Origin of the sequence: Microbacterium sp. Root322, assembly GCF_001425645.1 — a bacterium.
Taxonomy (GTDB): Bacteria; Actinomycetota; Actinomycetes; order Actinomycetales; family Microbacteriaceae; genus Microbacterium; species Microbacterium maritypicum.
The window spans coordinates 57672-114848 of the sequence record NZ_LMCS01000001.1 but is presented as its reverse complement, the minus strand read 5'-3'; the positions used below and the strand labels follow the sequence as shown (position 1 = coordinate 114848).

55 protein-coding genes (2 of these 55 running past the window's edge) are annotated in these 57177 nt (G+C 67.8%); 8 read left to right on the top strand and 47 right to left on the bottom strand.

Going from position 1 to position 57177, the window contains the following annotated elements:
- The 3 genes from ctaC to ASC55_RS00520 all read right to left on the bottom strand — a co-directional run.
- Nucleotides 1-488, bottom strand: partial view of an aa3-type cytochrome oxidase subunit II gene (gene ctaC / locus ASC55_RS00530; RefSeq protein WP_055867399.1) — the 5' portion only. 415 nt of this gene lie to the left of the window's left edge; 488 of the gene's 903 nt are visible here — the first part of the coding sequence; the start codon lies at nucleotides 486-488; the stop codon falls past the left edge of the window.
- Between the two features lie 140 nt (nucleotides 489-628).
- Complete coding sequence (gene erpA, locus ASC55_RS00525; RefSeq protein ID WP_017830247.1) at nucleotides 629-991, bottom strand: iron-sulfur cluster insertion protein ErpA; 363 nt, start codon at nucleotides 989-991, stop codon at nucleotides 629-631.
- Nucleotides 992-1061: 70 nt separating this feature from the next.
- Nucleotides 1062-2465 (bottom strand): dipeptidase, encoded by a 1404-nt coding sequence (locus tag ASC55_RS00520; RefSeq protein ID WP_055872344.1) that lies wholly within the window; start codon nucleotides 2463-2465, stop codon nucleotides 1062-1064.
- A 46-nt stretch (nucleotides 2466-2511) separates the two neighbouring features.
- Between ASC55_RS00520 and ASC55_RS00515 the strand changes: the two genes are divergently transcribed.
- Nucleotides 2512-3084, top strand: a complete 573-nt coding sequence (locus ASC55_RS00515; protein WP_017830245.1) for a DUF3043 domain-containing protein — start codon at nucleotides 2512-2514, stop codon at nucleotides 3082-3084.
- Here ASC55_RS00515 and ASC55_RS00510 read toward each other — a convergent pair.
- From ASC55_RS00510 to ASC55_RS00365, 29 genes are all read right to left on the bottom strand, one after another.
- Nucleotides 3059-4096: a quinone-dependent dihydroorotate dehydrogenase gene (locus tag ASC55_RS00510; protein ID WP_055872343.1), complete on the bottom strand. Its 1038-nt coding sequence runs from the start codon at nucleotides 4094-4096 to the stop codon at nucleotides 3059-3061. The genes ASC55_RS00515 and ASC55_RS00510 overlap by 26 nt on opposite strands.
- Before the next feature lie 10 nt (nucleotides 4097-4106).
- Entirely contained in the window at nucleotides 4107-4577 is a 471-nt protein-coding gene (nrdR, locus tag ASC55_RS00505) for a transcriptional regulator NrdR (RefSeq protein WP_017830243.1), read from the bottom strand.
- Nucleotides 4578-4587: 10 nt separating this feature from the next.
- On the bottom strand, nucleotides 4588-5892 hold the full coding sequence (gene hisD, locus ASC55_RS00500; RefSeq protein WP_055872342.1) for a histidinol dehydrogenase: 1305 nt from the start codon (nucleotides 5890-5892) through the stop codon (nucleotides 4588-4590).
- A 1-nt stretch (nucleotide 5893) separates the two neighbouring features.
- Nucleotides 5894-7129 (bottom strand): hypothetical protein, encoded by a 1236-nt coding sequence (locus tag ASC55_RS00495; protein ID WP_055872341.1) that lies wholly within the window; start codon nucleotides 7127-7129, stop codon nucleotides 5894-5896.
- Between the two features lie 72 nt (nucleotides 7130-7201).
- Nucleotides 7202-10720 (bottom strand): DNA polymerase III subunit alpha, encoded by a 3519-nt coding sequence (dnaE, locus tag ASC55_RS00490; protein WP_055867383.1) that lies wholly within the window; start codon nucleotides 10718-10720, stop codon nucleotides 7202-7204.
- 61 nt (nucleotides 10721-10781) lie between these two features.
- A complete protein-coding gene (locus ASC55_RS00485) occupies nucleotides 10782-11909 on the bottom strand; it encodes a hypothetical protein (protein WP_055872340.1) in 1128 nt (375 codons plus the stop codon).
- Entirely contained in the window at nucleotides 11884-12489 is a 606-nt protein-coding gene (locus ASC55_RS00480) for an RNA polymerase sigma factor (RefSeq protein WP_055867377.1), read from the bottom strand. Before ASC55_RS00480 ends, ASC55_RS00485 begins: the two co-directional genes overlap by 26 nt.
- Nucleotides 12490-12530: 41 nt before the next feature.
- Entirely contained in the window at nucleotides 12531-13661 is a 1131-nt protein-coding gene (locus tag ASC55_RS17440) for a hypothetical protein (protein ID WP_157559395.1), read from the bottom strand.
- Nucleotides 13648-14238 carry an RNA polymerase sigma factor gene (locus tag ASC55_RS00465; RefSeq protein ID WP_055867365.1) on the bottom strand — a complete coding sequence of 197 codons (591 nt, stop codon included), beginning with the start codon at nucleotides 14236-14238 and terminating at the stop codon, nucleotides 13648-13650. The genes ASC55_RS17440 and ASC55_RS00465 overlap by 14 nt, the downstream gene beginning before the upstream one ends.
- A gap of 31 nt (nucleotides 14239-14269) precedes the next feature.
- Entirely contained in the window at nucleotides 14270-14869 is a 600-nt protein-coding gene (locus ASC55_RS00460; protein ID WP_055872339.1) for a GNAT family N-acetyltransferase, read from the bottom strand.
- A gap of 48 nt (nucleotides 14870-14917) precedes the next feature.
- Entirely contained in the window at nucleotides 14918-15838 is a 921-nt protein-coding gene (locus ASC55_RS00455; RefSeq protein WP_055872338.1) for an RluA family pseudouridine synthase, read from the bottom strand.
- A gap of 2 nt (nucleotides 15839-15840) precedes the next feature.
- Nucleotides 15841-16521, bottom strand: a complete 681-nt coding sequence (gene lspA / locus ASC55_RS00450) for a signal peptidase II (RefSeq protein ID WP_268775415.1) — start codon at nucleotides 16519-16521, stop codon at nucleotides 15841-15843.
- A gap of 9 nt (nucleotides 16522-16530) precedes the next feature.
- Nucleotides 16531-17127 carry a DivIVA domain-containing protein gene (locus tag ASC55_RS00445; protein ID WP_055867351.1) on the bottom strand — a complete coding sequence of 199 codons (597 nt, stop codon included), beginning with the start codon at nucleotides 17125-17127 and terminating at the stop codon, nucleotides 16531-16533.
- 181 nt (nucleotides 17128-17308) lie between these two features.
- The gene (locus ASC55_RS00440; RefSeq protein WP_017830234.1) at nucleotides 17309-17608 is read right to left on the bottom strand and encodes a YggT family protein; all 300 of its coding nucleotides are present in this window, start codon (nucleotides 17606-17608) and stop codon (nucleotides 17309-17311) included.
- 3 nt (nucleotides 17609-17611) lie between these two features.
- Nucleotides 17612-18085, bottom strand: a complete 474-nt coding sequence (locus ASC55_RS00435) for a cell division protein SepF (protein ID WP_017830233.1) — start codon at nucleotides 18083-18085, stop codon at nucleotides 17612-17614.
- A gap of 43 nt (nucleotides 18086-18128) precedes the next feature.
- Nucleotides 18129-18836 carry a YggS family pyridoxal phosphate-dependent enzyme gene (locus ASC55_RS00430; RefSeq protein WP_055872336.1) on the bottom strand — a complete coding sequence of 236 codons (708 nt, stop codon included), beginning with the start codon at nucleotides 18834-18836 and terminating at the stop codon, nucleotides 18129-18131.
- Nucleotides 18833-19975 (bottom strand): cell division protein FtsZ, encoded by a 1143-nt coding sequence (gene ftsZ, locus ASC55_RS00425; RefSeq protein WP_017830231.1) that lies wholly within the window; start codon nucleotides 19973-19975, stop codon nucleotides 18833-18835. The genes ASC55_RS00430 and ftsZ overlap by 4 nt, the downstream gene beginning before the upstream one ends.
- Before the next feature lie 165 nt (nucleotides 19976-20140).
- Nucleotides 20141-21073, bottom strand: coding sequence for an FtsQ-type POTRA domain-containing protein (locus ASC55_RS00420; RefSeq protein ID WP_055872335.1), 933 nt, complete (start codon nucleotides 21071-21073; stop codon nucleotides 20141-20143).
- Between the two features lie 3 nt (nucleotides 21074-21076).
- Nucleotides 21077-22477, bottom strand: coding sequence for a UDP-N-acetylmuramate--L-alanine ligase (gene murC / locus ASC55_RS00415; protein ID WP_055872334.1), 1401 nt, complete (start codon nucleotides 22475-22477; stop codon nucleotides 21077-21079).
- Nucleotides 22478-22517: 40 nt separating this feature from the next.
- On the bottom strand, nucleotides 22518-23594 hold the full coding sequence (locus ASC55_RS00410; RefSeq protein WP_017830228.1) for a UDP-N-acetylglucosamine--N-acetylmuramyl-(pentapeptide) pyrophosphoryl-undecaprenol N-acetylglucosamine transferase: 1077 nt from the start codon (nucleotides 23592-23594) through the stop codon (nucleotides 22518-22520).
- Entirely contained in the window at nucleotides 23591-24796 is a 1206-nt protein-coding gene (gene ftsW, locus ASC55_RS00405; protein ID WP_055867335.1) for a putative lipid II flippase FtsW, read from the bottom strand. The genes ASC55_RS00410 and ftsW overlap by 4 nt, the downstream gene beginning before the upstream one ends.
- Nucleotides 24765-26300: a UDP-N-acetylmuramoyl-L-alanine--D-glutamate ligase gene (gene murD, locus ASC55_RS00400; RefSeq protein ID WP_055872333.1), complete on the bottom strand. Its 1536-nt coding sequence runs from the start codon at nucleotides 26298-26300 to the stop codon at nucleotides 24765-24767. Before murD ends, ftsW begins: the two co-directional genes overlap by 32 nt.
- Nucleotides 26290-27396, bottom strand: a complete 1107-nt coding sequence (mraY, locus tag ASC55_RS00395; protein ID WP_055872332.1) for a phospho-N-acetylmuramoyl-pentapeptide-transferase — start codon at nucleotides 27394-27396, stop codon at nucleotides 26290-26292. The genes murD and mraY overlap by 11 nt, the downstream gene beginning before the upstream one ends.
- Complete coding sequence (locus ASC55_RS00390; protein WP_055872331.1) at nucleotides 27393-28805, bottom strand: UDP-N-acetylmuramoyl-tripeptide--D-alanyl-D-alanine ligase; 1413 nt, start codon at nucleotides 28803-28805, stop codon at nucleotides 27393-27395. Before ASC55_RS00390 ends, mraY begins: the two co-directional genes overlap by 4 nt.
- 27 nt (nucleotides 28806-28832) lie before the next feature.
- On the bottom strand, nucleotides 28833-30602 hold the full coding sequence (locus tag ASC55_RS00385; RefSeq protein WP_055872330.1) for a peptidoglycan D,D-transpeptidase FtsI family protein: 1770 nt from the start codon (nucleotides 30600-30602) through the stop codon (nucleotides 28833-28835).
- Between the two features lie 25 nt (nucleotides 30603-30627).
- On the bottom strand, nucleotides 30628-31194 hold the full coding sequence (locus ASC55_RS00380; protein WP_055872329.1) for a hypothetical protein: 567 nt from the start codon (nucleotides 31192-31194) through the stop codon (nucleotides 30628-30630).
- Nucleotides 31191-32129, bottom strand: coding sequence for a 16S rRNA (cytosine(1402)-N(4))-methyltransferase RsmH (gene rsmH / locus ASC55_RS00375; protein WP_017830221.1), 939 nt, complete (start codon nucleotides 32127-32129; stop codon nucleotides 31191-31193). The genes ASC55_RS00380 and rsmH overlap by 4 nt, the downstream gene beginning before the upstream one ends.
- A 102-nt stretch (nucleotides 32130-32231) precedes the next feature.
- Nucleotides 32232-32663 (bottom strand): division/cell wall cluster transcriptional repressor MraZ, encoded by a 432-nt coding sequence (gene mraZ, locus ASC55_RS00370; RefSeq protein ID WP_017830220.1) that lies wholly within the window; start codon nucleotides 32661-32663, stop codon nucleotides 32232-32234.
- A gap of 265 nt (nucleotides 32664-32928) precedes the next feature.
- Complete coding sequence (locus tag ASC55_RS00365) at nucleotides 32929-33303, bottom strand: DUF3040 domain-containing protein (protein ID WP_055872328.1); 375 nt, start codon at nucleotides 33301-33303, stop codon at nucleotides 32929-32931.
- Nucleotides 33304-33400: 97 nt separating this feature from the next.
- Between ASC55_RS00365 and ASC55_RS00360 the strand changes: the two genes are divergently transcribed.
- Nucleotides 33401-34489 carry a polyprenyl synthetase family protein gene (locus tag ASC55_RS00360; RefSeq protein ID WP_200935121.1) on the top strand — a complete coding sequence of 363 codons (1089 nt, stop codon included), beginning with the start codon at nucleotides 33401-33403 and terminating at the stop codon, nucleotides 34487-34489.
- 12 nt (nucleotides 34490-34501) lie between these two features.
- Here the strand turns inward: ASC55_RS00360 and ASC55_RS00355 are convergent, their stop codons facing one another.
- Nucleotides 34502-34870 carry an Rv2175c family DNA-binding protein gene (locus ASC55_RS00355; RefSeq protein ID WP_327037748.1) on the bottom strand — a complete coding sequence of 123 codons (369 nt, stop codon included), beginning with the start codon at nucleotides 34868-34870 and terminating at the stop codon, nucleotides 34502-34504.
- 121 nt (nucleotides 34871-34991) lie between these two features.
- On the opposite strand from ASC55_RS00355, the gene ASC55_RS00350 reads away from it, so the two are divergent.
- Nucleotides 34992-36173, top strand: a complete 1182-nt coding sequence (locus tag ASC55_RS00350; RefSeq protein ID WP_055872326.1) for a LysM peptidoglycan-binding domain-containing protein — start codon at nucleotides 34992-34994, stop codon at nucleotides 36171-36173.
- A gap of 78 nt (nucleotides 36174-36251) precedes the next feature.
- Complete coding sequence (gene pknB / locus ASC55_RS00345; protein ID WP_055872325.1) at nucleotides 36252-38198, top strand: Stk1 family PASTA domain-containing Ser/Thr kinase; 1947 nt, start codon at nucleotides 36252-36254, stop codon at nucleotides 38196-38198.
- Nucleotides 38199-38304: 106 nt separating this feature from the next.
- Here the strand turns inward: pknB and ASC55_RS00340 are convergent, their stop codons facing one another.
- Nucleotides 38305-39645, bottom strand: coding sequence for a class II 3-deoxy-7-phosphoheptulonate synthase (locus ASC55_RS00340; RefSeq protein ID WP_055867309.1), 1341 nt, complete (start codon nucleotides 39643-39645; stop codon nucleotides 38305-38307).
- Between the two features lie 47 nt (nucleotides 39646-39692).
- Nucleotides 39693-40382, bottom strand: coding sequence for a lysophospholipid acyltransferase family protein (locus ASC55_RS00335; RefSeq protein ID WP_017830213.1), 690 nt, complete (start codon nucleotides 40380-40382; stop codon nucleotides 39693-39695).
- 152 nt (nucleotides 40383-40534) lie between these two features.
- Between ASC55_RS00335 and ASC55_RS00330 the strand changes: the two genes are divergently transcribed.
- Nucleotides 40535-42367, top strand: a complete 1833-nt coding sequence (locus ASC55_RS00330) for an AMP-dependent synthetase/ligase (RefSeq protein ID WP_055872324.1) — start codon at nucleotides 40535-40537, stop codon at nucleotides 42365-42367.
- A gap of 58 nt (nucleotides 42368-42425) precedes the next feature.
- Here the strand turns inward: ASC55_RS00330 and def are convergent, their stop codons facing one another.
- The 3 genes from def to ASC55_RS00315 all read right to left on the bottom strand — a co-directional run bounded on the left by def (nucleotide 42426) and on the right by ASC55_RS00315 (nucleotide 48087).
- Complete coding sequence (gene def, locus ASC55_RS00325; RefSeq protein WP_055872323.1) at nucleotides 42426-42917, bottom strand: peptide deformylase; 492 nt, start codon at nucleotides 42915-42917, stop codon at nucleotides 42426-42428.
- Nucleotides 42917-44614, bottom strand: a complete 1698-nt coding sequence (locus ASC55_RS00320; RefSeq protein WP_055867304.1) for a MinD/ParA family ATP-binding protein — start codon at nucleotides 44612-44614, stop codon at nucleotides 42917-42919. The genes def and ASC55_RS00320 overlap by 1 nt, the downstream gene beginning before the upstream one ends.
- 65 nt (nucleotides 44615-44679) lie before the next feature.
- Nucleotides 44680-48087, bottom strand: a complete 3408-nt coding sequence (locus ASC55_RS00315) for a pyruvate carboxylase (protein ID WP_055867301.1) — start codon at nucleotides 48085-48087, stop codon at nucleotides 44680-44682.
- Nucleotides 48088-48180: 93 nt separating this feature from the next.
- On the opposite strand from ASC55_RS00315, the gene ASC55_RS00310 reads away from it, so the two are divergent.
- Nucleotides 48181-48993, top strand: a complete 813-nt coding sequence (locus tag ASC55_RS00310; RefSeq protein ID WP_028501500.1) for a ParA family protein — start codon at nucleotides 48181-48183, stop codon at nucleotides 48991-48993.
- 70 nt (nucleotides 48994-49063) lie between these two features.
- On the opposite strand, the gene ASC55_RS00305 is transcribed toward ASC55_RS00310, so the two are convergent.
- The 3 genes from ASC55_RS00305 to ASC55_RS00295 form a co-directional block, all read right to left on the bottom strand.
- On the bottom strand, nucleotides 49064-49609 hold the full coding sequence (locus ASC55_RS00305; RefSeq protein ID WP_055867298.1) for a MerR family transcriptional regulator: 546 nt from the start codon (nucleotides 49607-49609) through the stop codon (nucleotides 49064-49066).
- A gap of 100 nt (nucleotides 49610-49709) precedes the next feature.
- The gene (gene ftsR, locus ASC55_RS00300; protein WP_055867295.1) at nucleotides 49710-50396 is read right to left on the bottom strand and encodes a transcriptional regulator FtsR; all 687 of its coding nucleotides are present in this window, start codon (nucleotides 50394-50396) and stop codon (nucleotides 49710-49712) included.
- Complete coding sequence (locus ASC55_RS00295) at nucleotides 50396-50881, bottom strand: FHA domain-containing protein (RefSeq protein ID WP_017830205.1); 486 nt, start codon at nucleotides 50879-50881, stop codon at nucleotides 50396-50398. The genes ftsR and ASC55_RS00295 overlap by 1 nt, the downstream gene beginning before the upstream one ends.
- Before the next feature lie 100 nt (nucleotides 50882-50981).
- On the opposite strand from ASC55_RS00295, the gene ASC55_RS00290 reads away from it, so the two are divergent.
- Both ASC55_RS00290 and lpdA read left to right on the top strand, forming a co-directional pair.
- On the top strand, nucleotides 50982-51629 hold the full coding sequence (locus ASC55_RS00290) for a copper resistance CopC family protein (protein ID WP_055872322.1): 648 nt from the start codon (nucleotides 50982-50984) through the stop codon (nucleotides 51627-51629).
- 9 nt (nucleotides 51630-51638) lie between these two features.
- Nucleotides 51639-53036 (top strand): dihydrolipoyl dehydrogenase, encoded by a 1398-nt coding sequence (lpdA, locus tag ASC55_RS00285; protein ID WP_017830203.1) that lies wholly within the window; start codon nucleotides 51639-51641, stop codon nucleotides 53034-53036.
- Nucleotides 53037-53102: 66 nt separating this feature from the next.
- Here lpdA and ASC55_RS00280 read toward each other — a convergent pair whose 3' ends face one another.
- The 6 genes from ASC55_RS00280 to ASC55_RS00255 form a co-directional block, all read right to left on the bottom strand.
- Nucleotides 53103-54224, bottom strand: a complete 1122-nt coding sequence (locus tag ASC55_RS00280) for an FAD-dependent oxidoreductase (RefSeq protein ID WP_055872321.1) — start codon at nucleotides 54222-54224, stop codon at nucleotides 53103-53105.
- The gene (locus ASC55_RS00275) at nucleotides 54211-54936 is read right to left on the bottom strand and encodes a methyltransferase domain-containing protein (RefSeq protein WP_055872320.1); all 726 of its coding nucleotides are present in this window, start codon (nucleotides 54934-54936) and stop codon (nucleotides 54211-54213) included. The genes ASC55_RS00280 and ASC55_RS00275 overlap by 14 nt, the downstream gene beginning before the upstream one ends.
- A complete protein-coding gene (locus tag ASC55_RS00270; protein WP_235563061.1) occupies nucleotides 54933-56093 on the bottom strand; it encodes a type III polyketide synthase in 1161 nt (386 codons plus the stop codon). The genes ASC55_RS00275 and ASC55_RS00270 overlap by 4 nt, the downstream gene beginning before the upstream one ends.
- A gap of 62 nt (nucleotides 56094-56155) precedes the next feature.
- Nucleotides 56156-56770 carry a CYTH domain-containing protein gene (locus ASC55_RS00265; RefSeq protein ID WP_055872318.1) on the bottom strand — a complete coding sequence of 205 codons (615 nt, stop codon included), beginning with the start codon at nucleotides 56768-56770 and terminating at the stop codon, nucleotides 56156-56158.
- Nucleotides 56763-56975 (bottom strand): hypothetical protein, encoded by a 213-nt coding sequence (locus ASC55_RS00260; RefSeq protein ID WP_017830198.1) that lies wholly within the window; start codon nucleotides 56973-56975, stop codon nucleotides 56763-56765. Before ASC55_RS00260 ends, ASC55_RS00265 begins: the two co-directional genes overlap by 8 nt.
- 49 nt (nucleotides 56976-57024) lie before the next feature.
- Nucleotides 57025-57177, bottom strand: the final stretch of a protein-coding gene (locus ASC55_RS00255; protein WP_055872317.1) for a prepilin peptidase. 318 nt of this gene lie beyond the right edge of the window; 153 of the gene's 471 nt are visible here — the last part of the coding sequence; its start codon lies beyond the right edge, outside the window — the gene reads right to left on this strand; it ends in the stop codon at nucleotides 57025-57027.

Genomic DNA, 57177 nt, shown 5'->3' with positions numbered 1-57177 from the left:
ATGGTCCACACGGCGTCGGAGTTGTCCTTCTCGTCGCCGTCGTACTGGAAGTCCCACGCCCACTGCTTCGCGATCGCGGTGACCTCGACGTCGGGCTGGTCCCACTTGGCTTCGATCTCGGTCTGGTCACGAGCGGTGAAGAAGAACATTCCCAGCACGAGGATGAGCGGCACGATCGTGTAGAAGATCTCGATCGGCATGTTGTAGCGCATCTGCACCGGAAGACCGGTCTGACCCTTGCGGCGGCGGTAGGCGATCGCAGCCCAGGCCATCAGGCCCCAGGTGATGATGCCGACGGCGAGAAGCACGATCCAGGAGTTCACCCAGAGCGAGGAGACGCGCTCGGTCTGGTTGGTGGCTGCGGGGCCACCCTCCACGAAGCCCGGAAGAAAGCCGTTCAGCTCGGTGGGAGAGCATCCCGCCAGGGCCAAGGCTGCCGCAACTCCCACAGGGAGGGCGGCCCAACGAAGGCTGCGTTTCGAGGGCACGATGCACCTTTCAGATCGCGAACAGAGCACACCCAAGTCTAGGGCAACCTCACACCTGATTCATGCCATCCACGCAGGTTCCGGAACCAGAACGGCCGCCGTCACCAGTGGTGACGACGGCCGAGTCGGCGAAGCGAGGGTCAGTGGAAGCTGTCACCACAGGCGCAGCTGCCCGCTGCGTTGGGGTTGTCGATCGTGAACCCCTGCTCGGAGATGGTGTCCTTGAAGTCGATCGCCGCTCCGTCGAGGTACGGGACGCTCATGTTGTCGATGATGACCTCGACGCCGTCGAAGTCGACGGTCTCGTCGCCCTCGAGGTAGCGCTCGTCGAAGTAGAGCTGGTAGATCAGCCCCGAACACCCGCCCGGCTGCACCGCGACGCGCAGACGCAGGTCATCGCGGCCTTCCTGCTCGAGGAGGTTCTTCACCTTCGTGGCGGCAGCGTCGGTCAGGGTGACGCCGTGTGCGCGGGTGGTCTCTGGGGAGAGTGTGGTGTCGCTCATGTCGCTCCTTGTGACGGGCCGCAGGTGCACGGCTTCTCGGACGATTCTACCGCCGCAGATGCGGGGAGGCTCAGAGTTCTGCGTCATTCATGCGAGCGAGCAGCAGCGCCTCGGTCGCGACCGCGTGGCGGAAGGTGTCGAGGTGCAGCGACTCGTTCGGGCTGTGCGCGCGCGAATGCGGGTCCTCGACACCAGTGACGAGGATCTGTGCAGCGGGGAATTCCCGCACCAGGTCGGCGATGAACGGGATCGATCCACCCACGCCCAGGTCCACCGGAGGCACCCCGTACCCGTCGCGCATCGCGTCCCGGGTCAGCGCGACCGTCCAGCCGCTGGTGTCCACGAGGAAACCGTCGCCGAGATCGACATCCGAGAACGTGAGCTCGGCACCGAAAGGTGCGTGCGCGCGGAGGTGGCGCTCCAAGGCCTCGTACGCGTCCTGGCCGCTCTGGCCAGGAGCCACGCGAGCGCTGATCACGACGGTGACTTCGGGGAGCAGCGTGTTGGAGGCTGCCGCCACGCTGGTGGCGTCGATCCCGATCACCGTGACCGACGGCTTGTTCCAGATCCGGCTGAGGATGCCGCCGTCCCCGATGGGAGTGGTGCCGGGAAGGAGTCCCGCCTCGTCCCGCAGCGTCGCCTCGGTGTAGTCGGGAGTGGGGGCGTCGCGCTCGGTCATCCCCTCGACCGCCACCGAGCCGTCGGCGTTCCACAGCGTGGACAGCAGCGTGACGGTCGCCATCATCGCGTCGGGCACGGCGCCGCCGAACATTCCGGAGTGCGAGGCGTGGTCCAGGGTGCGCACGCGCATCGTGAACCGGGCGTTGCCGCGGAGGGAGACGGTGAGACCGGGAGTCACGGAGTCCCAGTTGCCCGAGTCGGCCACGACGATGGCGTCGGCGCGGAGAGCATCCTTGTTGTCGGAGAGGAACTGGGCGAACGAACGGGACCCGTACTCCTCCTCCCCTTCGATGAACATCGCGATGCCGAGGTCGAGGTCATCGCCGAGCACCTCGCTCACCGCGCGGATCGAGGCGATATGCGACATGATGCCGGCCTTGTCGTCGGCCGCACCGCGCCCGTAGAGACGCCCGTCGCGCACCGTCGGCTCGAACGGCGGGGTCTCCCAGAGGGCATCGTCTCCCGGAGGCTGCACGTCGTGGTGCGCGTACAGAAGGATCGTGGGCTTGCCGTTGCGGGCCGCGCGGGTGGCGAGGACGGCCGGCTGCCCCTGCTCGTCGGTGCCGGGAATCGCGGCGCGGAGGACGCGCACCTCGTCGAAGACTCCGGTGCCCGACGCCAGCGCGGCCACGGCTTCCGCGCTGCGCTCCAGCTGGGTCTGATCGAACGCGGGCCAGGCCATCCCCGGAATGCGCACGAGGTGGCCGAGGTCCGACAGCGCTGACGGGATCCCGGTCGCCACCGCCTCGAGGACGGCGGCATCGGACTCACGGGGAGGAACAGGAGAGGTCATGCGAGTAATCTTAAGGTGATCCCCCGCCGGCGAACCGAGGAACTCCGTGTCCACTACCCCTACCTCCCCTTCCACGAACGACGACACCCCCGAGACGACTGCCGTCGGCAAGGGGCGCGCGACGCCGACCCGTGCGGAGCAGGAGGCAGCTCGTCGCCGCCCCCTGGTCGCCAACACCAAGGAGGCGAAGGCGGCCGCGAAGGCGGAGCTCAACGAGCGTCGCGCACGAGCGCAGGCCGGCATGGCCGCCGGCGAGGAGAAGTACCTCCCGGTCCGCGACAAGGGCCCGCAGCGCCGCTGGGTCCGCGACTACGTGGATGCGGGCTGGCACCCGGCCGAGTTCGTGATGGGAGTGATGGTCCTGGTCATCCTCGCCTCGCTGGTGCCGGCGAACACGGTCATCTCGTTCTACGCGTACATCGTGATGATGGGTTACCTCGTCATCGCGATCGGCGGCATGATCCTGCTCGGCATGCGCGTCAAGCGCAAGGCCGCGGCGAAGTTCGGCAAGGAGCGTCTCGAGCGCGGTCTGGGCTGGTACGCCGCGATGCGCGCCCTGCAGATGCGATTCATGCGTCTGCCGAAGCCGCAGGTCAAGCGCGGCCAGTACCCCGACTGATCAGTCCCCTGTTGATCTCCCGGCCCCAGAACGGGCCGCGGTACAGGAAAGCGGTGTAGCCCTGCACGAGGGTCGCACCGGCCGCAAGGCGCTCCTGCACGTCGGATGGCGTCTCCACTCCCCCGACGGCGATCACGCAGAAGTCGGCGGGAACGGCTTCGCGCACGACGCGAAGGACTTCGAGCGAGCGCTTCTTCAGCGGTGCACCGGACAGTCCTCCCGCGCCTGCAGCCTCGACCGTCGCGGGATCCGTGAGCAGACCGTCTCGGCTGATGGTGGTGTTGTGCGCGATGATTCCCGCGAGTCCCTCGGCGACGGCCATCTGGGCGATCGCCGTGATCTCCTCGTCGGGAAGATCCGGTGCGATCTTGACGAGCAGCGGGGTCGCGCCGGAAGCCTCTCGAACGGCGCGCAGCAGCGGAGCCAGCGTCTCCACCGCTTGCAGTCCTCGCAGTCCCGGAGTGTTCGGCGACGACACGTTGACGGCCAGGTAGTCGGCGAGCGGAGCGAGCCGTGTCGCCGAGGCCACGTAGTCCGCCGTCGCATCCTCGACCTCGACCACGCGGCTCTTGCCGATGTTGACCCCGATGATCGTGTCAGGCGCGCCGCGCCGCAGGCGGGCGAGCCTGCGCGCCGCCGCATCCGCTCCGGCGTTGTTGAAGCCCATCCGATTGATCACGGCGCGATCCGCGATGAGACGGAACAGCCGCGGCTTCGGGTTCCCCTCCTGCGCGATCGCGGTCACGGTGCCGACTTCCACATGTCCGAAGCCGAGAGCTGCGAGTCCTCGCACGCCGACCGCGTTCTTGTCGAAGCCCGCGGCGACGCCGAACGGCGAGGGGAAGGTGAGACCGAGCGCCTCGACGCGCAGCGACGGGTCAGGGCGGGTGATCGCGCGCGTGGCCCACGAGAACGGAGGCACACCGAGCACGCGGATCACCGCCATACCGGCGTGGTGGGCGAACTCGGGATCGAAGCGCGAGAGGACAGCGCGGAAGAGCAGCGGATACATCCCTGCCAGATTACCGCTCCTCGGACTCCCGCTTCGTGTGGTCGGCGCGCAGATCTGTGATCGCGGCCTCGAAATCCTCGAGCGAATCGAAGGCCTGGTAGACGCTGGCGAAGCGCAGGAACGCGACCTCGTCGAGGTCGCGCAGCGGACCGAGGATGGCGAGACCGATCTCGTTGGTGTCGAGCTGCGACACCCCTGTCTGTCGGACGGCCTCCTCCACGCGCTGTGCGAGCACCGCGAGGTCGCCCTCCGTCACCGGGCGCCCTTGGCAGGCCTTCCGCACACCCGTGATGACCTTCTCCCGACTGAACGGCTCCATCACGCCGGAACGCTTGATCACGTTGAGACTCGCGGTCTCGGTCGTCGTGAAACGGCCGCCGCACTCCGGGCACTGTCGACGACGCCTGATCGAGAGCCCGTCGTCGCTCGTGCGTGAATCGATGACGCGGGAGTCGGGGTGTCGACAGAAGGGGCAGTGCATCTGACCGATCCTACGCGGTGAAACGGGCCTCGATCGCTTCACCGTGCGCGGGAAGCACCTCGGTGTCGGCGAGGGCGACGACCCCGGCGCGCACGGCCGCCAGCGCAGCCCTGTCGTAGGAGATCACCTGCTGCGGTCGAAGGAAGGTGTACGAGCCGAGCCCGGGTGCATAGCGAGCCTGTCCCCCGGTCGGGAGCACGTGATTGCTGCCAGCCATGTAGTCACCGAGGCTCACCGGCGTCTGGTCGCCGACGAAGACGGCTCCGGCGCTGGTGAAGTCGGCGGCCGCCTCTTCGGCATCCACGAGGTGCAGTTCGAGGTGCTCCGGCGAATAGGCGTTGCTGAACGCCGTGGCCATGGCCCTGTCGTCGACGAGGACGATGGCGGACTGAGGCCCCGACAGCGCGGCGGCGACGCGTTCGCTGTGCCGGGTGATCGCGGCGATCCGCTGCACCTCGACGGCGACCTGTTCTGCGAGCTCGGCCGCGTCGGTGACAAGCACGGCGGACGCCTGCTCATCGTGCTCGGCCTGGCTCACGAGGTCGGCGGCGATGAGACGCGGATCCGCGTGTGCATCGGCGACCACGAGGATCTCCGTCGCCCCGGCTTCCGAGTCCGTGCCGACGACGCCGGCGACGGCACGTTTGGCCGACGCGACATAGTTGTTGCCCGGCCCGGACACGACATCGACCGGATCGAGGTCGAGCGACGGCACGCCGTACGCCAGGGCGCCGATCGCGCCGGCGCCGCCCATCGCGTACACCTCGGTCACACCCAGCAGCGCTGCTGCCGCGAGGATGGTCGGGTGGATTCTTCCACCCTGATCTGCCTGCGGCGGCGAAGCCAGGGCGATCTCCTGGACGCCGGCGACCTGCGCGGGGACGACGTTCATGATCACGCTCGACGGGTAGACGGCCTTGCCGCCGGGAATGTACACGCCCACGCGGTGGACCGGTTGCCAGCGCTGCGTGATGACAGCTCCCTCGCCGATCCTGGTGACCTGTGTGGCGGGGACCTGCGCGGCGGAGGCGAGACGGACTCGGCGGATGGCCTCCTCGAGCGCACTGCGCACCTCGGGAGCGAGTTCCGCGAGAGCCGTGGTGGTGTGCTCGGCGGGCACGCGCACGGCGTGGTCCGTGACCGCGTCGAAACGCTCGGCCTGCTCGCGAAGAGCGGCCTCGCCGCGGTCACGCACGTCCTCGACGATGCGTGCGGCGGTGTCGAGTGCTTCGGCACGTGCCTGGGTCGCCCGGGGTACTGCGGCGAGCATGCCGGCGGGCGAGAGCTCGCGCCCTCGCAGATCGATGGTGCGCATTTCAGCCCTTCGTGATGTCGGAGATGTCGTGGAGGTAGCCGATCCGTCCGTCGTCATGTCGGACGACGAACGCACCCCCACGGTCCTCGATCACGAGAGCCCAGGCGTTCGGACCGATACGGAAAAGCGGTTCGCCCCGCTCGTCGTGGACGTCGCGCTCAGAGGGCGCGAGGATCCAGAACGGCTGTGCCACGGCGGCGGTCTCGCGCGGGTTCGTGGCCTCGAGATCGGCATCGGTCACGCCCTCGAGCAGCAGCGGCGCAGGCTCTTCCTCGATCGCGCCCGTCTCGTAGGTCGCGGCCGTCTCCAGCAGGGACTCGATGCTTCCGGTGTCCGAGACGATCTCCGGCTCCTGTCCACGGGAACGGCGCGAATAGGCCGGCACATACTCCTCGTCGGTGCTCGCCTGCTCGGTGCCGATGCCGCCGCCCGAGGCGTGCGCCGTCAGCGGCACCTGTGCAGCCAGGTCGAATCGGGCGATCTCGTCGGTCGCCTGCTGGCCCGATGCCTCGTCGTCGAGCGCGACGACGAGAGGGGACGCGGAGCCGTCCGCGATGACGTCTGTCGGGCTCTCGGCGTGTACCTCGGGCGCGGCGGAGGATGCCGCCGAGGCGGATGTGTCGACGGATTCTTCGGAGGCTTCCGGGACCGGCACGGGTTCGGGACGCGGTCTCGCGATGACGGGGCGCACCGGATTCGCATTGCGGTGGGCGAGAGTCACCAGGCGACCGTGGAAGTCTTCCTTCAATCCCGGGATGATCGGGGCGAAGACCGTGAGGACGACGAGAGCCAGGGAGGTGATGACCATGGCCACCCCGTTCCACGGGAGGCTCCAGCTCCCGGTGGACACCACAGCGGAGATCGCCAGCCAGAGGCTGCCGGCCCAGACCGTCGCCGACACGGAGAAGGCGACCGAGGCGAACTGATCGATGCCGAGCGAACCGACCCGGCGGATGCCCTCAGGCGAGAATCGGCGCAGCACCAGCAGGAAGACGGCGACCGTCGGGAGGGCGACCGGGAGCACCCATTGGATGCCGACGCTCCACAGCGAGAGGTCGCCGATCAGCGGGAAGAACGAGAACACGAAGGACAGCAGCCAGACGCCGACGATGAGAAGCTCCCGCAGAGTGAATCCGAGGATGCCGAACTCAGGGGTGACCTCTTCGTCGTACAGGACACCGTCATCGTCGCCGAAAACCTCGTCCTCGGGTTCTGCTTCGGGGAGATCCGTGCTCATGCGTGGTCCTTTCGTCACAGGGCTCGACGGGGTGATTCGTCGTGCTGCCGACGGCTCACGATCCTACCCCGCTCACCCGAGGCAGGTGGGTCCGAGCAGTGACTTGAGGTCACCGAACAGATCCGCGGACACCTTGACCGGCATGGGCACTTCGAAGACCTTCGCCGTGCCGCCACGGTGCACGCGAAGCAGTACCTCGGTGTCGCCGTTGTGTCGTCGCAGCACTTCCGCGAGCTCCATCATCACGCGCTCGGTTGCTCGCTGCTCGGCCAGGACCAATGCCAGAGGGCCGGCAGCATCGAAGGAGCCCACATCGGGTGCGAATGCGGACTGCGCATGGAGGTTGAGCCCGTCGTCGCGCCGGGACACCCGCCCGCGGACAGCGAGGATCGCGTCCTGCTGCAGCGTGTGCTGGAACTCGGTGTAGGTCTTCCCCATGAACATCACGGTGACCTCGCCGTTGAAGTCCTCGACGGTGATCATGCCGTAGGGGTTTCCACTCGCCTTGGCGACACGATGCTGCACGCTGGTCACGAGGCCTGCCACCGTCACCTGGTCGCCATCCTGCAGGTCTTCGGAGTTGTTGAGGTCATGGATCGAGATCGATGCGTGCTTCGCGAGCGGGACCTCGAGCCCCGCCAGAGGGTGGTCCGACACATAGAGGCCGAGCATCTCGCGCTCGAAGGCGAGTTTGTCCTTCTTGACCCACTCGGGACGCGCGGGGACCTTCGCCGGGGCCGCCTCGTCCATGCCGTCATAGAGACTGTCGAAGTCGAATCCGATCGCGCCCTGTGCTTCGTTGCGCTTGCGGTCGACTGCGGCCTCCACCGCATCTTCGTGCACCTCCATGAGCGCGCGACGAGAGTCGCCCATCGAATCGAAGGCGCCGGCCTTGATCAGCGATTCGATGGTGCGCTTGTTCGACACGTGCAGCGGCACTTTGTCGAGGAAGTGATGGAACGACGTGAAGCGCTCATCCTTGCGGGCCTGCACGATGCCTTCGACGACGTTGCTGCCGACGTTGCGCACGGCACCCAGGCCGAAGCGGATGTCGTCGCCGACGGCGGCGAAGAAGTTGATCGAGTCCGACACATCCGGCGGGAGCACCTTGATGCCCATGCGGCGGCACTCGTTCAGGTACAGCGCCATCTTGTCCTTGGAGTCGCCGACGCTGGTGAGCAGCGCTGCCATGTACTCGGCGGGATAGTGCGCCTTGAGGTAGGCCGTCCAATACGACACGAGGCCGTATGCGGCGGAGTGCGCTTTGTTGAAGGCGTAGTCCGAGAACGGCAGCAGGATGTCCCACAGCGCCTTGATGGCCGCCTCACCGAAGCCTCGCTCGGTCATGCCGCCCGCGAAGCCCTCGTACTGCTTATCGAGCTCGGACTTCTTCTTCTTGCCCATCGCGCGGCGCAGGATGTCTGCCTGTCCGAGGCTGAACCCGGCGACCGCCTGGGCGATCGCCATGACCTGCTCCTGGTAGATGATGAGCCCGTAGGACTCCTCCAGGATCTCGGCGAGCGGCGCTTCCAGCTCGGGGTGGATCGGGGTGATCTCCTGCACGCCGTTCTTTCGCAGCGCGTAGTTCGTGTGCGAGTTAGCACCCATGGGGCCTGGTCGATACAGGGCGATGAGTGCCGAGATGTCACCGAAGTTGTCGGGCTTCATCAGGCGCATGAGCGAACGCAGTGGCGGGCTGTCGAGCTGGAAGACGCCCAGGGTGTCACCACGGGCGAGCAGCTGATACACGCCGGGGTCGTCGAGGCCGAGGTGTTCGAGATCGAGCTCTTCGCCACGGTTCGTGCGGATGTTGTCGAGGGCATCCGAGATGATCGTGAGGTTGCGGAGCCCCAGGAAGTCCATCTTGATCAGGCCGAGAGATTCGCACGACGGGTAGTCGAACTGCGTGACGATCTGCCCGTCCTGCTCGCGTCGCATGATCGGGATGATGTCGAGCAGCGGATCCGACGACATGATCACGCCAGCGGCATGCACGCCCCACTGGCGCTTCAGACCCTCGAGCCCCAGTGCGCGGTCGAAGACCGTCTTCGCCTCGGGATCAGTGTCGATCAGCGTGCGGAACTCGCTCGCCTCCTTGTACCGGGGGTGCGCCGAGTCGAACATGCCGTCGAGGGGCATGTCCTTGCCCATCACGGGCGGCGGCATCGCCTTCGTGAGCCGCTCCCCCATGCTGAACGGGAAGCCGAGCACACGACCGGCATCCTTCAACGCCTGCTTTGACTTGATCGTTCCGTACGTGACGATCTGCGCGACGCGCTCGGATCCGTACTTCTCCGTGACGTAGTCGATGACCTCGCCGCGGCGCCGGTCATCGAAGTCGACGTCGAAGTCGGGCATGGAGACACGGTCGGGGTTGAGGAAGCGCTCGAAGATGAGTCCGTGCTCGAGCGGGTCGAGGTCGGTGATCTTCATCGCGTAAGCGACCATCGAGCCGGCACCGGAGCCACGACCCGGTCCCACGCGGATGCCGTTGTCCTTCGCCCAGTTGATGAAGTCGGCGACGACGAGGAAGTACCCGGGGAAGCCCATCTGCAGGATGATGCCGGTCTCGTACTCGGCCTGCTTGCGCACCTTGTCGGGGATGCCGCCGGGATACCGGTAGTGCAGGCCCGCCTCGACCTCCTTGATGAGCCAGCTGTCCTCGGTCTCGCCGTCGGGAACCGGGAAGCGCGGCATGTAATTGGCCGACGTGTTGAACTCGACCTCGCAGCGCTCGGCGATCAGCAGCGTGTTGTCGCAGGCCTCGGGGTGGTCGCGGAACAGCTGGCGCATCTCGGCCGCGGTCTTGATGTAGTACCCGTCGCCGTCGAACTTGAACCGGTTCGGGTCGTCCATCGTCGAGCCCGACTGCACGCACAGGAGTGCCTCGTGCGCGTCGGCCTCGTGCTGATGCGTGTAGTGCGAGTCGTTGGTGGCGACCAACGGGATGTTGAGGTCTTTCGAGAGCCGCAGCAGATCGGTCATCACGCGCCGCTCGATCGACAGCCCGTGGTCCATGATCTCGGCGAAGTAGTTCTCCTTGCCGAAGATGTCCTGGAACTCCGCCGCCGCCGCCCGCGCCGCGTCGTACTGGCCCAGCCGGAGCCTCGTCTGCACCTCACCCGACGGGCACCCCGTCGTCGCGATGATCCCCTTGCCATAGGTCTGGAGCAGCTCGCGGTCCATGCGGGGCTTGAAGTAGTAGCCCTCCATACTCGACCGGGAACTGATGCGGAAGAGGTTGTGCATGCCCTCGGTGCTCTGGCTCCACATGGTCATGTGGGTGTAGGCGCCGGAGCCCGAGACGTCGTCGCTCTTCTGGTCGGGCGAGCCCCACTGCACACGCGTCTTGTCGCTGCGGTGCGTGCCGGGGGTCATGTATGCCTCAAGCCCGATGATCGGCTTGATGCCCGCGTTGCGCGCCGCGTTGTAGAACTCGAAAGCCGCGAAGGTGTTGCCGTGATCGGTCACCGCGATGGCCGGCATCTTGTAGTCGGCGGCCGCCTGGGTCATCGCATTGATCTTCGCCGCACCGTCGAGCATCGAGTACTCGCTGTGCACGTGCAGGTGGACGAAAGAGTCGGATGCCATGCCTTCGATTCTACGGCGGGGCCCCGACACCGGAGGTCGGTGGCGGGGCTGTCCTGCCGCGTCAGCGTTCCTGCGGAGCGGAGTCCACGACAGTCGTGCGCACAGTGGTGGTGGAGTCGAGAGTGTCCCCCGCTGGCCCCCCGGTTCCGTAGTTCTCCGAGATCGAGGAGACCAACCCCTGGACGGTGTCGATCGCGATAGTCGTGGTCCGGTGACCGGGAACGACGTACCGCAGCGTCGCCGTCGAACCCTCCTCTGCCACCACTTCGAATCCCGGGATCAGGGCGATCGCGAGGAAGAACGCCGAACGCAGGTCCGCCGGCATCAGATTGATCGCCGACGGGTCGGACAGACTCGCAACGAGCCAGCGGTCCGCGTCTTCGCCCGTCATCCCCGACTGCCCGCGGAGCCAGTCGAGCAATTCCTGTGGCTCGCGGGGCATTTCCGCGTAGAAGGGGCGGTAGCGGTCCGCCAGGTACGGCATCTGAGGTTCGTCTCCCCCGATGGCGAGGTACTCTCCGGCCGGGAGTGTCTCGATCGTGCCATGTTCGATCACCTGGGAACCGGGCCAGGCGGACCAATCTCGCGCCGCCTCCGGTCCCCGTTCCCCGAAGGACTCGACGACCTCGGAGTGACCCCAGTCGTAGAACCAGTCGCCTTCCCGGTCCGCCGGGATGTACAGCACCCGAGTATCGCGCACCAGAACGGCGGCGTCGCTCCCCTCTCGAGAGGCGTTGAACGAGAGCGTGTTCTCGTCGTCGTCATCTGCCCACTCGGCCTTCCAGAACTGCAGGTGCTCACCGACGGTCTCGATCCGCAGATACTCACCCGGAACGAGAGTCGTGTCCTGCGCGTCGAAAGTCACCGCGGAGGCGCGCTCCAGCACCTCGGCCGCCGCAGCATCGGGCGTGACCGTCGGCGCGAGAACCGAACCGGCCACGATCGCGAACGCAGCCGCTACGGCCACGAGACCCCCGATACCGAGGCCGGCCCAAGCCCGCCGTCGGACACGATGCGCGAGTTCTGACGCCACGCTCGAGCCCTCATTCGCCAGCGCCGTCGGAGCGGAACCGCCAGCCTTCCGGGACGCGTCGATACCCACCAGGAGCCTGGCACGAGCCCCGGTGATCCGCTCCTCCGTCAGGCCAGCCCCCCGGTTGACCTCACGCACGCGCTCGAAGACGTCCATCGGCTTCTCCTTCCTTCTCGTTCGCGAGTCGTTCCTGACCGCTCCCACGACTCGGATTCAATCGCGTCCGCACTCGGTTGATGCGCGATCGGACGGTCCCCACCGGGACCCCGAGAGCGATGGCGATCTCTTCATAGGTGAGATCCCCCCAGGCATACAGCAGCATGGTCTCGCGATCTTTGGCAGAGAGCGACGCGATCATCGGAGCCAGTTCGCGGGTGGAGATCTCGGCGTCGAGGCGGGCGACCGTCACGTCGAGGTCCCCGTGCGAGATGTGCTCTTCTCTCGCGGCTGCCGCCGCGCTCGATCGCAGATGCTTGGCCTCTCGGGTCCGGTGCTTCTTGATCAGACGGGACGCGATCCCGTACAGCCACGGAAGCGCCGACTCCCACGCGGTGTCGAACGACTTGCGTCGTGCGAATGCGACCAGGAACGTCTCACTGAGGATGTCCTCGCCCGCGTCGGGACCAAGACGGCGAGCGGCATAGCCGCCCACCGTCCTGGCGTGCCGATCGAACAGCTCGGCGAAGGCGCGGGGTTGACCGAGCGACCGCTGAATGATCTCGCTGTCTGTGCTCACACTATGTATTGCCCCGGAGGGCGAGGAGAGTTCGAAAACCGTCACGGCAGACTGTCGACCACGCTCATCTCGAAGGTCATCCGGGAGTCGGGAACATCGCTCGGGATCGTCCCCTCGCCCACTTCGCTGGTGTCCGTGGTTTCCGTCACGAGCCCTGTCGCCATGTCGATCGTCATCGTGGACCGCCGTAGCGACCTCTCCCCGACCTCGGAGAAGGCGAGATGCGAGTCGAAGGTGACGGTGCGTCGTCCGTCATGCTCCACCCCCACCGTCGATCCCGGGAGCGTGCTCAGCGCGCGATACATCGCAGCACGCATCTCCGGGTCACCGACGTTCTGCGACAGCAGACCGATGAGCAGCCACCCGACCTTCCCCTCAGCCCAATCCTGCGTATCGGGGCCCAGGTAGTCGTCAATCCACACGACCATGGCGGCCGGATCCCGCGGCAGCGATTCGAAGAACCACAGAACGTCTTCGGCGCCGCTCTCGGGAAGATATGGAGCATCCGACGGGAACAGCGTGACCGCCGGCCCGTATGCCTGCATCCCCGCATCCTGCCCTGCACGCCCCTGCGCCTGGTCTCCGTAGACGCCGCCCGCAACCGGAGATCCCCACTCCTGGTACCACTGGGAGCGAAGGTCGGCAGGGGCATAGTCGGCGCCACTGCGACTGATCACCCATCCACTCGACGCTGTCGCACGCGAGGCACCGTAGCCGGGCATTCCTGGCACGCCGAGTTCAGGGTCGAACAGGCCCAACGTAGAGGTCGTCCACGCTCGTCGCAGATACTGTCCAGGAGCGAGCACAGGAGGAGTGAAGCCGGCAGCCGCATTCGCCGCCCCGAGCAGGACCTCAGGCCCCGTCATCGGTGTGGGGGCAGGCGACGGAACCGGGCTCGGCACGAGCACCGGCCCCGGCACGCGCGTCGGCACGGCCTCCACTGTCGGCGCCGGAGCCGTGATGCTGCTCACCACGAGCACTCCCGCGGTGACCGCAGCCGCTGCGCCGAGGGCACCGGCGGCGATGAACCACGGCCGCCGCGCCGCCCGCGAGGACGCGGGCTCGCGTTGTCTCTGGATCTCCATCAGGAGGAGCGCACGCGCCGCGGCGAGATTCTCCTCCTCGCCCTCGATCGCGGGCCTGGTCTGCTGAACCTTCTCAAATACGTCCAAGGGTCTCTCCCTTCTGCTGCAGCTGCTCGAATGCCTGAATCCTCCGGGCGGAGTCCAATCGTCTGCGAACCCGGTTAAGGCGCGATCGCACGGTTCCGACGGGAACCCCGAGTGCCGCCGCGACCTCGTCGTAGCTCATCCCCTGCCAGGCGTACAGCAGCAGTGTCTCGCGGTCCTTCGGCGCGAGGGCCGCGATACGCGCTTTCAGCGTCTCGACCTCGCGCTCGGCATCGACACGCGTCAAGGCATCCTCCAGACCTCCGAGCGATGAGTGCTCATGCTGAGAGATGGATGCCGCGAAGGACCTCCACTGCCTGGCTTCCACCGCGCGGTGCCGGCGGATAAGGCGCGAGGCGATGCCGAGAAGCCACGGACCCGCCGACTCGACGTCCGTGTCGAAGTCGGCGCGTCTGCGGAACGCGACGAGGAACGTCTCGCTCAAGACGTCCTCGGCCGCATGCCGACCTATCCGATATGTCGCGAACGCGTTGACCGCGCGCGCATGTCTGTCGAAGAGCTCGGCGAACGCCGCCGGCTGCTGGAGAGATCGCTGGATGATCTCGCTGTCTGTGGTCACGCTATGTATTGGCCGTGCGCCGTCGATCGGTTCACGCTTTCTTCGACGACATCGTGGAGGCGCCCAGATCGAGCCTCATCAATACCCGGGGGAACCCGTCGAGGACCGACCCCGTATCCGCCGCCTTCACGAAGCCTGCGCTCTCGAAAAGCGCGCGCGTACCTACGTAGGCCATGGTCGGGTTCACCTTCTCCCCACCGTTGTCGACCGGATACCCCTCGATGGCGGACGCACCGCGCTCCCACGCGTACGCGACGGCGCCGTCGATCAATGCGTGGGAGATACCCTGCTTGCGGTACCCCGGACGCACGCGGAAGCACCACAGCGACCACACATCGAGGTCATCGATCTGCGGGATCAGCCGATTTCGAGCGAAGCTCGTCTCCCGTCGGGGATGCACGGCGGCCCACCCGACCGGTTCGTCGTCGAAATACGCGACCACACCGGGCGGAGGGTCCTGATGGCACAGCTCGCGCACGCGGTCGGCGCGAGCGCTCCCCTTCAGCGCCACGTTCTCTTTGCTGCCGATGCGATAGCTGAGGCAGAAGCAGACATTCGATGACGGGTTCTTCGGCCCGACGAGCGTGGCGATGTCGTCGAACACCGTCGCCGGTCGAACCTCGATGGTCATGCGCCCAGTGTTGCGCACATCACGGACATCGTGTCGGCGCAGCGCGGTCTACTCGCCTCGAAGCACATCCAATGCGTGGCGGAAGTCCTCGGGGTACGGGGATTCGAACTGCACCCAGTCCCCCGTCGTCGGGTGGGCGAAGGCGAGCTGGTGCGCGTGCAGCCATTGACGGGTGAGCCCCAGCCGCGCCGACATCGTCGGGTCGGCTCCGTAGAGCGGGTCGCCGACGCAGGGGTGACGGTGCGCCGCCATGTGCACGCGGATCTGGTGGGTGCGTCCTGTCTCGAGGTGGATCTCGAGCAGCGAAGCGCCGGGAAAAGCCTCCAGCGTCTCGTAGTGCGTGACCGAGGGTTTGCCTTCAGGGACCACCGCGAACTTCCAGGAGTGATTCGGGTGACGTCCGATGGGTGCATCGATCGTCCCCGCGAGCGGATCGGGATGCCCCTGGACGACCGCGTGGTAGATCTTCTCGACGGTGCGGTCCTTGAAGGACTGCTTCAAGACGGTGTACGCGTGCTCGGACTTCGCCACGACCATCAGACCGCTGGTGCCGACATCGAGTCGGTGCACGACACCCTGACGTTCCTGGGCACCGCTGGTCGCGACGCGGAAGCCTGCGGCGGCCAGAGCGCCGACGACCGTGGGACCTTCCCATCCGACTGACGGATGGGCGGCGACGCCCGTCGGCTTGTCGACCACGATGATGTCGTCGTCGTCGTAGACGATGCCGAGTTCGGGCACCGCGATGGGAACGATCTTCGGCGCCTCCTTCGGCTGCCACTCGATGTCGAGCCAGCCGCCACCGCGTAGACGGTCCGACTTGTCGAGCGTCACGCCGTCGAGTCTGACTCCGCCGGCCGCGGCGACGTCAGCGGCGAAGGTGCGGGAGAAACCCATCAGCTTCGCCAGCGCCGCGTCGACGCGCGCACCGTCCAAACCGTCGGGGACGGGAAGCGACCGCGACTCCACGGTCAGCGCCCTTCGGGTGCGGGAGTCGCACCCTCCGAAGGCGCATCGTCATCGGACGCACGCAGCGGCACGGAATCGCCTGCGTCGACCATCTCGTCGTCGGTCTCGGTTCCCGTGACAGCGGCCGCGGCAGCCGCCTCGGCTTCTGCCTCGGTCTCGACGATCTCGTGATCGCGCTCCCGCGTGCCGTCGAAACGGAGGCCGAAGACGACCAGCAAAGCCACGGAGATCATGCCCGTGACGATGAAGATGTCGGCGACATTGAAGATCGCCGGCATCATCCACGGCATCGAGATCATGTCGACCACATGCCCCACCGGGAAGCCGGGCTCACGGAGGAGACGGTCGCTCAGATTGCCGAGCACCCCGCCCAGAAGACAGCCGAGGACGACCGCCCACAGCCGCGACTTGAGTCCGAACGCCTTCCAGACGATCACGCAGGTCACGACGGCGAGGGCGATCGTGAAGATCCAGGTGACCTCGGACCCGAGGGAGAACGCCGCTCCGGGATTGCGGACGTAGTACAGCTGAAGGAACTCCCCCAGGACCGGAACCGGCTCCTGATATGGAAGGCTCTCGATCGTGAGGTGCTTCACAAACTGATCGGCGGCCAGTACGAGCGCTGCGAGAATCGCAACGACCGCACCGGCCGCCGACCGACGAAGGGGACGGCGTCCTGACAAGAGGGCGCCTTACAGACCGATCGCGGAAACGGGCGTCGAGTCCGTGGAGGTCGACTTCTCGTCGAGCTCGCGGAGCTGACCCTCGATGTAGCCGCGCAGCTGCGAGCGGTAGTCGCGCTCGAAGTTGCGGAGTTCGGTGATACGAGCCTCGAGCGTGTTGCGCTCGCGCTCGAGTCGGGCCGACTCCTCGCGCTGCTTGGCCTCGGCCTCGGTGCGGATGCGGGCGACCTCGGTCTCGGCCTCGGCGATGAGCGCGTTGCGCTTCGCCTCACCCTCGGCGACGTGCTCGTCGTGCAGACGCTGTGCGAGTTCGATGATGCCGGCGGTCGCGGTGGCGGAGCCGGTCGGAGCGGGCTCAGCAGGAACCTCGGCGACAGGGGCGGCGGCGGCCGGAGCCTCGGCGGCAGCGGGAGCGGCGGCTTCAGGAGCAGCACCGGACTCGTATGCGGCCAGCTTGGCCTTCAGCTCGACGTTCTCCTCGAGGGCCTTGCGCCACTCGATGACGATCTCGTCGAGGAAGTCGTCGACCTCGTCCGGGTCGAAGCCGTCCTTGAAGCGGACGTGCTGGAACTGCTTGGTGACGACGTCATCCGGGGTAAGTGCCATGGGTGGCTCCTCTTTCGATGAGTTCGATTGCCAGTATCGATGTATGGCGTGGTCGTGATGTGGCGCGAACCCGGGGCGCGCACCTGGGTGCCAGCATAGCCCCCGCGCATTGGCGCCGCGATGTCACGACACCCAGAGTGGGCGAAGTGGTCGAGGTCCGATCGGGAGACACGCCTGGATTTCAGCGGATGAACAGCCCGACGACGTTCATCAGAATCAGAACGATCAGAAGGGTGAGCGTGAACCCGAAATCAAGAGAGAGCGAACCGATCCGCAGCGGCGGGATGATCCGCCGGAAGAACCGGATGGGCGGATCGGTGAGCGTGTAGACCGCCTCGGCAGCCACCAATCCGAAACCCTTGGGACGCCACTCCCGATTGAACATCGGGATGTAGTCCAGGATCAGGCGCGCGAAAAGCACGAAGACGTACAGGAGGAGCACCAGATGGACGATGCTCGCGAGAACGGAGACCAGCTGCACGGGCTACGACTGGTCGAAGCCCGCAGACTCGGCGTCTGCGTGTGCGATGCCCCCGTGACCCGAGACGGCGATGTTCTCCGGCGACAGCAGGAACACCTTCGAGGTCACGCGCTCGATACGGCCGTAGAGACCGAGAGAGAGCCCGCTCGCGAAATCGATGAGGCGACGCGCGTCGGCGTCACTCATCTGGGAGAGGTTGATGATGACCGGGACGCCCTCGCGGAAGCTCTCCGCGATCAGCTGGGCGTCGCGGTACTGCTTCGGGTGGACGGTGAGAATCTCGTTCACGGCTCCTGCAGACGGCTGGCGGACGGCGACGGGGCGACGAAGCGGCGTGACGGGGGCCGGTGCCGGCTCCTCGCGGTCACGGTCACGTTCGCGGTGAGCGCGGGCGGGAGCCTGCGTCTCCTCCTCGTAGACCTCTTCTTCATCGGCGAGGCCGAGATACACCATGGTCTTCTTCAGCGGGTTACCCATCGTGTCCTCCGGTTCGAACGTGTCGGGCTGGTCTTTTCACAGGTTAACCCCGGTCTGGTCGGGGGCCGGTGATTGCGGAGCCGATCCGCAGGTGTGTCGCGCCGGCGGCGATCGCCTCGACGAAGTCTCCGGTCATCCCGGCAGAGATCCAGGAAGCGGAAGGTTCCACTGCGCGGACGCCGTCGGCGACATCGCGCAGACGGGCGAAGGCCGATGCGGGCTCCTCGTCGAGGGGCGCCACGGCCATGACGCCGCGCAGACGCAACGACGGCAACGCCAGGACGTGCTCGGCGAGTGCGACCGCCTGAGCGGGCGTCGCTCCCCCGCGACCGGGATCATCGGTGAGGTTGATCTGCACGAGCACGTCGAGCCGATCGTCGCCGTCCGCCGCCCGGTGGAGGGCATCGGCGAATCGATCGCGATCGACCGAATGCACGACGCCCGCACTCCTGCGGATCGCGGCAGCCTTGTTCGTCTGCCCCTGCCCGATGAAATGCCAGCGCAGATCCAGAGCCGCGAGTTCGCCCTGCTTGGCCGACAGCTCCTGCTGGCGGTTCTCGCCGACGTCGTGCACACCGAGCTCGTACAGGTCGCGCACCAGGGATGCCGGGTGGAACTTCGTCACCACGATGCGGGTGATCTCCTCGGCGCTGCGCCCTGCAGCGTGCGCGGCCACGGCGATCTTCTCGTCGATCGCCGACAGCCGCGCCGCCACGAGGGACGACCCCGAGGCGTCGACCGGCGGGGTCACTTCAGGAATTCGGGGATGTCGATGTCGTCATCCGCGAAGGCCGGCTCGATGCTGGTCGCCGGCACACGCTGCTGCACGGGCTCGGGCTTGACCGTCTCGGTCTTGCTCTCGGTCTCTTCGGTGAGCGCGACCTCGGGAAGCGTCGTCGCGGCCGGCCGAGACACGACCATCGGGTCCAGACGCAGAGAGGGCTCGCCGCCGTCGAAGCCTGCCGCGATGACCGTCACCCGCACCTCGTCGCCGAGCGTGTCGTCGATGACGGTACCGAAGATGATGTTCGCCTCCGGGTGAGCGGCTTCCTTGACGAGGTCGGCCGCATCGTGGATCTCGAAGATGCCGAGGTTCGAGCCACCCTGGATCGAGAGGAGCACGCCGTGCGCGCCCTCGATACTCGCTTCCAGGAGCGGAGACTCCACGGCCAGCTCGGCGGCCTTGATCGCACGGTCGGCGCCGCGCGCCGATCCGATGCCCATGAGCGCGGATCCCGCGCCCTGCATGACCGACTTCACGTCGGCGAAGTCGAGGTTGATGAGACCCGGGGTCGTGATGAGGTCGGTGATTCCCTGCACACCGGCGAGGAGAACCTGGTCGGCGGTGGCGAAGGCCTCGATCATCGAGATGCCGCGGTCGCTGATCTCGAGGAGACGATCGTTCGGCACCACGATGAGGGTGTCGACCTCTTCCTTGAGCTTGGACACGCCGGCCTCGGCCTGGCTCTGGCGACGACGACCCTCGAACGAGAACGGCTTGGTCACGACACCGATGGTGAGGGCACCGATGGACTTCGCGATGCGAGCCACGACGGGCGCGCCACCGGTTCCGGTGCCACCGCCCTCGCCGGCCGTGACGAAGACCATGTCGGCACCGGTCAGCGCCTGCTCGATCTCCTCGGCGTGGTCCTCGGCGGCACGACGACCCACCTCGGGGTCGGCACCGGCACCGAGGCCGCGGGTGAGTTCGCGACCCACGTCGAGCTTGACGTCGGCGTCGCTCATCAGCAGCGCCTGGGCGTCGGTGTTCACGGCGATGAACTCGACTCCGCGGAGGCCGAGATCGATCATGCGGTTGACGGCGTTGACGCCGCCACCGCCGACGCCGACGACCTTGATCACGGCGAGGTAGTTCTGGTTCTGGCTCATGGCCGGCCTCCGATTATTCGAGCCTGGAAGTGGGTGAACCTTAAACCTCAAGTAGAGGTGTAAAGTATTTCCCGGTATTGCGTTCTCTTTGATCGAAGGTAAGCGCCGCCCGGCCGCGTGCGCGCGAAGACACGGGCGTGTCGCGCCATTGCCCCGCGAAAGCGATCAGCCCGCGACCGCGACCTCGGGAGAAGTGACATCGATCGAGGCGGCATCCGGCTTCGCCGCCATGGTCTTCGAGAGGACGATGGCCTTCAGTGCGGACTTATCGGCGCTTCCCCAGACGACCGTCAGCCCGCTGCTGAGGGTCAGGGTCACGTCATCGGCCGTCGTGGCCCTGATGCCGGTCAAGGCGGCGCGCACGTCGGAAGGCAGAGAGCGAACGACGAGACCGGCGCTGCGGAACGCCGCGGAATCGACACCACCCGCCACGTCGATCACCGGCTGCCCCGCCGGCTGATCCGAGGTGGTGGAGAGGGCGACACCGGCGGCGTCCACCAGCGTGTAGCCGGCCTCGGAACGGATGACGCCCACCGGGGTGCGTTCCACGATGCGCACCGTGAGGTCGTGCGGCGGGCGCGCTTCGAGGGCATACGTCTCGATGAGCGGGAAGGCGAGCAGCGCCGCTTTCACCTTGCTCGAATCGACGAGCGCGAGGGGGGTTCCGAGCTGGTCGCCGAGGGCGGCCTCGATCGCTGCGGGGTCGAGGCTGGTGGCACCGTCGACGGTGATCTTCTGCACGGCGAAGAGCGGACTGTAGGCCGCCGCGACGCTGCCTCCGACGAGCAGGAGCGCGGCGCCGATGCTGCTCAACCAGATGATCCTGCGCCGTCGGGATCGCTGGGTGAAGCGTCGGATCTCGGCGCGAAGGGCCTTGCGTCGCGCACGCGCCGCACGCCAGACATCTCGCGTCGATGTCGGCTGCGGGTCATCGCCCGAGTCGTCGTCCGCGCTGTCGCCGGGAGTCATCGCGTCGATCGAGGCGAGCTCTTCCTCCACTCCGGCGTCGCGACGTCGTCGGCGAGACGTCGCCGCCGGCGCGGTGGCCTCCTCCCCCGGGCGCCCCGGGGTGGTCGGAAGCGGTGCGGGCCGACGCATCGACTACGCCTCGTCGGTCCGACGCAGCGAATCCAGGACCTGCGGGATGATCTGGTAGACGTTTCCGCAGCCGAGCGTGACGACGAAGTCGCCGTCTCGTGCGACCGTCGCCGTGTAGTCGGCCGCCTGCTGCCAGTCCGCGACGTAGTGCACGTGCGCCGGGTCGCGGAAGGCTCCGCTCACCAGCTCACCGGTGACTCCGGGCACAGGGTCTTCCCTGGCTCCGTACACGTCGAGCATCACCGTGTGATCGGCGAACTCCTCGAGCACGTCGGCGAACTCCTGGTACATGTGCTGCGTGCGGGAGTACGTGTGGGGCTGCTGGATCGCGATGATCCGCCCCTCCCCGGCGATGCTGCGCATCGCCTCGAGAGCCGCGCGGACCTCGGTGGGGTGGTGCGAGTAGTCGTCGTACACCGTGACGCCGCGCTCGACGCCGTGCTGCTCCAGGCGACGAACGGTGCCCGCGAACCCCTCGACGGCGCGAACGGCGTCGGCGAGCGGGTAGCCGAGCGCGCGCAGAACCGTGACCGCTCCCGCCGCGTTGATGGCGTTGTGCACACCGGGAACGGCGAGCTGCATGCGCGCCTGCTCCTCGCCATGCGTCAGCGTCGCAGCGACGGGACCTGCGGCGACGATGTCGGTGACCCGCACATTCGCACCCTCGGCCTGACCGAAGGTGAGGATGTTCGGATGCGAGATCCCGGCGCCGACCCGCAGCGCCCCGGCGTCGTCGCTGGAGATCACGACAGCCTCGGTGGCGGCGTCAGCGAACTGCACGAACGCCTGGTGGAACGCCTCGTCCGAACCGTAGTGATCCAGGTGGTCGGGATCCACGTTGGTGATCAGCGCGACCGCGGTGTCGTACAGCAGGAACGTGCCATCGGATTCGTCGGCCTCGATGACGAAGAGGTCGCCGGAACCCGTCGCGCTCGACGCACCGAGCTGCTCGATCACACCGCCGTTGACGAAGTGCGGGTCGGCGCCGAGCTCACGCAGCGCCGTGACGATCATGCCCGTCGACGTCGTCTTTCCGTGCGCACCTGCGACCGACACGAGGCGACGGGAGCCGACCAGCCAGTGCAGTGCCTGCGAACGATGGATCACGTGGAGTCCGCGGGCCTTCGCCGTCACGAACTCGGGATTCTCGGGCCAGATCGCGCCCGTGTGCACGACCGTGTCGGCGTCGCCGAGATGGGCGGCGTCGTGACCGACGTGAACAGTCGCTCCCGCGGCGGCCAGTGCCCGCAGGTTGTCGCTGTCGGCACGGTCGCTGCCGGAGACCCGGATACCAGCGTCGAGGAACATCTTCGCGAGACCGCTCATGCCGGAACCGCCGATGCCGATGAAGTGCGCGGCGGTGATCGTGTCGGGAATGGGGAGGGAGAGGTCGGGTCTGATCATGTCCGCTTCAGTCTACTTTTCTTCGGTCTCACCGACCGCGTCAGGCGGCGACGAGTGCGCGATCGATGAGAGTGATGACGTTCTCGGTGCCCGTGCGGGTGCCGGCCGATTCCGCGGCCGCCGCCATCCGCGCGATCCGCGCCGAGTCTCCGAGCAGCGGGACCACGATGCGCCGAACCGCGTCACCGTCGAACGTGGCATCGTCGAGGAGCTCGGCGGCCCCGGCCGCGACAGCGGAGGCGGCGTTCAGACGCTGCTCGCCGTTGCCCACGGAATAGGGCACGTAGAGTGCGGGGATACCCAGGGCGCTGATCTCGCTCACGGTCGCCGCGCCGGACCGGGAGACGATCAGATCGGCCAGCGCGAAGGCGAGATCCATGCGGTCGACGTAACGGCGCAGGGCGTAGCCGGTGACGCCGGGGTCGGGGAGGTCGCTGCGCTCTCCCGTGACGTGCAGCAGCTGCCACCCGGTGTCCAGGATGTCGCGCCACGAGTCCTCGAGCGCCTCGTTGAGACGCTGGGCGCCCAGCGACCCCCCGAAGACGAGGAGCACGGGCCGCTCCACGTCGAGGCCGAAGTACTCCGCGGCCTCCGCGCGGGAAGCCGCGCGGTCGAGGGCGATCACTTCCTGGCGCAGCGGCATGCCGACGACCTCGCCGCCGCGCAGCGGGGTGCCCTCGAAGGCGACGCCCACTGCGGCCGCGCGGCGGGCACCGAGCACGTTCGCCAGCCCCGGCTTGGCATTGGCCTCGTGCACCACGAAGGGCACACCCTCCCGACGGGCGGCGACGTAGGCCGGGGCCGAGGCGTACCCGCCGAAGCCGACCACCACGTCGATGCCGTGCCGACGGATGTGGGCGCGCACCTGGGCGATGGCCCGGCGGAAGCGCCCGGGGAAGGACAGGGCCTGCCGGTTGGGGCGCCGGGGAAACGGGACCTTGTCGACGATCAGGAGCTCGTAGCCGCGGGCGGGGACGAGACGGGACTCCAGCCCCTCGGCCGTGCCGAGCACGAGGACGGACGCGTCGGCATCGCGCGCGCGAAGACCATCCGCGACCGCGAGCAGGGGATTGACATGACCGGCGGTGCCACCGCCGGCGAGGAGATACGAAGTCACCTGGTGACCCTACCCCGCTCGGCTGACTGCTTCTCGGTCACGGGGATCGTGCGCGCGAACGCGAGCAGCACACCGCACGCGATCAGCACCGCGAGCAGGGCCGTGCCGCCCTGGGACATGAACGGGAGCGGGACGCCCATCACCGGGAAGACGCCGATGACGACACCGACGTTCATGACGGCCTGGCCGACGATCCACACCGTGATGCCGCCGGCCGCCACCCGGATGAACGGGTCCGGGGTCTTGCGGATGATGTGGAACGCGCCGATCGTGAAGAACGTGAACAGGGCGAGCACGACGATGCAGCCGATCAGACCGAGCTCCTCACCGACGATGGCGAAGATGAAGTCGTTGCCCGCGGCCGGGAGCCACCCGTACTTCTCCTGCGAGTTCCCGAGTCCGAGACCGAAGATGCCGCCGGTGGCCATCCCCCAGATCCCATGGATCGACTGGTAGCAGTCCGTGTAGTAGAGCGCCATGTTGTCGCAGGTCGCCGTGATGCGCCGCATGCGGTCTTCGCTCGACAGCGCGTAGGCGAGCACGGCGATGATGCCGAGGATCAGCGGAATGATGAACAGCCGGAGCTTGACCCCGGAGAAGAAGAGGCACCCGAGCAGGATGAGCACCAGCACCATGGCGGTACCGAGGTCCTTACCCGCGAGCACCGTGCCGATCGCGAGTGCACCGACCGGGATCACCGGGATGAACACGTGATGCCAGGTGCCGAGCATCGTGCGTTTGCGCAGGAGGACGGCCGCGATCCACAGGACCAGGGCGAGTTTGAGGAACTCGGAGGGCTGCAGCGTGAAGCCCGCGATCTTCACCCAGTTCCGGTTTCCACCGTCTTCGATGCCCAGCGGCGTGAACACGAGCATCTGCAGCGCCACGGCACCGAACAGCGCCGGCCATGCCATCCTCTTGAGGAAGTCGACGGGCAGGCGACTGATCAGGAACATCAGCGGGATGCCGAGGAGCGCGAACACTCCCTGGCGCAGCACGCCGTCCATGGGGTTGACACCCTTGGAGACGGCGGTCGCACTCGTCGCCGAGAGCACCATGACGAGACCGAAGAGCGTGAGCAGAAGCGCGGTCGAAGCGATGAGCAGGAACTCGGTGGACACCGGGGTGAACCGGCGTCCGAGCGACACCCGGGCTGCGAGTCCGCCCGACTCAGAGCGCGGAGGGCGAGATACCTGTGTCATCGGCGCTCCCCCGGTCGATCCAGTCCCGCACCGCCTCGGCGAAGCGATGGCCTCGTTCCGCGTAGCCGGAGAACTGATCGAAGGATGCCGCCGCCGGGGCCAGCAGGACTGTTCCCTCGTCGTCGACGATTCCCGCGGCGATCTCCACGACACGGTTCATGACCTGTCCAGTCTCGCCAGCATCCACCTCGAACACCGGCACCCCGGGCGCGTGTCGCCGGAATGCCGTGACCACGGCGGAGCGCTCGACCCCGATCACGACGGCAGCACGTGCCGTCGCTCCGACCTCGGAGACGAGGTCGGAGATGTCGACGCCCTTCAGATCTCCGCCGAGCACCCACACAGATCCGGGGTACGCGCGCAGCGACGACGCCGCGGCGTGCGGGTTCGTCGCCTTCGAGTCATCGATCCAGGTGATGCCACGGTGCCGGGCGATCACCTGGATGCGGTGCGCATCGAGCCGGAAGGACTGCAGCGCGGTGTGGATGGCCTCCGGCTCGACGCCGAGTGAACGCGCGAGGGCGCTCGCGGCGAGGATGTTCTGCACGACGTGGGGGGCGGCGAGACCCGCGGCGTCGAGATCGGCGACGGTCGTCAGCTCGAGGGCGCTGCGCGAGCGATCGTCCAGGAAAGCTCTGTCGACGAGCAGTCCCTCCACCACGCCGAGATCGCTCGGTCCGGGGATGCCCAGATCGAAACCGATCGCCCGAGCGCCTTCCACGACCTCCGCCTCCTCGACCATCCGCCGGGTGGCCTCGTCGGCCTTGTTGTAGACGCACGCGATCCTGGTGTTGCGATACACCACAGCTTTCGCGTCGCGGTAGGCCTCTGCGCTCCCGTGCCAGACGAGGTGGTCGTCTGCAAGGTTGAGGCACACCGATGCGTAGGGGAACAGCTCTCCCTCGGGACTCGACTGCCCCAGATACCAGAGCTGGTGGCTGGAGAGCTCGACCACGAGCACGTCGAAGCCGGCAGGGTCGCGCACGGCGTCGAGCACCGGAACGCCGATGTTGCCGCACGGAGCCGCTCGCAGTCCACCCGCGACGAGCAGCGTGGCCGTCAGCTGGGTCGTCGTCGTCTTGCCGTTGGTCCCGGTGATGAGCACCCAGTCCGCCGGTGTGCCGTCGGGCCGGACGACCTTGTCCCGCACGCGCCAGGCGAGTTCGACGTCACCCCAGATCGCGATGCCGGATTCCTGCGCCCAACGGATGAGCGGGTGAGCGGGAGAGAAGCCGGGCGACGCGATGATCACCTCGGGGGCGAAGTCGACGAGGACGCTGGGAACCTCATCGAGCGGACCCAGCTCGAGCCTCGCGCCGATGACCGGGAGCAGACGCTCGTACTCCTCCTCGGCGGACTCGCTCAGCACGAGCACGTCGGCGCCGAGCTCGGCCAGCGTGTCCGCCACCGAGAAGCCCGTCATCGAGAGACCGAGCACGGCGACGCGCAGACCGCGCCAGTCGGCGTTCCAGCTCGTCAGCCCTGCCAGACGATCAGTCGACACGCGTCAGCCATTCGACATAGAAGAGTCCGACGGCCGAGACGGCGAGCAGCCCGGCGATGATCCACATCCGCACCACGATCGTGACCTCGGACCACCCGCGCATCTCGAGGTGGTGATGGAACGGACTCATCAGGAAGAGGCGCTTGCCGCGGGTGAGCTTGAAGTATGTGCGCTGCAGGATCACGGACCCGGAGGACAGGACGAAGACGCCGGCGATCACGAGCAGGAGGAGCTCGGTGCGGGTCAGGATCGCCATCGCGGTGATGACGCCGCCGATCGCCATCGAGCCGACGTCGCCCATGAAGACCTTCGCCTTGGGCGCGTTCCACCAGAGGAATCCGATGAGGCTCGCGGCGAACGAGGCGGCGATGATCGCCAGGTTGAACGGGTCGCGCACCTCGTAGCACCCGCCGAGGGCATCGAGATCGCCGCCGATGCAGGGCTGCTTGAACTGCCAGAAGGCGATGACGCTGTAAGCGCCGACGACGATGACGCCGGCGCCTGCGGCGAGCCCGTCGAGACCGTCCGTCAGGTTCACGCTGTTCGAGGTCGCGACGCCGATGATCGAGATCCACACGAGGTAGAGGATCCAGCCGAGCACCACGCCGAACGCGAAGAGATTGAGCCAGGTGATGTCACGGAACAGCGAGATGGCAGAACTCGCCGGTGTCTGACCCCACTTGTTCGGGAAGTTCAGCGCGACGATGCCGAAGGGGATGATGACCAGCAGCTGGCCGATCACCTTGCGCCAGCCCGAGAGCCCGAGGCTGCGCTGGCTGCGCACCTTCATGTAGTCGTCGATGAATCCGACGGCGCCGAATCCGACCATCAGCCAGATCACCAGCAGCGCGGAGAGGGCAGGGACTTCTCCGCTCACCAGCACGCCGGTGAAGTAGCCGACCATCGAACCGACGATGAAGATGACACCGCCCATCGTGGGGGTGCCGCGCTTGGCCTCATGGCTGGGGTTGTGGACGGACTCCGGGGTGCGGATGACCTGCCCCCAGCCCCACTTCCGGAAGAGCCGGAGGAAGACGGGAGTCAAGAACAGGGTGAAGGCGAGCGAGATCGCCGCCGACATGATGAGAGACCTCACGAGAACAATTCTCCCAGACGATCGCCGAGATGCCGGAGGCCCACGGAGTTGGATGACTTCACGAGCACGCGGTCGCCGTCGCGGAGCTCGGTGCGGAGGTATTCGAACGCCGCGTCCTGGTCGGGCAGATGCACGGCCTCGCTGTCCCAGGACCCCTCACCGACCGCGGCGAGGTACAGCCGCCGCGCCTCGGGTCCGACGACCACGATCCGGCGGATGTTGAGGCGCACCGCGAGCAGCCCGATGCGGTCGTGCTCCTCCCCTGCGCTCTCTCCGAGCTCGCTCATGGCACCGAGCACCGCGACCGTGCGCTCCTCGGGGCCGGTGATCTGCGCGAGGGTGCGCAGGGCGGCCGACATGGAGTCGGGGCTGGCGTTGTAGGCGTCGTTGATGATCCGTACTCGGTCGCTGCCCAGCGGCTGCATGCGCCACCGCTCAGCGATCTCGACCGTCTCGAGGCGGGCGACCGCGTCGGTGGGGGCGACACCGAGCACGTGCGCGGCGGCGATCGCGGCCAGGGCGTTGGAGACGTGATGCGCCCCGAGCACGCGGAGCCGCAGGGGCAGTCGGTCGCCGTCGACCTCGACGACGCATGCGGTCCCGGAGGCAGACACCTGGATGTCGTGCGCGCGCACGTCGGCTGCGGGCCCCTGGCCGAAGCCGACCGTGCGCAGTCCGCGGAAGTCCGCGAGGTCGCGCATGGCGGCGACCCTGGCGTCGTCGATGTTGAGCACTGCGGTTCCGGGCACGCGGGCGGCGGCGACGAGTTCGGCCTTCGCCTTGGCCGTCGCCTCGATCCCGCCGAATCCCCCGGCATGCGCCATGCCGACCATCAGCACGACGGCGACATCGGGCTCCACGAGGCCTGCGAGGTGAGCGATGCTCCCCGGTGCCGCCGCTCCGAACTCGCTCACGAGGAAGCGGGTGCTCTCGGTGACCCGGAGCATGGTGACGGGAGCGCCGACCTCGTTGTTGAACGACTTCACGGGGGCGACGGTCTCGCCCTCGGCTTCGAGGATGCGCGCGAGGAAGTTCTTGGTGGTGGTCTTGCCGTTCGATCCGGTGATGCCGACGATGCGAAGGTCTCCGCCGGCACGGACGCGCGCGACGACCTCCTTCGCGAGCGCGCCGAGAGCTGCGACCGCATCCGGTACGACGATCTGACTGACGGCGACATCGACGGGGTGCTCGACGATCGCCAGCACGGCGCCTGCCTCGGCGGCGGCACCGACGAAGCGGTGGCCGTCGGTCTCGGCTCCGGGCTTGGCCACGAAGATCGAGCCGGGGCCCATAGTGCGCGAATCGGTGTCGACGAGTCCGTCGACCACGGTCTCGGTCGTGTCTTCTCCGGCCACGCGCAGATCACCGCCGACAGCGGCGGTGATCTCAGCGAGCGTCAGGGCGATCATGTCATCTCCATGCGCGGCTCTCGCCGACTATCCGAACTTGGGAAGGAGCTCGTCCATCGGGACAGAGGACGGCATCACGCGATAGGTCTTCATCACCTGCGTCATCGCCTTCTGGAAGGCGGATGCGGTGGCCGCGGACGATACAACCTTAGTCGGCTCGTCTAGGGTGACCACGACGACGTACTGCGGATCGTCGACCGGCGCGAAGCCCACCATGCTGGTGTAGTAGACCCCGGCCTTGTAGCCGCCGTTCCCGTCGGAGACCTGCGCGGTACCGGTCTTGCTGGTCACACGGTAGCCGGGAACCTGGATGCGCTCGGCGTTGCCGCCCTGCACCGCGACGTTCTCGAGCATCCGGGTGAGCTCGGCGGCCGTCTGCTCCTGGATGATCTGCTCGTGCTTCGGATCCGCCGCCTCGGTGACGGTGCCGTCGGCTCCGGTGCACGACTCGACGAGCGAGAGATCGATCTTCTCGCCGCCGTTCGCGATCGCCTGGTAGGCGCCGGCGAGCTGGGCGGCCGTCACGGTGAAGTACTGCCCGAATGTCGTCGTGTAGAGCGACTGGTTGTCCCAGTCGCTGACCGGGTGCAGGATCCCCCCGACCTCGGACGGGAAGTCGAGCGTCTTCTCGCCGACGCCGAACCGCTCGAGGTAGTCGTACCGCACCTCGGGGCTCACCATGGTGCCGAACTTCGACAGCGCGACGTTCGACGAGTCGATGAGTCCACCGGCGAGGGTGTAGTTGTAGGCGGGGTGGCTGAACGCGTCGTTGACGACGGCGCCGTTCGGGAACTTCTCGCGAGAGGAAGCGCTCACCGTGCTGAGGGGCGTCAGACCAGCGCCCTCGATGGCTGCAGCCGCGGTGACGGCCTTGAAGGTCGATCCCGGCTCGAAGTCGCGGTGGAAGATCTGGCTCGCCCTGGTCTCCGGTGTCGAGGCATCGAGGTCGTTCGGGTCCAGCGCCGGCCACTCGGCCGCGGCGCGGATCTTCCCCGTCTTCACCTCGACAACTGTCGCCGTGGCACCCTTGGCGCCCTGTATCTGGGCCTCTTCGGCGATCATCTGCTGCAGGTACCAGTTGAGATCGCTGTTGATGGTCAGTTGCACGGAACCGCCGTTCACGGCGTCGATGGTGCGCTCGCTCCCGGGGATCACGACGCCGTCCTTGCCCTTGCGGTATGTCTCCTCCCCGTCGATGGGAGCCAGGCACGAGTCGTCCAGCTTCTCGACGCCGGCTTGCGCCTCGCCCGAGTTGTCGAGGAAGCCGAGGATATTGCCGGCGACCGCGCCGTTCGGGTACACCCGCGTCTCGCGTGGCGGCATGCTCAAGTAGGAGGAGACGCCCAGCGCCTTGAGCTTCATGAACTGGTCGGTGTTGAGTCCGCGCTTGAGGGCCACGTACTGGCTGTTGGGGTTCTCGGCGAGAGCGTTCGACACCAACGCGCGAACCTCCTCGCCGGTCTGTCCGGTGATGGCCGCGATCTTGTCCGAGGCCTCGGCCCAGGGCAGCTTCGGGTCCTTCTCCTCCACCAGCATGATGACCTGCGGGCTGAGCTGCGCGTCGTAGACCATCACGCTCGACGCCAGGACCGTGCCGTCGGCGTCGACGATCGAACCGCGCTGCCCGGGGATGGCCGAGCTCGCGCCCAGATGCTCGAGCGACTCGGAGACGTGCTCGTCGGCGCTGACCACCTGGATATCGACCAGCCGCACCACGAAGGCGACCAGCACCGAGAGGATCACGGCGAGGGCGACGACGGTGCGTCGCCGCGGTCCGCGGGTGGCTCGTGTCGTCATGGGATCTCTCCGTCGATCGTGGGTGTCAGTGCGTCGTGGGGCTGGGGAGGCCGTCGGTGATCGACGGCGGGAGTTCCTGCGCCGGCTGCTCGGTCGTGGCCGTCCCGTCCTCGGTCTCCGCGGGAGGCGGCGGCGGATCCACGATGAGCGAGTTGCTCACGGCTCCGACGCCGGCGGGGTTGACCGTGGATGTCCAGTCGGCGCCGACCCCGGTGCCGAAGACGGCTCCGTCGCTGAGGCGCAGGTAGGACGGCGAGCCCGCCACGACCATGCCGAGTCCGGCGGCATTGCCCGCCAGTACCTGCGGCGAGCTGACGCCGGTGAGCTCCTCCTGGAGCGCCTGGGTCTTGAGGTTCAATTCGCGCTGCTGCGACGAGAGGCTGGCAAGGGTGAACGAGTCCTGGGTGATCGCGAGCGACAGTGCGATCTGCGCGGCACCGATCGCGAGCGCTCCACCGAGTGCGACGAGGGCGTAGGCGAGCTTCGGCTTGCGACGGACGGCCGGCTGGGTGACCGGCTGCAGCTTCCGCTGCGGGGTCCGCTCCGGTGCGACCGGCTGCACCGGTTTGCGGACGACGGCATTCAGGCTCATACGCTCTCCCGCAGCTTCTCGGCGGCGCGCAGGCGCACCGGGATCGCGCGCGGGTTGCGCGCGCGCTCGTCATCGTCTGCGAGTTCTGCGCCCTTGGTCAGGATGCGGAAGCGCGGAGCATGTTCGGGGAGCTCGACCGGGAGCCCGGCGGGTGCGGTCGAGGAGGAAGCGGCGGCGAACGCCTGCTTCACGAGGCGATCTTCGAGCGACTGGTACGACATCACGACGATGCGTCCTCCGACGCCGAGCGCGTCCATGGCCGACGGAATCGCGTCTGCGAGCACGTTGAGCTCCGCATTCACCTCGATGCGCAGCGCCTGGAACACGCGCTTGGCCGGGTGACCGGCGCGTTGCGCCGCTGCGGGCGTCGCCGCGATCAGGATCTCGACGAGCTCGCCGGAGCGCGTGATCGGCTGCTTCTGACGCGCGTCGATGATGAAGCGGGCGTAGCGGCCGGCGAGCTTCTCCTCGCCGTAGCGTTCGAAGATGCGGCGGAGGTTGCCCTCGCTGTAGGTGGCGATCACGTCAGCGGCGGTGACACCCTTCGTCTGATCCATCCGCATGTCGAGCGGGGCGTCCTTCGAATACGCGAACCCGCGCTCGGCCTCGTCGAGTTGCAGGGAAGAGACGCCGAGATCGAACAGGATCCCCGAAGCTCCCTGCGCGTGGAGCCCGATCTCGTCGTACACCGTGTGCACGAGAGTGACGCGATCACGGAAGCGAGCGAGCCTCTCCCCCGCGATGCGCAGCGCGTCGGTGTCGCGGTCGAGTCCGACCAGACGGATGTTCGGGAAGCGTTCGAGGAGTGCCTCGGAGTGGCCTCCCATGCCGAGGGTGGCATCGACGAGCACCGCTCCGTCCGCCTGGAGGGCGGGAGCGAGCAGCTCGACACAGCGGTCGAGCAGGACGGGGGTGTGTATGTCTCGGAGGTTCATGATCTTTCTCGGGGTGACCTTCGGCTCTGATCCCCCTCCGCTTCTCGACCCGGCACCGGGGAAGTGTGTCGGGGCGGGAGCGGCGGGGCATCACAGCCGTGGTCAGAAGAGTCCCGGAATCACCTCCTGCTCGAGGTCGGAGTAGGTCTCCTCGCCGGCGGCGAGGTAGGCGTTCCAGCTCTCGGCATCCCAGATCTCGGCGTGGGCGCCGACTCCGGTGACGATGAGTTCCTTCTGCAGGCCTGCGTACTGACGCAGGTGCGCCGGGATGGTGATGCGGTTCTGGCTGTCTGGCATCTCCGCGCTGGCTCCGGAGAGGAACAGTCGCATGAAGTCACGCGCCTGCTTGTTGGCGAGCGGGGCCTGACGGATCCGCTCGTGCATCGCCTCGAACTCGGCCGTGCTGAACACGTAGAGGCACCGCTCCTGGCCTCGGGTGACGACGATGCCGCCGCCGAGGTCTTCGCGGAACTTCGCAGGAAGGATGACCCGTCCTTTGTCGTCCAGCTTCGGTGAGTGCGTACCCAGCAACATCGGCCATCACCCCCTCTGCGTCCGGCCAACTCGAGGTGCGCCCCACTTTACTCCACTTTCCTCCACATACCTACGACCAATCCGCAGGCAACGCATGCCGATGACGATCGGCGCGCTGAAGAGCCGCGGAATTACGCGGTGGAGGAAGGTGGAGGGCTAGTGGAGGGTTTTCCCGCCCATCGAGATGGCCCGTTCCCCGCGGGGGTTAACGGCAGAAGCCCGGATGCTCAGCATCCGGGCTTCTGTCGTGAAGTATCGAGGTCGGTCAGTGACCGTCCTGGCGGCGATCCCACCGGTCGTTCATTCGATCCATGAACGAGGCGGATTCCTGCCGCTTGGGAGCGGAACGCTCTCGGGGCTCAGCCGCGCTCGCTCGCCTCACGGGAGTGACGGCGACCATGACACCGGCGAGCATCGCGGCGAAACCGACGACGCCGACGACGATGCCCCAGACGCCGCTGAGGATCACTCCGGCGACCAGGCCGCCGACGCCGGCGAGCAGGAGGAGTGCACCGTAGACGAGATTTCGGTAGCTCAATGCTCGATCGCCGGACGGCGCGGTCACCACGTCGGCATCGTTGTGAAGGAGATGGCGTTCCATCTCGTCGAGCAGACGCTGCTCCTGTTCGGAGAGTGGCATTTCGTCCCCCTCGGGTATCGTGCCTTTCATTCTACGCGCGACCAGGCGTCCGGGGCTAGCAGTTCGGCGTCCCCTTGCTTTACGTATGCTGGGAGTCGTGTCGTCCTCCTCCCCTGTACCCGACGCCGTCGCCGCACATCTCGACCGCTTCCTCGCGCGGATGCGTGACGAAGCGATGGAGTACGGCCCCGATGCGGCATCCTTCCTCTCCGCCGCCGCCGCCACGCTGGACGGAGGCAAGCGGCTTCGTGCGCGGTTCTGCCATGCAGGTTGGCGCGCCGTGGCCAGGTTCCACGACCGAGACGCGACGGAGTCCGATGCTCTGTGGGACATCTGCACCGCACTGGAGATCTTCCAGTCGGCCGCGCTCGTCCACGACGATCTGATCGACAACTCCGACACCCGCCGTGGTCGCCCCGCAGCGCACCGTGCGCTCGAGGCATCGCACCGCGCCGCCGGATGGTCGGGAGATGCGGAGGCGTTCGGTCGGGCATCCGCCATCCTCCTGGGAGATCTCCTGGTCGCGTGGAGCGATGACCTGCTGGAGTCGGCGCTGGAGAGGCAGCCTCAGGCACTCACCGTGCGTTCCGAGTACGCCAGGATGCGAAGAGACGTCACCACCGGTCAGTTCCTCGACATCGCCGAGGAATCGGCGTGGAGCGTCAACGACGGCGGCCTCCATGCGGAACGGGCTCTTCGTGTGGCATCGCTCAAGTCCGCCAGGTACAGCATCGAGCAGCCGCTGGTCCTCGGAGGAGCCTTCGGCGGGGCCGACGCGGATCAGATGGCGGCGCTGCGCCGCTTCGGGCACCCGGTCGGCATGGCCTTCCAGCTCCGGGACGACGTGCTCGGCGTGTTCGGCGACGCATCCGTCACGGGGAAACCGGCCGGAGACGATCTGCGCGAGGGCAAGCGCACAGTACTGATCGCCCTCACCCGGCAGACCCTCGACGCTTCCGCGCGCAATCTCCTGGACGAGATGCTCGGAGACACGGAACTGACGCCGCAGCAGGTGTCGTTCCTGCAGGCGACCATCACCGATTCCGGCGCGCTGGAACAGGTCGAGGCGATGATCGCCGACTATGCGCGCGAGGCTGATCGCGCACTATCGGGCGCCCGGCTCGACAACGCGGCCGTCGGCGAACTGCGCGAGCTCGCGCGGGCGGCGACGGTGCGTTCCTCCTGAGCGATCCTGCGGTCAGGCGAGGGTACGAGCGAGGCGTCGGACCGCGCTCTTGTGCCCGGCCAGCAGGGCGTCGATCGGCGAGCGACCGAGGCTCTCCTCGTCGGCGAGGAGCCAGTCGATCAGCTCGTCGTCCGTGAAGCCGGCATCCTGCAGGACGATCACCGTTCCGCGCAGAGAACTCAGCGGGTGTCCATCGACGATGAACACCGACGGCACCGCGAAGACTCCGCTGCGAGTGGATCCGACCAGGTAGTGCTCGTCGATCAGACGGCGCACACGGCCGAGGGGCTCGTCGAGCACCTCGACGAGGTCGGGCATCGTCAACCACTCGATGGCGGCAGCGGCAGGGGTTCCAGCAACGTTCTCAGACACGTTGCCCACTATCTCACCTCTGCGTGACCGTCGCATGTCGACCCTCCAGTCACATCCTTCACTTGCGTCACTTCAGTTGACTTCTGTTTACATCCGTGTCAGCGTGAAAAACTCGAAAAGGGGGCAAGCCTTGACATTCAAGACCGCCACGCGTCGAACGCGACACCTGCAGATCGGAGTGCCTGCGGCCGTGCTCGGCGCCCTCGCGACCACGCTCACCGCCGCACCGGCCAGCGCGGCTTCCCCCGTGGGCACCGCCACGGTCGAACGCGAGCGCCTCCTCCCCGTACGGGTGGCTCCCTCCGAAGCGGCACCACCGAGCTACGTCGTCCAACCAGGTGACACGGTCTCGGCGATCGCGACGCGCTTCGGGCTGCGCACCGTCGACGTCCTCACCTGGAACGGCCTCTCCTGGCGCTCCGTGATCCACCCCGGCCAGAGTCTGACGCTCCACCCCGGAGCGGTCGCAGCCCCCGCCGCCGCTCCAGCACCCGCCGCCGCGGCCACGCACCAGGTCGTCGCCGGCGACACCGTGTACGCCATCGCTCAGAGATACGGCACGACCGTCGACGCCGTGCTCTCGGCGAACGGCCTCGACCGCGCGTCGATCATCTTCCCCGGTCAGAGCCTCGTCGTCTCCGGGAGCAGTGCGGCGGCCCCACCGGCAGTTGCTCCGGCTCAGACCCCTGCTCCGGCATCCGCCGCCACGCACACCGTCGCCGCAGGAGACACCCTGTTCGGCATCGCGCAGAGATACGGCACGACGACCCAGACGCTGTATGCCGCCAACGGGCTCGGCCCCTCGTCGATCATCTATCCCGGCCAGACGCTCTCTCTGCAGGGGGCGCCGACCCCCGCCCCCGCGACGACTGCTCCCGCCTCCACGGGCGGACAGCAGGCGACGACGCTCTCCGCGGAGCAAGCGGCGAACGCGGCGCTCATCATCCGCATCGGTCGCGAGATCGGCGTCAACGACCGGGCCATCGCCATCGCCCTCGCGACCGGGATGGTCGAGTCGGGGCTGCGCAACCTCGACTGGGGCGACCGCGATTCGCTCGGCATCTTCCAGCAGCGTCCGAGCACAGGGTGGGGAACCCCGGCGCAGATCATGGACGCGGACCGGAGCACACGCGTGTTCTACGGCGGTCAGAGCGACCCGAACGGACAGGCGACCCGCGGGCTCCTGGACATCCCCGGCTGGGACAGCATGCCGTTCACAGCGGCGGCGCAGGCGGTGCAGATCTCGGCGTATCCGGACAGGTACGGCCAGTGGGAGGCTCAAGCATATGCCTGGCTCGCTCTCTACAGCTGACGACATCCGGGAAAACCCGCAGGCCCGAGGGGTGAGGCGCTCCCCTGTCTTTCAGGCAGTTCTCCATAGAATTCTGACGTGACGACCAATCAGCAAGCCGACCCCCTCATCGGGCGGCTTGTCGACGGCCGCTATCGTGTGCGCGCCCGCATCGCCCGCGGAGGCATGGCGACGGTCTATGTCGCGACCGACCTCCGTCTCGAACGGCGCATCGCCCTCAAGGTGATGCACGCGCACCTCAGCGACGACTCGGCCTTCCAGAGCCGCTTCATCCAGGAGGCGAGGGCCGCGGCCCGCCTGGCGGATCCGCACGTCGTCAACGTGTTCGATCAGGGGCAGGACGGCGAGCTGGCGTACCTCGTCATGGAGTACCTGCCCGGAATCACGCTGCGCGAGCTCCTCCGAGAACAGAAGCGCCTCACGCTCCCGCAGACCATCACGATCATGGACGCGATCCTGGCCGGGCTCTCGGCCGCACACCGCGCCGGAATCGTGCATCGCGACGTGAAGCCGGAGAACGTCCTCCTCGCGGAGGACGGCCGCATCAAGATCGGCGACTTCGGACTCGCACGAGCGACGACCGCGAACACCGCGACCGGACAGCAGCTGCTGGGGACGATCGCCTACCTCGCCCCCGAACTCGTCACCCGAGGCACCGCCGACGCCCGCAGCGACATCTACGCGCTCGGCATCATGCTGTACGAGATGCTGGTCGGTGAGCAGCCCTACAAGGGCGAGCAGCCGATGCAGATCGCCTTCCAGCACGCCACGGAGTCTGTCCCGCGGCCGAGCGTTCGTAACCCCGCCGTGCCGGAGCAGCTCGACGAGCTCGTGCTCTGGGCAACGGAGAAGTCCCCGGACGACCGACCAGACGACGCTCAGCAGATGCTCGAGCGCCTGCGGGAGATCGAACGCGACCTCGGCGTCACCCCGACGGCGGCCAGAGCCACGGCTGCGCAGCACAGCCACGGCGACTCCGGCGACCTCACCAAGGTGATGCCGGGAACCATGGTGATCGCCGACCCCACGGCTCCCGTCCCCGCCGCGCTCGACAATGCGACCCTCCTGCGGCGACGCGCGTCCAAGCGCCGCGCGCGCGGAGCGTTCCTCCTCACTCTCGTGCTCCTGCTGGCGGTGCTCGCCGGTGGTGTGGGCTGGTGGTTCGGTTCCGGCCCCGGCTCGCTGATCGCGGTGCCTGCCGTTGCAGGAGGCACCTACGACGCGGCCGCCTCCACGCTGACCGAGGCCGGCTTCGTCCCCGCGCAGAAGGACGAGTTCTCCATCGACATCCCCGCCGGGACCGTGATCGAGACCGACCCTGCCGAGGGTTCGCGACTCGACAAGGGTGCCTCGGTCACGGTGATCGTCTCTGCAGGACCCGCCGCGCACACTCTCGACCCCCTGAACGGACGCGCCGAGCAAGACGCCCGCGACTACCTCGACGGCCTCAACGTCAACGTCACGGACACGTCGCTGATGCTGTTCTCCGACGCCGACGCCGGCATCGTCATCAACGCCTATGTCACCCCGAGAGCCGGCGGAGAGGCATACATCTGCGGCGACGGCTGCGAGGTCTTCGAAGACGACACGGTGGAGCTGTACGTCTCGGCCGGCGAGTTCCCCGATGTCGCGGGCATGTCGATCGGCGAGGCGACCTCCACCCTCTCGGACAAGGGCCTCACCGTCACCGCCGAGCCGCAGTACACGTTCAGCGACAGCGTCGCCAAGGATGTCGTCATCGGTGTGGCCGACCGTGCGGAAGAAGGCAACTGGCGGCCCGGCGACAACGTGCAGCTCATCGTCTCGAAGGGGCCGGAGCTATTCCCCGTGCCCGACGTCTCGGGGAAGACCCTGAACGAGGCCAAGAAGATCCTCGCCGACAAGGGGTTCAAATCGACCTACGCCGCCTGGGGCGATCTGCCGGGCTTCGCCGAGATGGCGAGAGTCACCGGCCAGGATCCTGGTACGGACAAGTCCCTCCCCCGCGGCGGCACCGTGAACCTCTCGATCCAGCTGAGCGGCTGAGCGCTCCCGCGTCGGTTGCTGCAAGAGCACGAACCCACCGACGAAGGAAGCCGCCCTCCCCGATGATTCCGGGAGGGCGGCTTCTTTCGTCTTCGCGACGGGAGCGTCAGCGCTTCTCGAGCTCCTCAGCGACGAGGAAGGCGAGCTCCAGAGACTGCATGTGGTTCAGTCGCGGGTCGCACAGGCTCTCGTAGCGCGTGGCCAGGGCCGCTTCGTCGATCCGCTCCGACCCGCCGAGGCACTCGGTGACGTCGTCACCGGTGAGCTCGACGTGGATGCCGCCGGGGAACGTCCCCACGGCACGGTGCGCTTCGAAGAACCCTCGCACCTCGTCGACCACGTCGTCGAAGCGACGAGTCTTGTAGCCGGTCGGCGTGGTGATGCCGTTGCCGTGCATCGGGTCGGTGACCCACAGGGGCTGCGCACCGGAGTCGCGAACTGCTTCGAGCAGGGGCGGAAGAGCATCGCGGATCTTGCCCGCTCCCATGCGGGTGATGAACGTCAGTCGGCCGGGCTCGCGCTCGGGATCCAGCTTGTCGATCAGAGCGAGGGCGGTGTCCGGCGACGTGGTCGGTCCGAGCTTCACGCCGATGGGATTGCGGATCTTGGAGAAGTAGTCGACGTGCGCGCCGTCGAGCTCGCGCGTGCGCTCTCCGATCCAGAGGAAGTGCGCAGACGTGTTGTACGGGGTGTCCGTACGCGAGTCGATACGCGTCATCGGGCGCTCGTAGTCCATGAGCAGGCCCTCGTGCCCGGTGAAGAACTCGACGCGCTTCAGCTCGTCGAAGTCCGCGCCCGCGGCCTCCATGAACTTGATCGCGCGGTCGATCTCGGCGGCCATGCGCTCGTAGCGCTGATTGGCCGGGTTCTGCGCGAAGCCCTTGTTCCACGAGTGCACCTCGCGGAGGTCGGCGAAACCACCCTGCGTGAACGCGCGGATCAGGTTCAGCGTGGACGCCGCCGTGTGGTAGCCCTGGAGCAGGCGACCGGGGTCGGCCGTGCGGGACCCCTCGGTGAAGTCGTAGCCGTTCACGATGTCGCCGCGGTAAGCCGGCAGCGTGACATCGCCACGGGTCTCGGAGTCGCTCGAACGCGGCTTCGCGAACTGTCCCGCCATGCGGCCCATCTTGACGATGGGCATCGAGGCGCCGTAGGTCAGCACGACGGCCATCTGCAGCACCGTCTTGATGCGGTTGCGGATCTGTTCGGCGGTCGCCCCTGCGAAGGTCTCGGCACAGTCGCCACCCTGGAGCAGGAATGCCTGACCGGATGCGGCGCGCGCGAGCCGGTCGCGAAGGTTGTCGACCTCGCCGGCGAAGACCAGAGGCGGAAGGGTCGCGATCTGCTGGGAGACGTCGGCGACGCGGTCCGCGTCGGGCCACTGCGGCTGCTGCTTGATGGGAAGCGAGCGCCATGCATCAAGGGCTTCGATGTGGTGCGGGAGCATGCGTTCCAGCCTAGTGGTCGCTGGTGCCGCCCAGATCCGCGCGAGGCCTATGTGACGCGACTCGGGAGCCGCTCCTTGACCGTCGAGGCGTAGACGTCTTCGTACTTCTGCTCACCGAGCCTCTGCAGGGCCACCATGATCTCATCGGTGACCGATCGCAGGATGTAGCGATCGTTCTCCATCCCCGCGTAACGGGAGAAGTCGAGAGGCTCCCCGATCACGATGCCGACGCGCACGATGCGCGGCAGCCGCCGACCGATGGGCATCGCCGTGTCGGTGTCGACCATGATCACCGGCACGACAGGGACCTTCGCCTCGAGCGCCATCCTGGCGATGCCGGTGCGCCCTCGGTAGAGCTTGCCGTCCGGGCTGCGCGTGCCCTCGGGGTAGATCCCGAGCAGGTCGCCTCCGCCGAGAACCTGGAGCCCCGTGTTCAGCGAGGCCTCGGAGGCCTTGCCACCCGATCTGTCGATGGGGATCTGCCCTGTGGCCTTCATGAAGAACTTCGTCGCCCAGCCTTTGATGCCGCGACCGGTGAAGTAGTCGCTCTTCGCGAGGAAGGACATCGACCTGTCGATCACCAGGGGAAGGAAGATCGAATCGGCGAAGGAGAGGTGATTGCTCGCGAGGATCGCCGCGCCGTTCGCGGGCACGTTGTTCCGCCCCACGATCCAGGGGCGGAATACCGCCTTGACCACGGGGCCGATCACCACGTACTTCATCAGCCAGTAGAACATCGTGGTGAAGTCTAGCGCCGCGCCCGGCGTCTGTCGGAAGCCTCTTCCGGCGTCGAGCCCGCGAGCGACCCAGTTTCACCCAAGGCGCGACTCGGTTCCATGCCCTAGACTCGTAGCCAAGTCCGTGCCCGACCGGTACCGAAGGAGCTGCCGTGGTCCAGTTTGAAGTCCCTGCGATCGTCCCCGCCGATCCCGACGCGAACGTCGCCGACCTTCTGGTGAAGCGTGTCGAAGCCACTCCTGATCGTGCGCTGTTCTCGGTCCCCGAGGGAGACGGCTGGCGCGACATCTCCGCCGCGGACTTCCAGACGGCCGTGATCGCGCTCGCGAAGGGCTTCGCCGCTGCGGGCATCCGGCCTGGCGAGAAGGTCGGCTTCCTCGCACGCACCACGTACGAATGGACGCTCGTCGACTTCGCGCTCTTCTACGCCGGTGCCGTGATGGTGCCGATCTACGAGACCAGTTCGCCCTCCCAGATCCAGTGGATCCTCGAGGATTCCGGAGCGATCGCGCTCTTGGTGGAGTCGCCGGAGCATTTCGCCCGTGTCGACGAGGTCCGCGGCGACCTTCCCCTGATCCGTGAGGTGTGGCAGCTGCACCTCGGAGCCATCGACACCCTGACCGCACAGGGCGCCTCGGTGACCGACGCCGAGATCGAGCGCCGGCGCAGTCTGGCGGTCGGCTCCGACATCGCGACCCTCATCTACACGTCGGGCTCCACCGGGCGCCCGAAGGGATGCGTGCTCACGCACAGCAACTTCGTCGAGTTGTCCCGCAACTCGGCCAAGGCCCTTGATGAGGTCGTCCAGACGCCCGGAGCCTCCACTCTCCTCTTCATCACGACCGCGCACGTGTTCGCCCGGTTCATCTCGATCCTCGACGTCCACGCGGGAGTGCGCACGGGCCACCAGCCCGACACCCGCCAGCTCCTGCCGGCACTCGGATCGTTCAAGCCCACCTTCCTCCTCGCGGTCCCCCGCGTGTTCGAGAAGGTCTACAACTCCGCGGAGCAGAAGGCCGAGGCCGGCGGCAAGGGCAAGATCTTCCGCGCCGCGGCCGATGTCGCCATCGAGCATTCCAAGCTGCTCGAGGCGGGCAAGCCGATCCCCTTCGGGATGAAGCTCAAGTTCGCCCTGTTCAACAAGCTCGTCTACAGCAAGCTCCGCGAGGCCATGGGTGGCAACGTCGTCTACGCCGTCTCGGGCTCCGCTCCCCTCGGCTCGCGGCTCGGGCACTTCTTCCACAGCCTCGGCGTGGTGATCCTTGAGGGCTACGGCCTGACCGAGACCACCGCTCCCGCCACCGTGAACCTGGCCGACAAGTCGAAGATCGGCACCGTCGGTCCCGCGCTCCCCGGCGTCGGCGTGCGTCTCGCAGACGATGGCGAGATCGAGGTCCGCGGCATCAACGTGTTCAAGGAGTACTGGAACAACCCCGAGGCGACAGCTGAGGCCTTCAGCGAAGGCGGCTGGTTCCACACCGGCGACATCGGCAGCTTCGACTCCGAGGGCTTCCTGACGATCACGGGGCGCAAGAAGGAGATCATCGTCACGGCCGGCGGCAAGAACGTCGCCCCCGCGGCGCTCGAGGACCCGATCCGCGCGAACCCGATCATCGGCCAGGTGGTCGTCGTCGGCGATCAGCGTCCGTTCATCTCGGCGCTCGTGACGCTCGACCCCGAGATGCTCCCGACGTGGCTGGCGAACAATGGCCTCGACGCGAAGATGTCGCTCGTCGACGCCTCCAAGAACGAGGGTGTGCGCGCCGAAGTGCAGCGTGCCGTCGATGCCGCGAATGCTCGCGTCTCGCGTGCGGAGTCGATCCGCAAGTTCACGATCCTCGACTCCGAATGGACAGAGGCCTCCGGACATCTGACCCCGAAGCTCTCGATCAAGCGGAACATCATCATGAACGACTTCGCCGACGAGATCGCCGCGATCTACGACGAGCCCGTCGCGACGACGAACGTCCCGATCGGCGGCTGACGCGCCTAGATCGAAGAAGGGCCCCGCAGCTGCGGGGCCCTTCTTCATGCGCTGAGGATCAGAACCAGGCGCTTTCGCGCACCTCACGCATGGCGACCTTGCGCGTCTGCGGATCGAGACGGGTCAGGAAGAGCTTGCCGTCGAGGTGATCGGTCTCGTGCTGCAGCGCCTGTGCGAGCAGGCCGTCGCCCTCGAGGACGACGAGGTTGCCATCGAGGTCGATCCCCTCGACACGAGCCCAGGGATGACGCTGCGCGTCGTGCCAGAGTCCGGGGACTGAGAGGCAGCCCTCCCCCGTCGGCTCGGGCTCTCCGCGCACCTCGGTCAGGACCGGGTTGATCACGTAGCCGATGTCGCCGTCGATGTTGTAGCTGAAGGCGCGCAGAGCGACACCGATCTGGGGCGCAGCGACTCCGGCGCGACCGGGCAGCTCCACGGTGTCGACCAGGTCTGCCACCAGCGCACGCACTCCGTCATCGATCTCCTCGACCGGCGCACAGACCGCCCGCAGGACGGGGTCTCCGAAGATGCGGATCTCGCGGACGGCCATCAGGCGGCCTTGGCCCGCAGGCCCTCGACGAGCAGCGCGGCGAGTTCACGGGCTGCGATCCGCGTCTCCGGCAGGAGATTCGCGAACACGATGGTCCCTCCCCCGGCGATCTGCGGGTCATAGGGCACGCGGACGACGCTCCGCGCCCGAGTGGCGAAGTGCGCCTGCAACTCGTTCAGGCGCACGAGCGGCGTCCCCGGCGTCGACTGGTTGAGGACGACGATCGCCTCGCGCGCCTGCTCCTCATACCCGTTGGTCTCCAACCACGTGAGCGTCTCGGAGGCGAGCCGGGCTTCGTCGACGCTGAGACCGGAGACGATGACGATCTGATCGGCGAGATCGAGAGTCGCCGACATCACCGAGTGCACGATGCCCGTGCCCGTGTCGGTGAGGACGAGCGAGTAGTAGTGTGCGGCGACGCCGGCAACATCCCGGTAGTCGCTGTCGCTGAAGGCCTCGGCGATGCGAGGGTCGGCATCGGAGGCGAGGACGTCGAGGCGGGTCGCATCCCGGGCCACGATCGCGGAGATGTCGTGGTATCCCTTGACGTCGTCGTGGATCCGGACGAGATCGCGCACGGACTTGCTGTGGTGCGGGCGCACGATGCGCTCCGCGAGCGTTCCGCGGTCGGGGTTGGCGTCGACCGCGATCACACGATCCTCGCGGGCGTCGGCGAGAGCCATGCCCAGCAGCGCGGTGATCGTCGTCTTGCCCACCCCGCCCTTGCGGGACAGCACGGGGACGAACCGCGCTCCCCCGGCCAGTGGCGCCGCGATCCTCGCCGAGAGCGCCTTCCGCTCCCGCGCACGGCGACCGTCGCCGATGTTGATGCGCCGACCGGAGACGGCGTAGAGGAAATGACTCCATGCCCCCTCGGGCTCCGGCTTCGTGATGCGGTGCGGGTCGAGCAGCCGGTCGGCGGTGAGCAGATCGGCGGACTCGCGCGAGGACTCGCCCAGATCGTCCAGGCGCTTCGAGGTCAGCGTCACATCCGCTCGCGCTGCCGCCCGAGCGGGCTGCGGTACGACGGACCTCTCTTCAGGAGTGGACACGGTGGTCTCCTTCTCGGTGGCCGCCTGCACGGCGGATGCCGGTGCCGGCGGAGCCGTCTCGATCTCGGACCGAGCTTTGGCGAGGAACTGGGCGGCGGCGACTTCCTCCGCTGCGTGCTGGTCGGCGGTGTCTCGATCGTCGGCGATCGTCTCGGACACCTGGTCATCGACGACGACCGCATCGACGACGGCATCCGCGACGGGGGCCGATTCGAGTGCCGTCACCTCGATCACGATCGGTTCGATGACGAGCGGCTCGTCGATCACGCCCGTGACGACAGCCGGTTCCGCAGGAGGCTCGACCTCTGACGCCGCCTCGACGACCTGCGCTTCGTCCGGCTCCGCATCCTGCGCGACGGCGGCTGCGGCTGCGGGCACGGGGTCGGGACGGGGTGCTTTCGGAAGCGACTTCGTCTTCGTCGTCGATCCCACGGCGGGGGGCGGATCGATCACGAGGTCGCCGATGACCTCGCCGTCGACCACACCGTCGTCGGCGAGGTCATCGTCGTCGTCGCTCCTGGGCAGGGTCACGCTGACCTGGGCCGTCCCGCCGAGGATGCCGATCACTGCCGTGTCGAGAGACGCGGCTTCGTCGAGCACCCCCAGCGAGTTCTCCTCGGGGTCAGTGGTGTTCTTCGGTGTCACGATGTCGCTCCAAGCCTGCGCGGGCCTCGGGTGCACACGAATGCGCGGCCCTCGCCCGCACAAGATTAGTGCGCCGGGCGGATCACGACCAAAAGATCTCCTGCATCCACCTGCTGGGTCTCGGCGATCGCGTGCCGCTCGATGACGCCGTCGACGGGGGCGGTGATGGCCGCCTCCATCTTCATCGCCTCGATGGATGCGACGGGTTCGCCGGCCCGGACAGTGGCCCCGACCTCGGCCTTCAGAGTGACGACACCGGAGAACGGAGCGGCCACCTGACCCGGAACGGAGGTGTCGGCCTTCTCGACCTCGAGAGCGTCGACCTTGATCGAACGGTCGCGGACGAACACCGGGCGCAGCTGCCCGTTCAGAGTCGTCATGACGGTGCGCATGCCCTTGTCGTCGGCATCGCCGATGGCTTCGAGCCCGACGTACAGGCGCACACCGCGATCGATCTCGATCTGGTGCTCCTGTCCCGCGACGAGACCGTAGAGGTAGTCACTGGTGTCGAGCACCGAGAGGTCGCCGAACAGTTCCCGACGCTCGGCGAACTCCGCGGTGGGCGCGGGGAACAGCAGCGTGTTGAGGCGTGTCCGCCGCTCGGCGCTGGTTCCGGCGAGTGCTGCTTCGTCGTCTGCCGTGATCGCGGTGAGGCCGGTGCGCACGGAGCGCCCGGCGAGGACCTTGGTGCGGAAGGGCTCCGGCCATCCCCCGGGCAGGTCGCCGAGCTCGCCCGCCATGAAGCCGACGACGGAGTCCGGAACGTCGTACTTCTCGGGGTTCGCCTCGAAGTCGGCAGGGTCGGCCTTCACGGCCGCGAGGTGGAGGGCGAGATCGCCGACGACCTTCGACGACGGCGTCACCTTGGGCACGCGACCGAGGATGCGGTCGGCCGCGGCGTACATGTCCTCGATGAGTTCGAAGTCGTCGGCGAGGCCGAGCGCCTTCGCCTGCTGTCGCAGGTTCGACAGCTGACCGCCGGGGATCTCGTGGTGGTAGACGCGCCCGGTGGGGCCGGGAAGACCCGACTCGAACGGCGCGTACTGGCGACGGACCGCCTCCCAGTAGGGCTCGAGATCCGAGACGGCGTCGAGCGAGATCCCGCTGTCGCGCTCGGTGTGCGCGAGCGCGGCGACGAGAGACGACAGCGACGGCTGGCTCGTGGTTCCCGAGAGCGGCGCAGACGCGGCGTCCACGGCATCGACGCCGGCGGCACTGGCCGCGAGGAGCGTCGCGAGCTGACCGCCGGGGGTGTCATGCGTGTGCAGATGGACAGGAAGGTCGAATCGCTCGCGCAGTGCCGTGACCAGCTTGGCGGCGGCGGCCGGACGCAGCAGACCCGCCATGTCCTTGATCGCGATGATGTGCGCCCCCGCGTCGACGATCTGGTCCGCGAGGCCCAGGTAGTAGTCGAGGGTGTAGAGGTCTTCCGCCGGATCCAGCAGATCGCCGGTGTAGCAGAGCGCCACTTCGGCGACGGCGGTCCCCGTGTTGCGGACCGCCTCGATCGCCGGACGCATCTGCTCCACGTCGTTGAGCGCGTCGAAGATGCGGAAGATGTCGACGCCACTGGCAGCGGCCTCCGCGACGAATGCCTCGGTCACAGCCGTGGGGTACGGCGTGTAGCCGACCGTGTTGCGACCGCGCAGCAGCATCTGGATCGCCACGTTGGGCAGCGCCGCACGGAGTTTGTCGAGGCGCTCCCAGGGGTCCTCACCGAGGAAGCGCAGCGCGACGTCGTAGGTGGCACCGCCCCATGCCTCGACCGAGAGCAGACCGGGAGTGAGCCTCGCCAGGTACGGCGCCGCGGCGACCAGGTCCTTGGTGCGCACACGTGTGGCCAGGAGCGACTGGTGCGCGTCGCGGAACGTGGTGTCGGTCACCGCCAGGGCTGTCTGCGCACGGAGGCTGCGGGCGAAGCCCTCAGGTCCCAGTTCGAGCAGGCGCTGGCGCGAACCCGGCGCCGGCTCGGAAGTCAGGTCGACGGCAGGCAGCTTGGTGACCGCGTCGACGACGCCGGGGTGGACGCCGTGCGGCTTGTTCACCGTGACGTCGACCAGCCAGTTGAGGAGCTTCGTCCCGCGGTCCTTCGAGACGCGGCCGCGCAGCAGCTCGGGGCGTTCGTCGATGAACGACGTGCTGACGTCGCCCGCGATGAAGGCCTCATCTTCCAGGAGCGCCTGGAGGAACGGGATGTTCGTCGAGACGCCGCGGATGCGGAACTCCGCGAGAGCACGACGTGCGCGAGCGACGGCGGCCGGGAAGTCGCGCCCACGGCAGGTGAGCTTGGCCAGCATGGAGTCGAAGTGGGGGCTGATCTGGGCCCCCTGGTGGACCGTGCCGCCGTCGAGGCGGATGCCGGCACCGCCGGGAGAACGGTACGTGGTGATCTTGCCGGTATCGGGGCGGAATCCCTGCGTCGGGTCCTCCGTGGTGATGCGGCACTGCAGTGCCGCGCCGCGCAGATGCAGGTTCTCCTGCTGCAGGCCGAGGTCGGCGAGGCTCTGGCCGGAGGCGATCCGCATCTGGCTCTGCACCAGGTCGACATCGGTCACCTCTTCCGTGACCGTGTGCTCGACCTGGATGCGCGGATTCATCTCGATGAAGACGACCTCACCGGTGCGCTCCCCCGCCGTCTCGAGCAGGAACTCGACCGTTCCGGCGTTCTCGTAGCCGATGGAGCGGGCGAAGGCGACAGCGTACCCGTGCAGGGCAGTGCGCACACTGTCGTCGAGGTTCGGCGCCGGAGCGATCTCCACCACCTTCTGGTGGCGTCGCTGCACCGAGCAGTCACGCTCGAAGAGGTGCACGGTCTCGCCGGTCTTGTCGGCGAGGATCTGCACCTCGATGTGCCGAGGGCGAACGACCGCCTGCTCGAGGAACATCCGTGCGTCGCCGAAGGCGCTCGCGGCTTCCCGCATCGCCTCGGCGAGAGCGGGAGCGAGGTCGCCTGCGGTCTCGACCCGACGCATCCCGCGCCCTCCGCCGCCGGCCACGGCCTTGGCGAACAGCGGGAATCCGATGTCCTCGGCCTGCGCCACCAGAGCCTCGACGTCGTCCGATGCCTCGGTGGAGCGGAGGACGGGGACCCCGGCCTCGATCGCGTGACGCTTCGCCTCGACCTTGTTGCCGGCCATCTCGAGAACGTGGGCAGGAGGTCCGATGAACACGATGCCGTTCGCTGCGGCCTTCTCCGCGAGCTCCGGGTTCTCGGAGAGGAACCCGTAACCGGGGTAGATCGCATCCGCACCGGACTCGAGCGCGACGCGGATGATCTCGTCGACGTTCAGGTATGCGCGCACAGGATGCCCGCGCTCGCCGATCTCGTAGGCCTCATCGGCCTTGAGCCGGTGCACGGAGCCGCGGTCTTCATGTGGGAACACCGCGACGGTGCGCGCCCCCACCTCGACCGCCGCACGGAAGGCACGGATCGCGATCTCGCCGCGATTCGCCACAAGGATCTTCTGGAACATGCACACCTCTGGGAGCTCGATGCGCAGCGTTTTCGATGCGCATGGGGCGGGGCTGAGTGTTCCCCCAGCCTAGGGGAAGGTAACGTGGTGTCCGTGCACGTACTCAGCGTCAGCTCTCTCAAGGGAGGCGTCGGCAAGACGACCGTGACACTCGGGCTGGCCTCAGCGGCTTTCGCCCGAGGAGTCCGGACTCTCGTCGTCGACCTCGACCCGCAGTCCGACGTCTCCACCGGGATGGACATCCAGGTGGCCGGACGTCTCAACATCGCCGACGTCCTGGCGAACCCGAAGGAGAAGGTCGTCCGTCAGGCGATCACCTCCAGCGGCTGGGCGAAGGTGCACCCCGGAACGATCGATGTCCTCATCGGCAGCCCCTCCGCGATCAACTTCGACGGTCCGCACCCGAGCGTGCGCGACGTGTGGAAGCTCGAAGAGGCGCTCGCATCCGTCGAGGCCGACTACGACCTCGTGCTCGTCGACTGCGCACCGTCTCTGAACGCGTTGACCCGCACCGCATGGGCGGCGAGTGACCGCGTCATGGTCGTCACCGAACCCGGCCTGTTCTCCGTCGCCGCGGCCGACCGTGCCCTTCGCGCGATCGAGGAGATCCGCCGCGGCCTCTCGCCTCGTCTGCAGCCTCTCGGCATCGTCGTGAACCGCGTGCGCCCCCAGTCCATCGAGCACCAGTTCCGCATCAAGGAGCTGCGCGACATGTTCGGGCCCCTCGTGCTCTCCCCGCAGCTGCCGGAGCGCACCTCGCTGCAGCAGGCGCAGGGTGCCGCCAAGCCGCTGCACATCTGGCCGGGAGATTCCGCGCAGGAGCTCGCGGCCGACTTCGACCAGCTGCTCGACCGGATCATCCGCACCGGACGCATCGCCGTCCCCGAGAGCGGTCAGCAGAGCTGACGCTCTCGGACGCACACAGCGAAACGGCCATCCTCTTCGAGGACGGCCGTTTTCTGTATGACGCGAGAGGTCAGGCGGTGCGCTTGGTGCGACGCGCCGACAGTTCGTCGACGGGGTCGGGAGCGGTCGCATCGAAGGCGACGAGCGTCGACTCGACCTCTCGGAGCACCTTGCCGACGGCGATGCCGAACACTCCCTGACCACGGCTGACGAGGTCGATGACCTCGTCGTTCGAGGTACACAGGTAGACCGAGGCTCCATCGCTCATGAGCGTGGTGCCTGCGAGGTCACGGATGCCGGCGCGGCGGAGCTCGTCCACGGCCGTGCGGATCTGCTGCAGCGAGATGCCGGTGTCGAGAAGGCTCTTCACGAGCTTGAGGACGAGGATGTCCCGGAAGCCGTAGAGCCGCTGCGAACCGGAACCGCTCGCTCCGCGGACCGTGGGCTCCACCAGCTCGGTGCGTGCCCAGTAGTCCAGCTGTCGGTAGGTGATGCCGGCGGCACGAGCAGCGACAGCGCCGCGGTATCCGACCTCGTCATCCATGGCGGGGAGACCGTCGGTGAAGAGGAGTTCGGGTACGAACCGCGGGTCGCCTGTGAGCTCATCCGCATTCATCTGAAATCCTCCCTGGAACGGTTATCTTCCACGGTAGAGCAGTGCCTGGGCACCGGCAATCACATCCGTGGGACGGCGAAGGTGTGTCGCAATCAGTTCGTTACGAAAGCACTCGCGAGAGTGCGTCCTTGACGAAGAGCGAGCGCACTTCATCGATGCGCGAGGCGAGCTCGGGGGCGAGCTCGCTGGCCTTCGCACGGGAGGCGGCGTCGGTCCTGCGCAGCAGCGCGGACATGGCCGATTCGATGAGGGCGACCTCGCGTTCGGCGCCCTGGCGCAGCGAGCGGAGGTGCCGCGGCTCGATGCCGTGACGATCCAGTCCGACGAGACCGCGCAGCAGCGTGACCGTCGCCTCGGGGTAGCTCTCCTGAGCGGTGATGACGCCGGTGCTGATCGCGTCGTTGAGAAGCTGGGGCCCGGCTCCGGCAGCAGCCAGGAGCTCGTCGCGGCGATAGCGGCGCGGGGTCGGAGCGATCGACGGCGGCGGCACGAGCGCGGTCGCATCCCCGCCGGCGTCGGCTTCATCGAGCTGTTCGCGGATCACGCTCAGCGGCAGGTAGTGGTCGCGCTGCAGCGTGAGCCCGAGACGCAGCCGCTCGATGTCGGAGGCCGAGAACTTGCGGTAGCCGGACTCCGTGCGAGACGGGGTGACGATCCCCTGCACCTCGAGGAAGCGCAGCTTGCTGGAGGTCAGGTCGGGAAACTCCGGGGTGAGCCGTGCGAGCACCTGGCCGATACTCAGCAGGCCCGCGGACGCAGAGCGTTCGCGGGCGGGAGAGGCCGCCATCAGGCGTTCGCCGCCAGGCGGTCGTGCGGAGAGGCGAAGAAGTTCAGTCGGAACTTGCCGACACGGAGTTCGGAACCGTCCACCAGCGCGCTGCGGTCGACGCGCTCACCGTTAACGTACGTGCCGTTGAGCGAACGCTGATCGATGATCTCGAACGTCGACCCGGTGCGAGTGATCTCCGCGTGACGACGCGAGACCGTCACGTCGTCGAAGAAGATGTCGGCCTCGGGGTGACGGCCGACGGTCGTCACGTCGGTGTCGAGAAGGTATCGCGCTCCGGCGAGAGCGCCGGAACGGACCAGCAGAAGCGCCGATCCCGCGGGCAGAGCGGCGATCGCCGTCTGCTCGACGTCGGTGAGTTCCACTCCGAACGGCACGAACGACAGATCGGAATCATGTCCGAACGTCTGCGTAACGTCGTGTCTCTGCTCACCGGAACGGTGGATCGCGGCTTCTCCGGCCGGTCGGCTGTCGCTGTCAGTCACTGTGCCCTCCTGATTGTCCAGACTAACGGATGCCGAGCCGCTCGCGGGAGGCCGCTTTCACACTCAGCGGTCCCATACCGAGGATTCATAGGCTGTACTCGTGAAGACCAAAGCTCTGAGCCGCTCGGCTGCCCCGATCGCCCTCGCCGCGACACTGCTCGCCGCCTTTCTCGTTCTCCTCTCCCCGGTTTCGGCTTCGGCGCACGACGCGCTCGTCTCGTCGTCGCCGGCGGCTGATGAGTCGGTCGATGTCGTGCCCGCCACGCTGACGCTCACCTTCAGCGCGAAGCTGATCGGCGGTGAAGGCTCCACCGAGGTGGTCGTGACCGACCCCGACGGCAACCAGGTCACCGACGGCCCGGCGGCCGTCGACGGCGCGATCGTCACCCAGCCGCTGAAGGGATCGGGACAGGCCGGCGCCTACCACGTGATCTGGAAGGTCGTCTCCAGCGACGGGCACCCCACGTCGGGCGAGTACTTCTTCACGGTGACGGTCGGCGACGCAGCGACCACGGATGAACCCACCGCGGCACCGACGACGGCCGCGCCCACCGCGGAGCAGACCGCCGCTCCCGAGGTCACCAGCGCGCCGAGCACGGACGCAGACGACTCCGCCGGCACCTCCGCGGCGATCTGGATCGTCTCGATCGTCGCCGTCCTTGTCGTCGCCGGCGTGGTCGTCTGGATCGTCATGAGCCGCCGTCGCGGCACGACTCCGACCGATTCCGACCCGTCCTCCGAGCGATAGGCTTAAGGCATGCCACACTACGACGTCGTCATCCTTGGTGCAGGTCCTGGCGGATACGTCGCTGCGGTTCGCAGCGCGCAGCTCGGTCTCTCCACCGCCATCATCGAGGAGAAGTACTGGGGCGGTGTCTGCCTCAACGTCGGCTGCATCCCCTCCAAGGCGCTCCTGAAGAACGCGGAGCTCGCACACACCCTGAACCACAAGGCGGAGTTCTTCGGTATCTCCGGCGAGTTCACGATCGACTTCGGCAAGGCCTTCGACCGCAGCCGTGAGGTCGCAGAGGGCCGCGTCAAGGGCATCCACTTCCTGATGAAGAAGAACAAGGTGACCGAGTACAATGGTCGCGGTACCTTCACCGGCCCCAAGGCGATCTCGGTCGCCAAGGCCGACGGCCAGGTCGAAGAGGTCACCTTCGACAACGTCATCATCGCCACCGGCTCCAAGGTCCGTCTGCTGCCGGGTGTCACGCTCAGCGAGAACGTCGTGACGTACGAAGAGCAGATCATGACCCGTGAGCTGCCCGAGTCGATCGTCATCGTCGGCGCCGGCGCCATCGGCATGGAGTTCGCCTACGTCCTGACGAACTACGGCGTCAAGGTCACGATCATCGAGTTCCTCGACCGTGCGCTGCCCAACGAGGACGCCGATGTGTCGAAGGAGATCACGAAGCAGTACAAGAACTACGGCGTCGACATCCTCACGTCGACCAAGGTCGAGTCGGTCGTCGACAACGGCTCCTCCGTCACCGTCACCTACACCGGCAAGGACGGGCAGCAGAGCTCGATCGAGGCCGGCAAGGTGCTCATGTCGGTCGGATTCGCCCCGAACATCGAGGGCTTCGGCCTCGAGAACACCGGAGTGAAGCTGACCGAGCGCGGCGCCATCGACATCGACGACCACATGCGCACCAATGTCGAGGGCATCTACGCCATCGGCGACGTGACCGCCAAGCTGCAGCTCGCCCACGTGGCCGAGGCTCAGGGCGTCGTCGCTGCCGAGACGATCGGCGGCGCGGAGACCCAGACGCTGGGCGACTACCGCATGATGCCGCGTGCGACGTTCTGCTCTCCGCAGGTCGCGTCGTTCGGTCTCACCGAGCAGCAGGCCAAGGACGAGGGGCGCGAGATCAAGGTCGCCACCTTCCCGTTCATGGCGAACGGCAAGGCGCACGGCCTCGGCGAGCCGGTCGGCTTCGTCAAGCTGATCGCCGACGCAGAGCACCTCGAGCTCATCGGCGCCCACATGATCGGCCCGGACGTGTCGGAGCTCCTGCCCGAGCTGACGCTCGCTCAGAAGTGGGATCTGACGGCATTGGAGCTGGCCCGCAACGTGCACACGCACCCGACGCTGTCGGAGGCGCTGCAGGAGGGCTTCCACGGCCTCGCCGGCCACATGATCAACTTCTGATCTCTTCCTCCCGAAGGCCCGGTCCGCGATACGCGGACCGGGCCTTCGTGCGTCCAGGAACCTGGGTCAGAGACCGCGCATCGTGAGCAGCCCTGCCGTCCACCCGCGCAGCGGCGCGGATCCGAGCGCCCGCATCAGCAGCTCCCTGCAGCGCACGACCGCGATGGATGCCGGAGCACCCATCGACATGTAGAACGACGAGCGGCGCTGCGCCCGCGCCGCCGATCGGTGCGCCTCTCGCGCGAACGCCGAGAAGTCGGGGGTCCGGCTCGGCAGCCCCTGTGCGAGCTCTGCGGCGAGACGGACGGCATCCATCCATCCGAGGTTCATCCCCTGCCCGCCGATCGGGCTGACCTCGTGCGCGGCGTCGCCCAGGAGCACGATCCTCCCCCGATGCAGCCTCGTCGCCGTGTGCTGCGCGGCGACGAACGACGCGGGCTTCAGGTCGGGCGCGAGTTCGAGGTCGATTCCCGTGCGCATCCGGATCGCCGCCCGGAAGTCCTCGATGCTGCCGAGGACACCGCTCCCCGCATCCCGCACCACCCATCGCCGGCGCCCGCCCGGGAGGGGGAACGACTCGACGAGACCCTCCGGTTCGCAGTGCAGCACGGCACGTGCGTCCGGTGTCGCATCGCCCGCGTCTGCCATGGCATAGGAGGCGCGTCCCGCGCGGGAGCGCCACCCGGCACCCACCTCGTCGCGGAATCGACTGCGCACGCCGTCCGCGACGACGACCACGCTGGCCGAGAGCTCGTGCGGCCCCTCGGCGGAGTCGGCCGTGACCCGCACGGCATCCGCGCTCTGGCAGATGCTGCGCACGGTGCATCCGCAGATCAATGCGTCCGCGGAGAGCGAGTGCAGCCGGGCGCGCAGCAGGGCGTCCGTTCGCGGCTGCGGAAGGATCAGGACCGGGCGATCAGGGGCGAAGGTCAGCGACGCCAGACTCCGTCGACGGCTGCGCACCTCGCCGCCCTCGAGCCGCAGCGCCTCCGCCCGCACCGCGGTGCCGATGCCTGCGGCATCCAACGCTTCGAGCCCCGGGCGGTGGATGCCGATGGCCCTGGTCCGATCGTCGGCGTGCGTCCGGCGTTCGCAGACCGCGACCCGCATCCCGTCCTGCACCAGCAGACAGGCCAGCAGCAGGCCGACCGGCCCCGCGCCGACGATCAGCACGTCATGGTCGGGCATGATCACCCTCCCACCGCAGTTCCAGGCGAGAGGGCACACCCCCGCGGACGGTCCACCCGGCAGGGGCGATCGCGGCGAGCTCGGCGGCTGTGTACGAGCGGCGGATGCTGAGGAGGCCGTCCTCGCGTATGAACGAGTCCGCCAGCAGCGTGGTCGAGATGGTCCAGGTGGCCGCGGCGAACAGCGCGTAGGCGGTGCGGCTGCGTGCGATGTCATGATGCGACACCAAACCGCCCGGAGCGACGAGCTGCACGGAATCGCTGAGCACGGTCGTGAGTTCGGCGTCATCGAGATGGTGCAGCACGTGATTGGACAGCACCACGTCGTAGGTCTCGCCCGCGGCCACGAGTTCGGTCGTCAGGGCGCGGCGATACTGGATGCCCGCGCCGCCGTCGTGCGCCGACGCCCAGCGGATCGCCCGCTCGTCCGCGTCGAGAGCGGTGATCTCCGCGTCGAGACCGTCCTGACGCAACCGCCAGGCGAGCAGCCGGCAGAGGTCTCCCCCGCCCGCCCCGACGTCGAGGATCCGCAACGGCCGGGAGCGCTGCGCGCGCGGTCGGATGTCGCGTCGGTACAGGGCCCCCGGCCGGGAGACCAGGGCGTTCACGAACCCGAACCGTCCGTAGGTCCGCGCCAGCATCCGTACGTCGGCGTGCGGATCGTCCATCAGCTCGCGAGCCTCGGCGTCCCGCGTCGTGAGGTCCGGCCTCATGACCCGGGCGAGGCGACGACGGTCATCAGCGCGCTCTCCGCCGTCAGACCGGGACCGAACGCCATCGCGGAGACCCGGTCGCCGTCGCTCGCCCCCTCCACCTCCAGGATGCGCTTGAGGACGAACAGCACGGTCGCACTGGACATGTTGCCGTTCTCCCGCAGCACGTCCCTGGCCGGGCGCAGCTGCGCATCGCTGAGGCGTAGCCGCTCCTGCACCTTGTCGAGGATGCTCCGCCCGCCGGGATGGATGGCCCAGTGCTGGACCGCATCCCCCACGCTGCCGGCCTCGAAGGCCTCGCCGAGCCCCTCCTCGGCGCCGTACAGCGGCCGGAGCGCACCGATGATCGTCTCTCCGATGATCTGCGGGACGGCCGTGGAGAGGATCATCTCGAAACCGGTGTCGCCGATCGTCCAGGCCATGTCCTTCTCCCCCTCCGGCGCGATGGCGGTGTGGAAGCGGTCCAGGCGCAACCCGGTCGACGCAGACGGGAGATCGCGCGCGGTGACGATCCCGGCGGCCGCACCGTCGGCGAACAGGGACGACGCGACGATCGTGTCGGGATTCTCCGAGGAACGCAGGTGCAGAGTGCACAGCTCGACGCTCACGACCAGGACCACGGCGTTCTCATCCGCGGCGCAGAACTGACTCGCGGCCCGGAGCGCAGGCATCGAGGCGTAGCAGCCCATGAAGCCGAGGTGGAAACGCTGCACCGCGTCGGACAGCCCGAGCGCACGCACGATCTCGTACTCCGGCCCCGGGGCATGGAACCCTGTGCAGGAGACCGTGATGACGTGGGTCACATCGGCCGGCTCGAGGTCGGGGTCGGAGTCGATCGCCCGCCGGGCGGCCTCGACGAAGAGCTTCGTGGCCTCTCGGGCGTAGAAGTCGTTGCGCGCCTTGGTGCCGGGGGCGAGCAGCATCCCCGATCCGCGGTCGAAGAACACGGGGTCTGTCGCTTCGGAATCCAGCGACAGCTCGTCGATCACGGTGTGCCGGGTGTCGATGCCCGAGACGTTGAACGAGGTCGTGACGATGCGCTGCGCCAGCCGCCCGAGGCCGGGCTGCTGCGCGAAGACGTCACGCACCTGATCCTGGACGAGAACAGTATCGGGGACGATCGTCTGCAGCGATCGAAGCACAGGCGGTCGGCTCATGGTGCCACTCAAGCACTGCGCACCGCCCGGGGGGAAGGGGTTGCGCGCGACCGCGGTCTGCCCTAGAAGCCGAGCGCCCTGGCGAGCTTGGAGTCGGATGCCGATTCGCGGCCTCCGGCAGCCAGCACCGCCTGCTCCACCGCCGCGAAGAACGCGGTGCGTCCCGCCTCATCAGCCGGCGCCGCGGGCCCCAGCTCCATCTCCCACTCACGCCATTCGCGTTTCACGTTCTGGCGCAGGTCGCTCGCTCGCACCCGGTCGTCGACGAACTCGGCGACGACGCCGTCCGGGCCGGTGAGCAGATAGGCGGTGCGGTCGTTCTCGATGCGGGCGAGTGGGGTGAGCGGTGCGCTCGTCCACTCCGACACGGTCGTGGCGACCGCAGAGGGGAGCGCGTCGCCCTCCCCTAGAGGCCAGCCGAGCTCGAGTCGACCGTCTCCCTGTCGGGGACCTTTCACATGCCAGCCCTCGTCCGGCCCGCCGGTGCGACGACGCAATGCCACGCCGGCGCGCGAAAGCGTGCCGTCAGCGGTGTCGAAGTACTGGGCGTCCAGCGTGCGCAGCACACCGGGGCTGACCGCGTCGACGCCCGGGAGCGCCTCCCATCGCGGCAACGGGGTCTCCGGATCGACGTCGTACTTGCGCTCGACCTCGACCGTGCGGGAGGGCTCAGTCATCGTCGAGCGTGAGGTCCTCGAGAGACTCTTCGAACCAGTAGTCGATCTCCGTGGGGCCGTCGGCGGGGCCGGTGTTCTGCGGCTCGCCGCGGCGGTTGTAAACCACCTGCGTCTCGCTGTAGGGAACGATCAGCTTGTCGTCCGCGTCGCCGAGGGGGATGATCTGCCCGTCGAGCGGGCCGCCGTGAAGTCGTGCGAGTGCCATGTGCTCAGGGTAGCGCCGTCGTCGCGGTATCGGTGCAGGGCAGGCGGAATCAACCGAGGACGACACCGAGAAGGGCGCCGGCGATCATCCAGGGACCGAAGGCGATGCGGGTGGAGCCGTTCGCTCTCCGCAGCAGGATGAGCACGAGCGCGTAGAGCGCTCCCAGCACGAAGGCCGCGGCCGCCCCGATCGCGAGTGCCTG

What these genes read in the sequence shown, in the direction of transcription:
- erpA (WP_017830247.1), bottom strand. Translation starts at nt 991, where the DNA reads ATGAGCGACACCACACTCTCCCCAGAGACCACCCGCGCACACGGCGTC.
- ASC55_RS00520 (WP_055872344.1), bottom strand. Translation starts at nt 2,465, where the DNA reads ATGACCTCTCCTGTTCCTCCCCGTGAGTCCGATGCCGCCGTCCTCGAG.
- ASC55_RS00510 (WP_055872343.1), bottom strand. Translation starts at nt 4,096, where the DNA reads ATGTATCCGCTGCTCTTCCGCGCTGTCCTCTCGCGCTTCGATCCCGAG.
- nrdR (WP_017830243.1), bottom strand. Translation starts at nt 4,577, where the DNA reads ATGCACTGCCCCTTCTGTCGACACCCCGACTCCCGCGTCATCGATTCA.
- hisD (WP_055872342.1), bottom strand. Translation starts at nt 5,892, where the DNA reads ATGCGCACCATCGATCTGCGAGGGCGCGAGCTCTCGCCCGCCGGCATG.
- ASC55_RS00495 (WP_055872341.1), bottom strand. Translation starts at nt 7,129, where the DNA reads ATGAGCACGGATCTCCCCGAAGCAGAACCCGAGGACGAGGTTTTCGGC.
- dnaE (WP_055867383.1), bottom strand. Translation starts at nt 10,720, where the DNA reads ATGGCATCCGACTCTTTCGTCCACCTGCACGTGCACAGCGAGTACTCG.
- ASC55_RS00485 (WP_055872340.1), bottom strand. Translation starts at nt 11,909, where the DNA reads ATGGACGTCTTCGAGCGCGTGCGTGAGGTCAACCGGGGGGCTGGCCTG.
- ASC55_RS00460 (WP_055872339.1), bottom strand. Translation starts at nt 14,869, where the DNA reads ATGACCATCGAGGTTCGACCGGCGACGGTGTTCGACGACATCGCCACG.
- ASC55_RS00445 (WP_055867351.1), bottom strand. Translation starts at nt 17,127, where the DNA reads ATGGCACTTACCCCGGATGACGTCGTCACCAAGCAGTTCCAGCACGTC.
- ASC55_RS00435 (WP_017830233.1), bottom strand. Translation starts at nt 18,085, where the DNA reads ATGGGTAACCCGCTGAAGAAGACCATGGTGTATCTCGGCCTCGCCGAT.
- ftsZ (WP_017830231.1), bottom strand. Translation starts at nt 19,975, where the DNA reads ATGAGCCAGAACCAGAACTACCTCGCCGTGATCAAGGTCGTCGGCGTC.
- ASC55_RS00420 (WP_055872335.1), bottom strand. Translation starts at nt 21,073, where the DNA reads ATGCGTCGGCCCGCACCGCTTCCGACCACCCCGGGGCGCCCGGGGGAG.
- murC (WP_055872334.1), bottom strand. Translation starts at nt 22,477, where the DNA reads ATGATCAGACCCGACCTCTCCCTCCCCATTCCCGACACGATCACCGCC.
- ftsW (WP_055867335.1), bottom strand. Translation starts at nt 24,796, where the DNA reads ATGACACAGGTATCTCGCCCTCCGCGCTCTGAGTCGGGCGGACTCGCA.
- ASC55_RS00390 (WP_055872331.1), bottom strand. Translation starts at nt 28,805, where the DNA reads ATGATCGCCCTGACGCTCGCTGAGATCACCGCCGCTGTCGGCGGTGAT.
- ASC55_RS00385 (WP_055872330.1), bottom strand. Translation starts at nt 30,602, where the DNA reads ATGACGACACGAGCCACCCGCGGACCGCGGCGACGCACCGTCGTCGCC.
- ASC55_RS00380 (WP_055872329.1), bottom strand. Translation starts at nt 31,194, where the DNA reads ATGAGCCTGAATGCCGTCGTCCGCAAACCGGTGCAGCCGGTCGCACCG.
- rsmH (WP_017830221.1), bottom strand. Translation starts at nt 32,129, where the DNA reads ATGAACCTCCGAGACATACACACCCCCGTCCTGCTCGACCGCTGTGTC.
- mraZ (WP_017830220.1), bottom strand. Translation starts at nt 32,663, where the DNA reads ATGTTGCTGGGTACGCACTCACCGAAGCTGGACGACAAAGGACGGGTC.
- ASC55_RS00365 (WP_055872328.1), bottom strand. Translation starts at nt 33,303, where the DNA reads ATGCCACTCTCCGAACAGGAGCAGCGTCTGCTCGACGAGATGGAACGC.
- ASC55_RS00340 (WP_055867309.1), bottom strand. Translation starts at nt 39,645, where the DNA reads ATGCTCCCGCACCACATCGAAGCCCTTGATGCATGGCGCTCGCTTCCC.
- ASC55_RS00335 (WP_017830213.1), bottom strand. Translation starts at nt 40,382, where the DNA reads ATGTTCTACTGGCTGATGAAGTACGTGGTGATCGGCCCCGTGGTCAAG.
- def (WP_055872323.1), bottom strand. Translation starts at nt 42,917, where the DNA reads ATGGCCGTCCGCGAGATCCGCATCTTCGGAGACCCCGTCCTGCGGGCG.
- ASC55_RS00315 (WP_055867301.1), bottom strand. Translation starts at nt 48,087, where the DNA reads ATGTTCCAGAAGATCCTTGTGGCGAATCGCGGCGAGATCGCGATCCGT.
- ASC55_RS00305 (WP_055867298.1), bottom strand. Translation starts at nt 49,609, where the DNA reads ATGAATGCGGATGAGCTCACAGGCGACCCGCGGTTCGTACCCGAACTC.
- ftsR (WP_055867295.1), bottom strand. Translation starts at nt 50,396, where the DNA reads ATGGCGGCCTCTCCCGCCCGCGAACGCTCTGCGTCCGCGGGCCTGCTG.
- lpdA (WP_017830203.1), top strand. Translation starts at nt 51,639, where the DNA reads ATGCCACACTACGACGTCGTCATCCTTGGTGCAGGTCCTGGCGGATAC.
- ASC55_RS00280 (WP_055872321.1), bottom strand. Translation starts at nt 54,224, where the DNA reads ATGCCCGACCATGACGTGCTGATCGTCGGCGCGGGGCCGGTCGGCCTG.
- ASC55_RS00275 (WP_055872320.1), bottom strand. Translation starts at nt 54,936, where the DNA reads ATGAGGCCGGACCTCACGACGCGGGACGCCGAGGCTCGCGAGCTGATG.
- ASC55_RS00270 (WP_235563061.1), bottom strand. Translation starts at nt 56,093, where the DNA reads ATGAGCCGACCGCCTGTGCTTCGATCGCTGCAGACGATCGTCCCCGAT.
- ASC55_RS00265 (WP_055872318.1), bottom strand. Translation starts at nt 56,770, where the DNA reads ATGACTGAGCCCTCCCGCACGGTCGAGGTCGAGCGCAAGTACGACGTC.
- ASC55_RS00260 (WP_017830198.1), bottom strand. Translation starts at nt 56,975, where the DNA reads ATGGCACTCGCACGACTTCACGGCGGCCCGCTCGACGGGCAGATCATC.